Annotated in this window: 53 protein-coding genes, 1 tRNA gene and 1 other RNA gene (1 of these 55 running past the window's edge); 25 read left to right on the top strand and 30 right to left on the bottom strand. The window is 33.0% G+C overall.

Annotated features, from left to right (window positions below; translation table 11 throughout):
* The 4 genes from ffs to fsa form a co-directional block, all read left to right on the top strand.
* An RNA gene (gene ffs / locus AAC069_RS05545) (signal recognition particle sRNA small type) lies at nucleotides 1–84 on the top strand (it extends 14 nt beyond the left edge of the window).
* 126 nt (nucleotides 85–210) lie between these two features.
* Complete coding sequence (locus tag AAC069_RS05540; RefSeq protein ID WP_339919492.1) at nucleotides 211–1,014, top strand: SDR family oxidoreductase; 804 nt, start codon at nucleotides 211–213, stop codon at nucleotides 1,012–1,014.
* Nucleotides 1,015–1,016: 2 nt separating this feature from the next.
* Nucleotides 1,017–1,217, top strand: a complete 201-nt coding sequence (locus AAC069_RS05535; protein WP_339919491.1) for a hypothetical protein — start codon at nucleotides 1,017–1,019, stop codon at nucleotides 1,215–1,217.
* A 160-nt stretch (nucleotides 1,218–1,377) separates the two neighbouring features.
* Nucleotides 1,378–2,034, top strand: a complete 657-nt coding sequence (gene fsa / locus AAC069_RS05530) for a fructose-6-phosphate aldolase (RefSeq protein WP_091086379.1) — start codon at nucleotides 1,378–1,380, stop codon at nucleotides 2,032–2,034.
* 102 nt (nucleotides 2,035–2,136) lie between these two features.
* Here fsa and fahA read toward each other — a convergent pair whose 3' ends face one another.
* Complete coding sequence (fahA, locus tag AAC069_RS05525) at nucleotides 2,137–3,420, bottom strand: fumarylacetoacetase (RefSeq protein ID WP_339919490.1); 1,284 nt, start codon at nucleotides 3,418–3,420, stop codon at nucleotides 2,137–2,139.
* Between the two features lie 107 nt (nucleotides 3,421–3,527).
* Between fahA and glyA the strand changes: the two genes are divergently transcribed.
* The 13 genes from glyA to AAC069_RS05460 all read left to right on the top strand — a co-directional run bounded on the left by glyA (nucleotide 3,528) and on the right by AAC069_RS05460 (nucleotide 18,834).
* Entirely contained in the window at nucleotides 3,528–4,802 is a 1,275-nt protein-coding gene (gene glyA, locus AAC069_RS05520) for a serine hydroxymethyltransferase (protein WP_091086372.1), read from the top strand.
* Nucleotides 4,803–4,935: 133 nt separating this feature from the next.
* On the top strand, nucleotides 4,936–5,529 hold the full coding sequence (locus tag AAC069_RS05515; protein ID WP_339919489.1) for a tRNA-(ms[2]io[6]A)-hydroxylase: 594 nt from the start codon (nucleotides 4,936–4,938) through the stop codon (nucleotides 5,527–5,529).
* Between the two features lie 180 nt (nucleotides 5,530–5,709).
* Nucleotides 5,710–6,264: an AraC family transcriptional regulator gene (locus AAC069_RS05510; protein ID WP_339919488.1), complete on the top strand. Its 555-nt coding sequence runs from the start codon at nucleotides 5,710–5,712 to the stop codon at nucleotides 6,262–6,264.
* Between the two features lie 47 nt (nucleotides 6,265–6,311).
* A complete protein-coding gene (locus tag AAC069_RS05505) occupies nucleotides 6,312–6,764 on the top strand; it encodes a response regulator (protein WP_245712023.1) in 453 nt (150 codons plus the stop codon).
* 11 nt (nucleotides 6,765–6,775) lie between these two features.
* Entirely contained in the window at nucleotides 6,776–8,566 is a 1,791-nt protein-coding gene (locus AAC069_RS05500) for an ATP-binding protein (RefSeq protein WP_339919487.1), read from the top strand.
* Nucleotides 8,567–8,666: 100 nt separating this feature from the next.
* Nucleotides 8,667–9,164: a GNAT family N-acetyltransferase gene (locus AAC069_RS05495; protein WP_339919486.1), complete on the top strand. Its 498-nt coding sequence runs from the start codon at nucleotides 8,667–8,669 to the stop codon at nucleotides 9,162–9,164.
* 135 nt (nucleotides 9,165–9,299) lie between these two features.
* On the top strand, nucleotides 9,300–10,391 hold the full coding sequence (locus tag AAC069_RS05490) for an efflux RND transporter periplasmic adaptor subunit (RefSeq protein WP_339919485.1): 1,092 nt from the start codon (nucleotides 9,300–9,302) through the stop codon (nucleotides 10,389–10,391).
* Nucleotides 10,388–11,644, top strand: a complete 1,257-nt coding sequence (locus tag AAC069_RS05485; protein ID WP_339919484.1) for an FtsX-like permease family protein — start codon at nucleotides 10,388–10,390, stop codon at nucleotides 11,642–11,644. Before AAC069_RS05490 ends, AAC069_RS05485 begins: the two co-directional genes overlap by 4 nt.
* A 1-nt stretch (nucleotide 11,645) precedes the next feature.
* Nucleotides 11,646–12,323 (top strand): ABC transporter ATP-binding protein, encoded by a 678-nt coding sequence (locus AAC069_RS05480; protein ID WP_339919483.1) that lies wholly within the window; start codon nucleotides 11,646–11,648, stop codon nucleotides 12,321–12,323.
* A gap of 270 nt (nucleotides 12,324–12,593) precedes the next feature.
* Complete coding sequence (locus tag AAC069_RS05475) at nucleotides 12,594–12,974, top strand: hypothetical protein (RefSeq protein WP_339919482.1); 381 nt, start codon at nucleotides 12,594–12,596, stop codon at nucleotides 12,972–12,974.
* Nucleotides 12,975–13,141: 167 nt separating this feature from the next.
* A complete protein-coding gene (locus tag AAC069_RS05470; RefSeq protein ID WP_339919481.1) occupies nucleotides 13,142–14,224 on the top strand; it encodes an efflux RND transporter periplasmic adaptor subunit in 1,083 nt (360 codons plus the stop codon).
* A gap of 25 nt (nucleotides 14,225–14,249) precedes the next feature.
* Entirely contained in the window at nucleotides 14,250–17,429 is a 3,180-nt protein-coding gene (locus tag AAC069_RS05465; RefSeq protein ID WP_339919480.1) for an efflux RND transporter permease subunit, read from the top strand.
* On the top strand, nucleotides 17,407–18,834 hold the full coding sequence (locus tag AAC069_RS05460) for a TolC family protein (protein WP_339919479.1): 1,428 nt from the start codon (nucleotides 17,407–17,409) through the stop codon (nucleotides 18,832–18,834). Before AAC069_RS05465 ends, AAC069_RS05460 begins: the two co-directional genes overlap by 23 nt.
* Before the next feature lie 61 nt (nucleotides 18,835–18,895).
* Here the strand turns inward: AAC069_RS05460 and AAC069_RS05455 are convergent, their stop codons facing one another.
* The 3 genes from AAC069_RS05455 to AAC069_RS05445 all read right to left on the bottom strand — a co-directional run bounded on the left by AAC069_RS05455 (nucleotide 18,896) and on the right by AAC069_RS05445 (nucleotide 20,587).
* Nucleotides 18,896–19,465, bottom strand: a complete 570-nt coding sequence (locus AAC069_RS05455; RefSeq protein ID WP_339919478.1) for a pentapeptide repeat-containing protein — start codon at nucleotides 19,463–19,465, stop codon at nucleotides 18,896–18,898.
* Nucleotides 19,466–19,756: 291 nt separating this feature from the next.
* Nucleotides 19,757–20,332 (bottom strand): hypothetical protein, encoded by a 576-nt coding sequence (locus AAC069_RS05450; protein ID WP_339919477.1) that lies wholly within the window; start codon nucleotides 20,330–20,332, stop codon nucleotides 19,757–19,759.
* Between the two features lie 48 nt (nucleotides 20,333–20,380).
* Entirely contained in the window at nucleotides 20,381–20,587 is a 207-nt protein-coding gene (locus tag AAC069_RS05445) for a hypothetical protein (protein WP_339919476.1), read from the bottom strand.
* A gap of 719 nt (nucleotides 20,588–21,306) precedes the next feature.
* Between AAC069_RS05445 and sbcD the strand changes: the two genes are divergently transcribed.
* Together sbcD and AAC069_RS05435 are read left to right on the top strand one after the other, a co-directional pair.
* Nucleotides 21,307–22,530, top strand: coding sequence for an exonuclease subunit SbcD (gene sbcD / locus AAC069_RS05440; protein WP_339919475.1), 1,224 nt, complete (start codon nucleotides 21,307–21,309; stop codon nucleotides 22,528–22,530).
* A 12-nt stretch (nucleotides 22,531–22,542) separates the two neighbouring features.
* Entirely contained in the window at nucleotides 22,543–25,587 is a 3,045-nt protein-coding gene (locus tag AAC069_RS05435; RefSeq protein ID WP_339919474.1) for an AAA family ATPase, read from the top strand.
* A 494-nt stretch (nucleotides 25,588–26,081) separates the two neighbouring features.
* On the opposite strand, the gene AAC069_RS05430 is transcribed toward AAC069_RS05435, so the two are convergent.
* From AAC069_RS05430 to AAC069_RS05390, 9 genes are all read right to left on the bottom strand, one after another.
* Complete coding sequence (locus AAC069_RS05430) at nucleotides 26,082–27,995, bottom strand: hypothetical protein (protein ID WP_339919473.1); 1,914 nt, start codon at nucleotides 27,993–27,995, stop codon at nucleotides 26,082–26,084.
* Nucleotides 27,992–28,462: an ABC-three component system middle component 2 gene (locus AAC069_RS05425; RefSeq protein ID WP_339919472.1), complete on the bottom strand. Its 471-nt coding sequence runs from the start codon at nucleotides 28,460–28,462 to the stop codon at nucleotides 27,992–27,994. The genes AAC069_RS05430 and AAC069_RS05425 overlap by 4 nt, the downstream gene beginning before the upstream one ends.
* A 5-nt stretch (nucleotides 28,463–28,467) precedes the next feature.
* Complete coding sequence (locus AAC069_RS05420) at nucleotides 28,468–29,415, bottom strand: ABC-three component system protein (protein WP_339919471.1); 948 nt, start codon at nucleotides 29,413–29,415, stop codon at nucleotides 28,468–28,470.
* Between the two features lie 200 nt (nucleotides 29,416–29,615).
* Nucleotides 29,616–30,023, bottom strand: coding sequence for a hypothetical protein (locus tag AAC069_RS05415; protein ID WP_339919469.1), 408 nt, complete (start codon nucleotides 30,021–30,023; stop codon nucleotides 29,616–29,618).
* A 341-nt stretch (nucleotides 30,024–30,364) separates the two neighbouring features.
* Nucleotides 30,365–31,366, bottom strand: coding sequence for a hypothetical protein (locus tag AAC069_RS05410; RefSeq protein WP_339919468.1), 1,002 nt, complete (start codon nucleotides 31,364–31,366; stop codon nucleotides 30,365–30,367).
* The gene (locus AAC069_RS05405) at nucleotides 31,363–31,698 is read right to left on the bottom strand and encodes a hypothetical protein (protein ID WP_339919467.1); all 336 of its coding nucleotides are present in this window, start codon (nucleotides 31,696–31,698) and stop codon (nucleotides 31,363–31,365) included. Before AAC069_RS05405 ends, AAC069_RS05410 begins: the two co-directional genes overlap by 4 nt.
* Nucleotides 31,699–31,931: 233 nt before the next feature.
* Nucleotides 31,932–32,465: a hypothetical protein gene (locus AAC069_RS05400; protein ID WP_339919466.1), complete on the bottom strand. Its 534-nt coding sequence runs from the start codon at nucleotides 32,463–32,465 to the stop codon at nucleotides 31,932–31,934.
* A gap of 140 nt (nucleotides 32,466–32,605) precedes the next feature.
* A complete protein-coding gene (locus AAC069_RS05395) occupies nucleotides 32,606–33,760 on the bottom strand; it encodes a site-specific integrase (protein ID WP_339919465.1) in 1,155 nt (384 codons plus the stop codon).
* A 457-nt stretch (nucleotides 33,761–34,217) separates the two neighbouring features.
* Nucleotides 34,218–34,291: transfer RNA gene (locus tag AAC069_RS05390), tRNA-Arg, on the bottom strand.
* Nucleotides 34,292–34,360: 69 nt separating this feature from the next.
* Between AAC069_RS05390 and AAC069_RS05385 the strand changes: the two genes are divergently transcribed.
* A complete protein-coding gene (locus tag AAC069_RS05385) occupies nucleotides 34,361–34,873 on the top strand; it encodes an adenine phosphoribosyltransferase (protein WP_339919464.1) in 513 nt (170 codons plus the stop codon).
* Here the strand turns inward: AAC069_RS05385 and AAC069_RS05380 are convergent.
* The 4 genes from AAC069_RS05380 to AAC069_RS05365 form a co-directional block, all read right to left on the bottom strand.
* Nucleotides 34,870–35,010 carry an SsrA-binding protein gene (locus AAC069_RS05380; protein ID WP_339919463.1) on the bottom strand — a complete coding sequence of 47 codons (141 nt, stop codon included), beginning with the start codon at nucleotides 35,008–35,010 and terminating at the stop codon, nucleotides 34,870–34,872. The two genes, AAC069_RS05385 and AAC069_RS05380, sit on opposite strands and share 4 nt — an antisense overlap.
* 66 nt (nucleotides 35,011–35,076) lie before the next feature.
* Complete coding sequence (locus AAC069_RS05375; protein WP_339919462.1) at nucleotides 35,077–36,858, bottom strand: M56 family metallopeptidase; 1,782 nt, start codon at nucleotides 36,856–36,858, stop codon at nucleotides 35,077–35,079.
* Between the two features lie 39 nt (nucleotides 36,859–36,897).
* Nucleotides 36,898–37,266, bottom strand: coding sequence for a BlaI/MecI/CopY family transcriptional regulator (locus tag AAC069_RS05370; protein WP_339919461.1), 369 nt, complete (start codon nucleotides 37,264–37,266; stop codon nucleotides 36,898–36,900).
* Between the two features lie 257 nt (nucleotides 37,267–37,523).
* Nucleotides 37,524–38,744, bottom strand: coding sequence for an MFS transporter (locus tag AAC069_RS05365; RefSeq protein ID WP_339919460.1), 1,221 nt, complete (start codon nucleotides 38,742–38,744; stop codon nucleotides 37,524–37,526).
* Between the two features lie 95 nt (nucleotides 38,745–38,839).
* Between AAC069_RS05365 and AAC069_RS05360 the strand changes: the two genes are divergently transcribed.
* The 5 genes from AAC069_RS05360 to AAC069_RS05340 all read left to right on the top strand — a co-directional run bounded on the left by AAC069_RS05360 (nucleotide 38,840) and on the right by AAC069_RS05340 (nucleotide 42,511).
* On the top strand, nucleotides 38,840–39,442 hold the full coding sequence (locus AAC069_RS05360; protein WP_339919459.1) for a DUF1684 domain-containing protein: 603 nt from the start codon (nucleotides 38,840–38,842) through the stop codon (nucleotides 39,440–39,442).
* On the top strand, nucleotides 39,442–40,098 hold the full coding sequence (locus tag AAC069_RS05355) for a TatD family hydrolase (RefSeq protein WP_339919458.1): 657 nt from the start codon (nucleotides 39,442–39,444) through the stop codon (nucleotides 40,096–40,098). Before AAC069_RS05360 ends, AAC069_RS05355 begins: the two co-directional genes overlap by 1 nt.
* A 69-nt stretch (nucleotides 40,099–40,167) precedes the next feature.
* On the top strand, nucleotides 40,168–40,884 hold the full coding sequence (locus tag AAC069_RS05350) for a tRNA threonylcarbamoyladenosine dehydratase (protein ID WP_339919457.1): 717 nt from the start codon (nucleotides 40,168–40,170) through the stop codon (nucleotides 40,882–40,884).
* 55 nt (nucleotides 40,885–40,939) lie between these two features.
* Complete coding sequence (locus AAC069_RS05345; protein ID WP_339919456.1) at nucleotides 40,940–41,614, top strand: HAD family hydrolase; 675 nt, start codon at nucleotides 40,940–40,942, stop codon at nucleotides 41,612–41,614.
* A gap of 54 nt (nucleotides 41,615–41,668) precedes the next feature.
* Nucleotides 41,669–42,511: a DUF2911 domain-containing protein gene (locus tag AAC069_RS05340; RefSeq protein WP_339919455.1), complete on the top strand. Its 843-nt coding sequence runs from the start codon at nucleotides 41,669–41,671 to the stop codon at nucleotides 42,509–42,511.
* Nucleotides 42,512–42,762: 251 nt separating this feature from the next.
* Here the strand turns inward: AAC069_RS05340 and AAC069_RS05335 are convergent, their stop codons facing one another.
* The 13 genes from AAC069_RS05335 to AAC069_RS05275 all read right to left on the bottom strand — a co-directional run.
* Entirely contained in the window at nucleotides 42,763–44,478 is a 1,716-nt protein-coding gene (locus AAC069_RS05335; protein ID WP_339919454.1) for a sodium:solute symporter, read from the bottom strand.
* Between the two features lie 121 nt (nucleotides 44,479–44,599).
* Complete coding sequence (locus AAC069_RS05330) at nucleotides 44,600–47,131, bottom strand: PIG-L family deacetylase (protein WP_339919453.1); 2,532 nt, start codon at nucleotides 47,129–47,131, stop codon at nucleotides 44,600–44,602.
* A 160-nt stretch (nucleotides 47,132–47,291) separates the two neighbouring features.
* Nucleotides 47,292–47,906: a hypothetical protein gene (locus AAC069_RS05325; RefSeq protein WP_339919452.1), complete on the bottom strand. Its 615-nt coding sequence runs from the start codon at nucleotides 47,904–47,906 to the stop codon at nucleotides 47,292–47,294.
* Nucleotides 47,907–48,081: 175 nt separating this feature from the next.
* Nucleotides 48,082–48,555 (bottom strand): hypothetical protein, encoded by a 474-nt coding sequence (locus AAC069_RS05320; RefSeq protein WP_339919451.1) that lies wholly within the window; start codon nucleotides 48,553–48,555, stop codon nucleotides 48,082–48,084.
* A gap of 169 nt (nucleotides 48,556–48,724) precedes the next feature.
* Nucleotides 48,725–49,027: a hypothetical protein gene (locus AAC069_RS05315; protein ID WP_339919450.1), complete on the bottom strand. Its 303-nt coding sequence runs from the start codon at nucleotides 49,025–49,027 to the stop codon at nucleotides 48,725–48,727.
* A gap of 170 nt (nucleotides 49,028–49,197) precedes the next feature.
* Complete coding sequence (locus tag AAC069_RS05310) at nucleotides 49,198–51,018, bottom strand: hypothetical protein (RefSeq protein WP_339919449.1); 1,821 nt, start codon at nucleotides 51,016–51,018, stop codon at nucleotides 49,198–49,200.
* Between the two features lie 103 nt (nucleotides 51,019–51,121).
* The gene (locus tag AAC069_RS05305; RefSeq protein ID WP_339919448.1) at nucleotides 51,122–52,303 is read right to left on the bottom strand and encodes an AI-2E family transporter; all 1,182 of its coding nucleotides are present in this window, start codon (nucleotides 52,301–52,303) and stop codon (nucleotides 51,122–51,124) included.
* 181 nt (nucleotides 52,304–52,484) lie between these two features.
* Nucleotides 52,485–53,015, bottom strand: coding sequence for a mechanosensitive ion channel domain-containing protein (locus AAC069_RS05300; protein ID WP_339919447.1), 531 nt, complete (start codon nucleotides 53,013–53,015; stop codon nucleotides 52,485–52,487).
* 10 nt (nucleotides 53,016–53,025) lie between these two features.
* Nucleotides 53,026–53,610 carry a Maf-like protein gene (locus tag AAC069_RS05295; RefSeq protein WP_339919446.1) on the bottom strand — a complete coding sequence of 195 codons (585 nt, stop codon included), beginning with the start codon at nucleotides 53,608–53,610 and terminating at the stop codon, nucleotides 53,026–53,028.
* Nucleotides 53,597–54,529 (bottom strand): geranylgeranylglycerol-phosphate geranylgeranyltransferase, encoded by a 933-nt coding sequence (locus AAC069_RS05290; protein ID WP_339919445.1) that lies wholly within the window; start codon nucleotides 54,527–54,529, stop codon nucleotides 53,597–53,599. The genes AAC069_RS05295 and AAC069_RS05290 overlap by 14 nt, the downstream gene beginning before the upstream one ends.
* A gap of 79 nt (nucleotides 54,530–54,608) precedes the next feature.
* Entirely contained in the window at nucleotides 54,609–55,136 is a 528-nt protein-coding gene (locus tag AAC069_RS05285) for an HAD-IIIA family hydrolase (RefSeq protein ID WP_091086243.1), read from the bottom strand.
* Nucleotides 55,120–55,893 carry a DUF2520 domain-containing protein gene (locus AAC069_RS05280; protein ID WP_339919444.1) on the bottom strand — a complete coding sequence of 258 codons (774 nt, stop codon included), beginning with the start codon at nucleotides 55,891–55,893 and terminating at the stop codon, nucleotides 55,120–55,122. The genes AAC069_RS05285 and AAC069_RS05280 overlap by 17 nt, the downstream gene beginning before the upstream one ends.
* A gap of 258 nt (nucleotides 55,894–56,151) precedes the next feature.
* A partial coding sequence (locus AAC069_RS05275; protein ID WP_339919443.1) for an ice-binding family protein occupies nucleotides 56,152–57,671 on the bottom strand: 1,520 nt, incomplete at its 5' end.

The following is a 57,671-nucleotide window of genomic DNA, read 5'->3' as shown; positions in this document are numbered from 1 at the left end:
CGACCAGCTCCTGCAGACTCCCCCAGGATGGGAACATAGCAAGGGTACGTGGTTGAGCGGTGCGATGTAGGTCGCTTGCCATTTTTTTTTAATCTGGACTTTGTTCAGATTTTTTTTTGCCAAATTTTAAAAATGTTTTCAAAATAATTTCAAAAGTAGTCTTCCTTCGGGAGGATTTTTTTATTTTTGAAGCAACCAATAAAAGCAACAATGAGTAAAGTAGTTTTGATTACAGGAGGTTCCTCCGGAATAGGGAAGTCAATTGGTGAGTTTTTACATCAGAAAGGGTTTGTTGTTTATGGAACAAGTAGAAACCCAGAACGGGTACTAAATTCTATTTTTCCATTAGTGGCTTTAGATGTTCGTAATTCAGAATCAATTGAGGCTGCTGTCGCAAAAATTATCGCCACTTCAGGTAGATTAGACATTGTGATTAATAATGCGGGTGTCGGAATTACGGGACCATTGGAAGAAATTCCAACTGTTGAAATGAAAAATCACTTTGACACTAATTTCTTTGGTCCAATTGAAGTAATGAAAGCGGTATTACCACAAATGCGAGAGCAAAAATCAGGATTCATAATTAATATTACTTCGATAGCTGGTTATATGGGATTGCCGTATCGCTCTATGTATTCTGCTTCAAAAGGGGCTTTAGAATTGATTACAGAAGCGTTGCGTATGGAAGTGAAGTCCTTTGGAATTCATATTACAAATGTTGCTCCGGGCGATTTTGCTACTAATATTGCTTCGGGACGTTATCATGCACCAGTCATAAAGGGTTCTGCTTATGAGGCTTCTTATGGAGAATCATTGCGAACGATGGATGAGCATGTCGATGGCGGTAGTAATCCAAATGAAATGGCAGAAGCGGTGTATAAAATTATGCAGACTAAAGAGCCGAATGTTCATTATAAAGTAGGGGCTTTTATGCAGAAGTTTTCCATTGTATTGAAACGAATTCTTCCTGATAAAGTTTACGAAAAAATGCTAATGAACCATTACAAACTATAGTTATGGAAAATATAAAAGAATTACTTTCTCAAATATTGATGGGGTTACTTGTTATCATTTTTTGGTTTATCATTCGTGGTATTTTGAAATCTATTAGTGCTAAAATGAATAATAACGAGCTTTATAAAGAGGATATGCTTAATGTTCTCGAAGAAATAAGGGATGAATTGAAAGAATTGAATAAAAACAATTTAGTTAAGTAAATTTAAGTTGTAATTTTACATCAGATTTGCGTGAGGGATAGCAGTGAAAAGCCCGCAGCAGCGTGTAGCGAAAGCGAAACGATGCGAGGACTTGTAGCGAATAGCCCGACCCTTGTGGTCACGCCCAAAATACAAACACACAATTAAATAAACAGATATTATGAAATTTTTTATTGACACAGCTAATTTAGCTCAAATTAAGGAAGCGCAAGCATTAGGAGTTTTGGACGGAGTTACTACGAATCCATCATTGATGGCTAAGGAAGGAATTACTGGAAAAAACAGTATTTTGAAGCATTATGTTGACATTTGTAATCTTGTTGACGGTGATGTAAGTGCTGAGGTAAATGCGCTTGATTATGACGGAATGATTAAAGAAGGTGAAGAATTAGCTGATTTACATGAGCAAATCGTTGTAAAATTGCCAATGACTAAAGAAGGTGTAATGGCTGCTAAATACTTTTCTGATAAAGGTGTTAAAACAAATGTAACATTAGTATTCTCTGCAGGTCAAGCTTTATTAGCGGCTAAAGCGGGTGCTACTTATGTATCTCCATTCATCGGTCGTTTAGATGATATCTCAACTGATGGATTGGCATTGATTGAAGAAATCAGATTGATTTACGATAACTACGGTTATGAAACAGAAATTCTTGCTGCTTCAGTACGTCATACAATGCATATTGTAAACTGTGCTAAAATAGGTGCTGATGTAATGACAGGACCACTTTCTGCAATTTACGGATTGTTGAAACACCCCTTAACTGATATCGGTTTGGCTCAGTTTGTAGCTGATTTCGAAAAAGGAAATAAGTAAAAGAAGATAGCAGTATTCAGTGATAACTCACAGTATGTTGCTTAGAAATAAAAAGCCCCATTTGCAGATGCAAATGGGGCTTTTTTTATGATTATTATCAAACTACTTTCTTACAAAAGGAGGTAATAATTTAGAAGAAACTTCTCCAAAACCTATTCTAACTTGGCTATTTTCGCAATAACCTTTCATGATTACAGTATCGTTATCATTTATGAATTTACGCTCTGTACCGTCATTCAATTTGATTGGGTTTTTTCCTCCCCAAGTCAATTCAAGCATAGAACCATAACTATTTGGCGTAGGTCCGGAAATTGTTCCTGATCCCATCATGTCTCCAGAATTTACACGACAACCGTTTGAGGTATGGTGTGTTAATTGCTGACTCATGGTCCAATACATATGTTTGAAATTGGAGTTACTAATAACAGTAGGTTCAACGTTTTCTGGTTGTATTGCTACTTCTAAATGGATGTCAAATGAGTGCTTCCCTTTTTGTTGTAAATAGGGTAGTGGACTCGGATCTTGTTTTGGGCTAAGAACTCTAAAAGGCTCTAAGGCATCCATAGTTACAATCCAAGGAGAGATAGAAGAAGCAAAGTTTTTAGCTAAGAAGGGTCCAAGTGGTACGTATTCCCATTTTTGAATGTCTCTAGCGCTCCAATCATTTAATAGTACCATACCAAAAATATAGTCTTCAGCCTCGTTGATAGGAATCATTTCTCCCATTACGTTTGCGTCAGTAGTAATAAATGCAGTTTCTAGTTCAAAATCGATTAAACGAGAAGGTCCAAAAACGGGCGTAGTTTCACCAGCTGGTAATGTTTGACCTATAGGTCTGTGTACTGGAATCCCTGAAGGTATGATGGTAGAGCTTCTTCCATGATATCCTACTGGGATGTGAAGCCAGTTAGGTAATAAAGCATTTTCTGGATCGCGAAACATTTTTCCTACATTAGTAGCATGTTCTTTACTGGAATAAAAGTCAGTATAGTCCCCTATAAGAACGGGCAATTGCATTTCTACTTCGTCCATTTTGAAAATAACGATGTCTTTATGCTTCGCGTTGTCTCTTAATTTAGGATTGTTTTCATCGAATATATCAGCAATACGATTACGTACTAATCGCCATGTTTTTTTACCATCAGAGATAAAATCATTTAATGTGTCTTGCATGAACATATCATCAGTCAATTCAATACCTTCAAAGTAATTTAATTGCTGTAAAGCGCCCAAGTCTATAGCTGAATCGCCAATTCTGGTACCTACAGTCACCACATTTTCTTTAGTAAGAAAAACTCCGAAGGGAATGTTTTGAATTGGAAAATCACTGTTTTCTGGTATCTCTAACCATGATTTTCTTTTGGTATCGTTGGCTGTTATTGACATAATATGTTAATTGTTTTGTTGAAAATTATACTTCAAATATATTATAATCTAACAGTTTCACAAACGTTTTTTTGTATTTTTGCTTCAAATTAACTAAAAACGAAGAAATGCAACGCGACAAACAAATTTTTGACCTTATTCTAGAAGAACAAGAAAGACAAATACACGGATTAGAACTAATTGCTTCAGAGAACTTTGTAAGTGACGAAGTAATGGAGGCAGCAGGTTCTGTTTTGACTAATAAATATGCAGAAGGATATCCAGGAAAAAGATACTACGGAGGTTGCGAAGTAGTGGATGTTGTGGAGCAAATTGCTATTGATAGAGCTAAGGAATTGTTTGGTGCTGAATATGCTAATGTGCAGCCACATTCTGGTTCACAAGCTAATACAGCAGTTTTCTTTGCTTGCCTTAAACCTGGTGACAAGATTCTTGGTTTTGACTTGTCTCATGGTGGACATTTAACACACGGTTCTCCGGTAAATTTTTCGGGACGTTTGTATAGCCCAGTTTTCTATGGTGTTGATGCAGAAACAGGACGTTTAGATTATGATAAAATTCAAGAAATAGCAACAAAAGAGCAGCCAAAATTGATCATCGCAGGAGCTTCGGCTTATTCACGTGATATGGATTTTGAGCGTTTTAGAGTAATTGCTGATAGTGTTGGCGCTATTTTATTTGCTGATATTTCACATCCTGCAGGATTGATTGCTAAAGGATTAATGAATGACCCAATTCCTCATTGTCATATCGTTTCGACTACGACACATAAAACATTACGTGGACCTCGTGGAGGTTTGATTATGATGGGTAAAGATTTTCCTAATCCATTTGGTTTAACAACTCCAAAAGGAGATATCAGAATGATGTCATCATTATTGGACTTAGCTGTTTTTCCTGGAAACCAAGGAGGACCTTTAATGCACATCATTGCTGCAAAAGCAGTTGCTTTTGGTGAAGCTTTGAAAGATGAGTTCTTTACTTATGCTTTACAATTGCAAAAAAATGCGAACGCAATGGCAGATGCTTTCGTGAAAAGAGGGTACAATATCATTTCTGGAGGTACAGACAACCACATGATGTTGATTGATTTGAGAAACAAAGGGATTTCTGGAAAAGAAGCTGAAAATGCTTTAGTAAAAGCAGAAATCACTGTTAATAAAAATATGGTTCCATTTGATGACAAGTCACCATTTGTAACTTCTGGTATCCGTGTTGGAACTCCAGCTATCACCACTCGTGGATTAGTTGAAGAAGATATGGAAACGATAGTTGAATTAATTGACAGAGTGTTGATGAATCATACAAATGAAGATATCATCGAACAAGTGGCTAATGAAGTTAACGAAATGATGAGCGAAAGAGCTATTTTCGTTTTCTAAAAAACTTTTGTTTAAAGTTTCAGGTTTAAAGTTTAAAGGTTTGTGTTTACGGAAATGTATCGCATGTTTTAAACTTTAAACTTTTTTTTTTGAATTCAAACTTTAAACTATTATAAATTTTAAACAAAAAAAGATGGGTGTATTAAGATTGCAATTACCAACGGATCCAAGATGGGTAAATATTGTTGAGAAAAATATCGAGGAAATCTTAACGGATCATGCTTGGTGTGAACAAAAAGCGGCCACTAACGCAATAACTATAATTACTAATAATTCAGAGCATCAGGATTTAGTAAAGGATCTTTTGGCCTTGGCCAAAGAAGAAATTGATCATTTTGAGCAAGTTCACAATATCATTATTAAGCGTGGGTTAAAATTAGGTCGCGAGCGCAAAGACGATTATGTGAATGAGTTGTATTCATACATGAAAAAAAATGGAAATGGAAGTAGAGTTTCCAGTTTAGTAGAACGATTGCTTTTTTCGGCGATGATTGAAGCTAGAAGTTGTGAGCGTTTTAAAGTGCTGTCAGAAAATATTCAGGATGAAGAATTAGCTGTATTCTATCGTGATTTAATGGAAAGCGAAGCGGGACATTATACCACATTCATTACCTATGCTAGAAAATATGGAACTGGAATTGATGTAGAAAAACGCTGGAGAGAATGGATCGATTTTGAAGCTTCCATAATTGAAAATTACGGTAAAAATGAAACGATTCACGGATAAATGGGATTGGGATTGTAATATTTAGCATGTGATATAAAAGGATAGAAATCAGAAATTTAAACTATTATTAGGCTTTTGAAACGAAGTAATAAAGGAACAGAAGCTTTATTTTTTGCTTCGATTAATAAAATTAATATATATTTATAACCTATAATGTTAAACAATTATAATTTTTATTAAATGAGGCTCTATATAAAATATGATGGAATTGTTGCTTGTAGAGTGATTTTACAGGAACAATTAGAAAGATTAAATATCAAACATAAGCTTTTAGAATTAGGAGAGATTGAAATAAGCAATACTGTTTCTGATGCTGATTTTGCTGAACTTCAAGCTTCTTTAAATAAGTATGCAATTTATATTGTAAACAATGAAAAGAGCCAATTGATACAAAGAATAAAAGATACTATCGTAGAAATGATTTATGAGAATGATAAATTGCCAGCAATCACTATTTCCCAATATTTATCTGATAAACTTAATTTAAGTTATGGATATATAACTAATGTTTTTACGGAGAACACTTATTCTTCTATTGAGAATTTTATTATTATTCAAAAAATTGAAAGAGCAAAGAAATTGATATTAGAAGACCAATTGACTTTAACAGAGGTATCGTATAAATTGAATTATAGTAGCGTGGCTTATTTATCAAGTCAGTTTAAAAAAGTGACAGGCTTAACCCCTTCAGCCTTTAAAAGAATTGTAGATAAGAGAAGAAATTTATCGAATTAACGTCAACTATTGTAAAAATTAAAAACAAAAAATAACACCGTATATATATGATTTCACATAAAGATTCTATGCACATTTTGATAGCAGATGATGATGAAGATGACCGTACTTTTTTTAGTGAGGCAATGATGGAACTTAAAATGAATAATAAGTTGACATTGTTTAACGACGGTAAAGACTTAATGGATTATTTATCAAACCCTGATATAATAATGCCGCATATATTGTTCTTGGATTTAAATATGCCTTACATGTCAGGATTTGAATGTCTTAAAGTCATAAGAGCCGATGTTAGATTTAAAGATGTTTCAATTGCCATATATTCAACTTCTTCGTCTGAAAAAGATATTGAAGAAACATTTGTTGAAGGTGCTAATATTTACATTAAAAAGCCCAATGATTTTGCTAAATTAAAAAAAGTGATCAAAGATGTTTTAAATATCAACTGGCAGTTTCATTCTTCAGGGTTAAATAAGGAAACCTTTTTCTTTAGCATCTAAAAAAACTGCTTGTGAAGTTAGTAAAATTATATAAAAACACTCAAATATTTAAGATTGCTTTAGTTGTAGCAATTTTGGTGGTAGGCTATATAGCGTCCATTTTTTATACCCAGATGAGAAGTCTTGACTCATCAGTTGGCTTAATTACAAATTCAACCGAAACTCAATTAGAGCTCGAAAAGATACTATCGACAATTAGTATGTATGAGAGTAATCTTAGAGGATATATAATCACGAAAGACGAATCTTATCTTAAAAACAGATTTTTAAAAAGAGGGGAGATTGATCAAAATATTGAGAAAATAAAAAAATTAGTAGCTAATAATCCCCGAAGAATTAAAGATATTGATTTACTCAATAAGTTAATAGATCATAGGTTTAATTTGTTTAGAGAAACTTTATTGTTATCAAAAAGTAAAACCTTTGATAGTGAGGGATTCAATGCCAAGCTGCAGGAGAGTAATGATTTTACGGAGACGATGAAATCATTTGTCTATAAAACGATAAATGCTGAAGGTGATAAAATAAAAGTTCATAATGTTAATCATCAATTTGAATTAGAAGACTCTATTATAAGTGCTTTTTTATTAGTGATACTTACATTATTGATTTTGCTATTGTCTTTTAATAAAACAAATGTTGATGTTGTTGAGTTGAAAAAAGCCAATGACGAATTAAAGTTTTTAAATCTATCGTTTAACAAAGCTGAAAAAATAGCTGGATTTGGTCACTGGAAAATTAATGTAGAAACAGGATTATATACTTTCTCTGATAATTTTTATCGTCTTTTAGGAGAAGAGCCTTATGCTTTTGAACCCAAATTAGAAAACCTCACAAAATACATTCATCCCGATGATTTAGCGTATGTCATGCAAAGTCATAAGGATTCATTGATAAGCTATGAACCTACATCGGTAACGTTTCGTTTTGTATTGGCTAATGGCGAAATTAAATATATTAAGTCAGTAGGAAGCTTTACCCAAAATAGCAAAGGAGAAATGATAAAAACGGGAGTGAATTATGACATGACCGATCAGTATGAAAAAACACTAGAATTAGAAGAAAGTAATATAGAACTAAAAAGTATTAATGAAGAATTAGAGTCTTTCAATAATATTGTAAGTCATGATTTGCAAGAGCCACTCCATAAAATTCAAATGTTTATTTCCAGAATAGGGGCTAGTGATAAGGAAACTATTTCAGAACAAGGAAGAGTCTATTTGTCAAAAATTGGTATTTCGGCTAATAAAATGCAAACGCTACTAATTGATTTAGTTAATTATTCTAGAACTGTAAAAGGAGATAAGGTTTTTGAAGAAGTTAATTTAAATGATATTGTAAAATTGGTGATTGATGATTTGTCGTCTGATATAGAAGATAAAAAAGCAGTTGTAGAAGTAGGAACTTTGCCTACGATAAAAGGAATGTCTTTTCAAATAGATCAACTTTTTGTGAATTTAATATCTAATGCATTAAAGTATAGTAAAGACACTGTTACTCCTCAAATTAATATTTATTCAGAAGATGTTGGTGTCGAGGAATTTTATCACGATAAATTGATTTTGGATAGTGACTATCATAAAATTATAATTAAAGATAACGGAATAGGATTTAAGCAAGAATATGCTGAAAAGATATTTATGTTATTTCAACGTTTAGAAACAGGTCCTAAATATTCGGGGACAGGTTTAGGTTTAGCTATTTGTAAAAAAATAGTTGACAATCACCACGGATACATTAAAGTTCAATCAGAGCCACATGTTGGCACCACGTTTTCTATTTATCTACCTAGAGACACTTAGTATTAAAAGTAGGTTTAGGAGAATAAGTACAGGTAAAAAAACGTTTTATAAATACTATTTTTTTACGTTTGCATAATTATAAATTTCACAATCCATTTACATGATAACTATTTCAGAAGCTACTTCTAAAGATTTTAAAACAATTCGAGAAATTGCCTATAAAACTTGGCCGGATGTATATGGCGAAATTCTATCTGCAGCACAATTGGAGTATATGTTAAAAGCCTTTTATTCTGTAGATGTATTAAGAGATAATGCCACTAATAATGGGCATCATTTTATTTTAGCTTCTGAGGGAGATGTTTGTCTTGGTTTTGCTTCCTTTCAGCATGATTATTTAAATGATAAAGTAACTCGTTTGCATAAGATATACTTGCTTCCTGAAGCGCAAGGAAAAGGGGCAGGCAAGTTGTTGATTGATACCGTTATAGATTATGCGAAAAAGAATCACTCAAAGATTCTTTCCTTGAACGTAAATCGATTCAACAAAGCATTAACCTTCTATCAAAAACTAGGTTTTGAAATCGTTGGAAAAGAAGATATAGAATTGGATCACGGCTATTTAATGGAAGATTACATGTTAGAAAAACAATTGTAATTTTAGCTTCCTCAGTGTAATTTGAACAAAACAGTCGGGTTATTGTTTTAAAAACTATTTTAATAGATATATTGTGAGAAAAAAGCGGTAAATTTAAGTGTTTGTTTATCACTTATTTTTATTAAATCGATTGGGATGAAATTTGGAAATTACACTTTATTAGCGGTGCTGTTTTTAGCACTGTCTTGTTCGAAAAAAAACGAAGGAATAAAACCCACCCTTGGCACTGTAACCGAAAGTGTCTATGCATCAGGAATTATTAAAGCAAAGGATCAATATACCGTTTACTCCACTGTAAATGGTATTTTGCAAAAAATAAAAGTTGCTGCAGGACAAGCTGTAGGGCAAGGTCAGTTGCTTTTTGAACTTGAAAGCGAAAAAGCAGAATTAAACACTGAAAATGCCAGATTAGCGTATCAACTTAGTCAAGGAAATAGTCTTTACATTAGGGATAAGATTGCAGAGATGGAGCTAAAAGTACAATCGGCAAAGGATAAGCTAACTCTTGACGAATCCATTTATAATAGAAACAATAAAATCAGATCGCTTGAAGGGATTTCAGAGGTGGACTTTGAAAGATTTGAATTAGCTTATAAAAGCTCTAAGATAAATTATGAGTCGGCTAAAAAGCAATTGGCACAACTCAAAGCACAGTTGAAGAACGACCAAGATCGCAACAACATCAATCTTAAATACAGCCAAAACACCCAAAGTGATTTTAGTATTAAAAGCGCTATCGCTGGACAATTGTTTGATGTTTTGGTTGATAAAGGTTCCTTAGTTACCACTCAGACGCCACTAGCGATAATAGGGAAGGCAAATTCGTTTGTATTGGAACTCGAAGTGGACGAGAATGATATGGTGCGTGTCGTTTTGGGTCAGAAAGTATTAGTTACTATGGACAGTTATAAAGGAGAAGTTTTTGAAGCAATAGTTGATAAAATATATCCTATTATGGATGCCCGTTCCCGTACATTTAAAATTGAAGCCCAATTTGTTAAAGCCCCAAGAAAACTATATCCTAATCTAACGGCCGAAGCAAATATAATTATTCAGACAAAAGAAAATACGATTACTATTCCTAGAAGTTATTTAGTAGACAATGAATATGTGATTGTTAATAATGATGAGAGAAGAAAAGTGAAAATTGGTTTGAATGATTACCAAAAGGTGGAGATTTTAGAAGGATTGAAAAAGGAAGAAACTATTTATACTCCGAAACAGTGAATTATAAACTGATTTTAGATATTGCTTTTCATTTGCTTAGAGCTAGACTTAAACAAACTATTGTTGCCGCTGTGGGTGTCACTTTTAGTATTGCTATGTTTATCTCTTTGGTCAGTTTTATGAGCGGATTGAATGAATTACTGGATGGATTAATGCTGAATAGAACACCGCACATTCGGATGTATAATGAAGTAAAACCATCGGATAATCAACCTCTATCATTGTCTTATGAATATAAAGGGAATACTGGTTTTATTCATTCGATAAAACCAAAAGATCGAGGGAAATCGATATACAATAGCATGTCGATTATTAGGACTTTAAAACAAGATAAACGAGTAATTGATGTCGCACCAAAAGTGACTGCTTCTGTTTTATTTAATTCAGGAACTATTGAAATTTCTGGCTTTGTGAACGGAATAGATGTTGTTGCAGAGAACACTCTTTTTATGACAAGCGATTATATTAAAGAAGGTAAATTGTCTGATTTGAATCAGAACAACAGCATCATTATAGGAAAAGGTTTGTCGGATAAGATGTTACTTTCGAAAGGAGATATTATTAAAGTATCCACTTCTAATGGAAATTTAGCCTCCTTAAAAATAGTAGGGATTTCTGAAACAGGGATCGCTGATATTGATAATATGTCTAGTTATACGTCATTAACTACCGCTCAAAAATTATTAGGTCAACCTAAAAATTATATTACTGATATTCAAGTTAATCTTTATAATAAAGAATTGGCTGTGGCTATGGCCAAAGAGTTTCATACTGTGTTTAATTTGGATACGATAGATTACTTGGCTGCTAATGTGCAATTTGAAACAGGAAGTACCGTTCGTAGCATTATTTCTTACACAGTAGGAATCGTATTATTGATAGTTGCCGGTTTTGGAATTTACAACATATTGAATATGATGATTTATGAAAAAATGGATAGTATAGCTATTCTTAAAGCTACAGGATTCTCTGGGAACGATGTCAAATGGATTTTTATATCCTTATCGATAATAATAGGAGTTGCGGGAGGTATTTTTGGATTAATTTTCGGTTATATCTTTTCTAGTATAATTGACATTATCCCATTCACAACGACTTCTGTACCATCTGTTACGACTTATCCTATTGATTATAATATTGCTTACTACGGCATCGGAATAGTATTTGCGCTTTTTACAACAATTATCTCTGGTTTATTTCCAGCCATGAAAGCAAGCAGGGTAGATCCCGTTGAAATTATTAGAGGAAAATGATATGAAAGAAACAGCTTTAGAGACCAAAGGGTTAATCAAATATTTTTACAATCCGAAGAAATTTCAAGTAATCAAAGATATTAATTTGAAGATTAATTATGGTGAGTTTGCATCCATAGTAGGTAAGTCTGGTTGTGGAAAATCTACTTTGTTGTATTTGCTATCTACCATGGATACTGATTATGAAGGACAGTTACTAATACATAATGAGCTTATTACGGGGCAATCTGATGAGAATTTGGCTAAAATTAGAAATGAAAAAATCGGTTTTGTATTTCAATTTCATTATCTGTTACCAGAATATAATGTTCTAAATAACGTGATGCTTCCTGGTTTTAAATTAGGTAAATATTCTAAAGAGGAATTAGAGCATCGTGCGATGGGACATTTAAAAACATTAGAGATAGATCAGCATGCTTTAAAAATGCCTAATCAATTGAGCGGAGGAGAAAAGCAGCGTGTTGCTATTGCTCGTGCTTTAATTAATGATCCTTTGATTATTATGGGGGATGAGCCTACGGGAAACTTAGACAGGAAAAGCGGAGATATCGTATTTGATATTTTCAAAAGGTTAACTGTAGATTTTAATCAAACAATATTGATTGTGACTCACGATCCTGATTTTGCCGATAAAACAGATCGAATAATTACAATGGAGGACGGCCGAATTATTTCTTAGGGAAACGGAGTGCTTTTTACTCTAATTTAAATATAATAATCACAATTATTCAGCATATATTAAGAAGTAGGCAGATAAAAAATAATAAGTAGTTCTTACAATTTAGAATAAACATGTTTTTTGTAAAATTGCTAATTAATTCTATTCTAACTGCTTATAACTATTTCGTTACTACTGCCATTTACAGGAAAAACGATTGCGTTGATTTTTACTTAACAAAATCATAAAATTAATTTTCACTTTCATTGTTTAACTACATTTGACCTCGAAATGAGAGCAACAATTTTTTTTATATTCCTTTGCACATTCTTTTTTTGCAAAGGTGAAAATTTAACTGTTAACCGTACACATCCTTGTAGTGCGCAGAACTCTTTGGCTCAAAAACATTTTTTAGAAAATCAAGGTTTACGTGACAATTCAGATCAGTATAATAAAATTATTGAAGATACAGATACTGGAGAGGATAATCTTAATTCAGATAATACCTCAAATAAATTTGTACCATTAAATTTTGAGGCTACTCACAAATGGTATATTACAAATTCCAATTTCTTTTATTTAAAAGATAATTTAAAAGGCATAAAAAACTTTCCGTCTTTTTTTGGATATTCCCAACCAATCTACATTATAATAAGAGTTTTAAGAATTTGATTATTGACTTCATCAGTTGATAAATTAATGACTTTTAATCTCTAACGGAGAAAAATAACTTTATTTTTCCAAATGACGGTTTTCGGACACGCCATGGCTACTGATGACTTGTTTTGCCCATAATATTTTTAAATCCAATCAATCAAGTACTCAATTCATAAACTATCATGAAGAGAATCGCCATTTTATCAGGGCTAATCGCCCTAATAAGCTTAACGAGTTGTAACTCAAAAAAAGAAGAGAAAGAAGTAACAGAAACGTTTTCAGTTACAAATCCGGTTGTAGTTGACACCTCATTTACAAAGGAATATGTTTCACAAATACGGTCTGTTAAAAACATAGAAATTAGAGCTTTAGAAAAAGGGTTCTTACAAAAAATTTATGTTGATGAAGGTCAATATGTGAAGGCAGGTCAAATATTATTTAAAATATTACCTACGATGTACGAAGCTGAATATCAAAAGGCGCTAGCCGAAGTAAAGGCTTCAGAAATAGAATTACAAAACACTAAAGATTTAGCCGATAAGAATGTAGTTTCTAAAAATGAATTGGCTGTAGCCAAAGCTAAATTAGATCAGGCAAGAGCCGAAATGGCAATGGCTAAATTTCATTTATCTGCGACTGATATTAGAGCGCCATTCTCAGGAACTATTGATAGACTACCTAAAAAATTAGGCAGTCTTATTGATGAAGGTGAATTATTGACTAGCCTTTCTGACAATAGTGAGATGTATGCTTATTTCAATGTTTCTGAGCCAGAATATTTAGATTATGAAACTGATATTAAGAACCGTGCTCAAAACCAAGTAGGTTTACTTTTAGCTAATGGTACGCCATTGAAATACAAAGGAAAAGTAGAGGTGATAGAGAGTGAATTTGATAGCGAAACTGGAAATATAGCTTTTAGATCAAGATTCCCTAATCCTGATAAATTACTTAAAAATGGTGAGACAGGTAAAGTACTAATGACTGTTCCGCTGAAAATTGCTTTAGTAATTCCACAAAAGGCAACATATGAAATCCAAGACAAAAAATATGTGTTTTTAGTAGATAAAAACTGCATTGTACATTCTCAAGAAATTGAAATTAAGGGTGAAATGCCTGACTTGTATGTGCTAAAAAGCGGTGTTTCAGCTAGCGATATGATTTTATTGGAAGGTGTTCAAAAGGTAAAAGAGGGCGATAAAATTAAATGTAAAACAATGGATCCTAAAATTGTAATTGAGCATTTAAGGTTAAAAGCGGAATAAATTAATCCTATAAAAAAATATATAAATGTTTAATAAATTTATCCAAAGGCCCGTCTTGTCGATAGTAATATCGCTAATAATTGTCTTTTTAGGGGTATTGTCGGTGATGAATTTACCTATTACCCAATTCCCATCCATTTCACCACCAATGGTGAATGTTACAGCAGATTACCCAGGTTCTAATGGAGAATTGATGATCAAATCAGTTGTTATTCCTTTAGAACGAGCCTTAAATGGAGTACCGGGAATGAAATACATGACTTCCGATGCAGGAAATGATGGTGAAGCTAGTATTCAAGTCGTATTCAACTTAGGTACTGATCCTAATCAAGCCGCTATTAATGTTCAAAATCGTGTGGCTTCTGTGGTTAATAAACTACCGCCATTAGTGGTAAGAGAAGGTGTGAAAATTACTCGTGAAGTTCCAAGTATGCTGATGTATGTAAACCTTTTTAGTACGGATAAAAATACCGACCAAAAGTTTTTGTACAATTATGCCGATATCAATGTTTTATCTGAATTGAAAAGGGTAAATGGCGTTGGTTCTGGAGATATTTTAGGAACTCGCGAATATGCTATGCGTATTTGGTTGAAACCCGATCGTATGTTGGCCTATAAAATTTCTACCGATGAGGTAATGGAAGCTTTATCAAGTCAAAGTTTAGAAGCTTCACCGGGAAAAACAGGAGAAGCCTCCGGTAAACGTTCACAAGCATTTGAATATGTATTGAAATATTCAGGCCGATTTACAACCGAAAAACAATATGGAAATATAATATTACGTTCCAATGCAAACGGCGAAATATTAAGATTAAAAGATGTTGCTAATATTGAGTTTGGAAGTTCGATGTATGATATCTATTCGAATTTAAATGGTAAACCGTCTGCAGCGATTGTATTGAAACAATCATTTGGTAGTAATGCAAATCAAGTTATTGAAGATGTAAAAGCCAAATTAGAAACCATCAAGAAAAAATTCCCAAAAGGAATGGATTATGAAATTTCATATGATGTTTCTAAATTCTTGGATGCTTCTATTGAAAAAGTAATACATACTTTAATTGAAGCTTTTATTTTGGTAGGCTTAGTGGTATTTCTTTTCTTAGGAGATTGGCGCTCTACAATAATCCCAGCAATTGCGGTGCCAGTATCATTAGTTGGAACTTTTATGTTCATGCAATTCTTCGATATTTCACTTAACTTAATTACGTTGTTTGCGTTGGTTTTGGCTATTGGAGTGGTCGTCGATGACGCCATTGTGGTAATCGAAGCCGTGCACGCTAAGATGGAGGAAGAACATATCGGCCCATTAAAAGCGACTAAAAAAGCGATGCATGAAATTTCGGGAGCTATTGTGGCTATTACGTTCTTGATGGCTGCAGTATTTATTCCAGTTGCGTTTATGTCTGGCCCAGTTGGGGTGTTTTATAGACAGTTCTCTATTACGATGGCAACAGCAATTATTCTTTCGGGAATCGTTGCATTGACATTGACACCTGCACTTTGTGCGATGATGTTAAAAAACAATCATGGTAAACCGAAAAAGAAAACGCCTATAAATAGATTTGTAGATGGTTTTAATAACCTATTTAACCTTACTCAAGGTAAATATCAAAATTTACTAGCCAAAATTATAAATAGAAGAGCGATTACTTTTATTGCACTGGTAGGATTTTGTGCAGGAACATGGTTAATCAGTAGCACGGTTCCTTCTGGATTTATCCCGAATGAGGATCAAGGGATGTTTTATGCCATTATTCAAACACCTCCGGGATCTTCACTAGAACGAACAAATGATATTTCAGTAAAATTGCAAAAAATTGCCGAAGGTGTTGAAGGAGTAAAATCGGTTTCTTCTTTAGCAGGTTATGAAATTTTGACTGAAGGTACTGGATCTAATGCAGGAACTTGTTTGATTAATCTTAAGGACTGGAATGATAGAAAGCACTCTGTTGTAGAGATTATGGCAGAATTAGAAGAAAAATCTAAAGATATTCCTGGTGCAAATATTGAATTTTTCCAACCACCAGCGGTACCAGGATATGGCGCTGCGGGAGGATTTGAGCTTCGTTTATTGGATAAAACGGGTTCAGGTGATTACAAAAAAATGGAGGCGATTAATAATGATTTTGTAAAAGAATTAAACAAACGTCCTGAATTATCTAATGTATTCAGTTTCTATAGCGCCAGTTTTCCTCAGTACATGATGAAAGTGGATAATGACCTAGCACAGCAAAAAGGAGTTTCCATTGAGAATGCAATGAATACCTTGTCTACTTTAGTGGGAAGTAATTACGAAATTAGTTTTATTAAATATGGAATTAATTATAAAGTAATCGTGCAAGCATCTCCAGAATATCGTGCATTGCCAGAGGATATTTTGAAACTCTACGTTAAAAATAACCGAGATGAAATGGTTCCTTATTCTGCTTTTATGAAGTTAGAAAAAGTATATGGATTATCGGAGATTACGAGACACAATATGTATACTTCTACAGAGATTAGCGGTTCTGCCGCCGCTGGATATAGTAGTGGTACAGCTATTAAAGTCATTCAAGAAGTTGCCGCTGAAAAATTACCAAGAGGATACGATATTGACTGGGCAGGTATTTCTGCTGATGAGGTATCACAAGGAAATCAGGCCATCTGGGTATTCCTTATCTGTTTAGGATTTGTGTACTTAGTCTTAGCGGCCCAATACGAAAGTTTTATTCTGCCTTTATCTGTAATTCTATCCTTACCAGCGGGTATATTTGGAGCTTTTCTTTTATTGAAATTAACAGGACTCGAAAACAATATCTATGCTCAAGTAGCTATGGTAATGTTGATAGGGTTGCTGGGTAAAAATGCCGTTTTGATTGTGGAATTTGCCATTCAGCGACATGCAGCAGGGAAATCAGTGCTAGATGCTGCAATGGAAGGAGCAAAAGCTAGGTTCCGTCCTATTTTGATGACATCATTTGCTTTTATCGCAGGTTTGCTACCATTGGTTTTTGCTACTGGACCAGGTAAAATTGGTAATAGAACTATTGGAACAGCAGCAGCTGGAGGGATGCTTATTGGTACAATTTGCGGTGTGTTTGTAATTCCGGGATTGTATTACATCTTTGGTCGAATAGCAGAGAAATACAAGTTGGTAAAAAATGAAGAAGAAAATCCATTAACTGAAGAAATTGATAACAATGAAGTTCATAAAGAAAAATAGTATTGCCATAGCTATCTGTATCATGGTAGTAGGTTGTAAGGCACCATCAGCTGTAGAAAGCACTGCTAAAGTAGCTATTCCAAACGCATTTGTTACTAGTACAGATACCACTACTGTTGCAAGTATGAAGTGGAGAAGTTTCTTTACTAATAAGAACCTGCAAAAGTTGATTGATACCGCACTTCAAAACAACCAAGAGTTGCAAATTACGTTACAGGAAATTGAAATAGCAAAAAATGAAGCACGAATTAGAAAAGGATTTTTATTACCAACAGTAGGTCTTAGAGCGGGTACTGGTGTCGAAAAAGTAGGACGATATACTAGTACGGGCGCGGGCGATGCTTCTACTGAGATTTATCCAGGAAGAGAAATGCCTGATCCACTGACAGATTTTAGTATTGGGGCTTACGCCAATTGGGAAGTAGATATCTGGAATAAACTGCATACTGCAAAAAAAGCAGCGGTTACTCGCTATTTAGCCACGGTCGAAGGTAAAAACTTTGTACTGACTAATCTTGTTGCCGAGGTTGCTACTTCGTACTATGAACTGCAGGCTTTGGACAACCAACTCCTAATTGTAAAACAAAATATTGCGCTTCAAAAGAATGCCTTAGAAATTGTAAAATTGCAAAAAGAAGCGGCAAGAGGAACGGAATTAGCAGTACAGAAATTCCAAGCTGAGGTGCTGAAGTCACAAAGCATGGAGTATGATATTAATCAAAATATCAAGGAGACAGAGAATAGAATCAATTTTCTCTTAGGTCGTTTTCCTCAGGAAATTCAAAGAGACAGAACCGCTGTTTTAAGTATTGTTCCTGAAGCTATGCAAGTAGGGATTCCTTCGCAATTGCTAACGAACCGTCCAGACATCAAACAAGCCGAATTAGAATTGGCTGCAGCCAAATTAGATGTGAAAGTAGCGAGAGCAGAGTTTTTTCCTTCTTTCGGGATTTCAGCAGGAGTTGGGTATAATGCATTCAAAACCTCTTTCTTGTTTAAGTCACCTGCTTCATTATTGTACTCATTGGCAGGAGATTTAGCGGCACCATTAATTAATAGGAATGCTATAAAAGCGGAGTTCAGTAATGCAAATGCAAGACAAATTCAGGCGATGTATAACTATGAGCGCGTAATTTTAAATGCGTATTTAGAAGTGTCAAACCAACTTTCTAAAATTGATAACTTAGAAAAAAGCTATGATTTAAAATCAAAACAAGTAGCTGCTTTAGACAGATCTATAGATGTTTCAAATGATTTGTTTAAGTCAGCGAGAGTTGATTATTTAGAAGTGTTACTTACACAACGGGATGCACTAGAAACAAAATTGGAATTAATAGAAACTAAAAAAGACCAATTGAATGCCGTTGTTAATGTTTATAAAGATCTTGGAGGCGGTTGGAGATAGCCACTAATTTAATTTGAAATGAGAGTCGGAATTTATTCCGGCTTTTTTTTATTAAAATATCTTATTCGACAATAATATCGTACTTGGTTAGCAACCCTTTTAGACCTTCAATAGAAAATTGTGCTTTTTTAAGTTTCGTTTTGGCAGGATCGATTGAATAGTTATAGCTCGTTCTAAAGTCGGCTTTGTCGGCAATTGCTTTTTCAAATTCAGAACGGTATAAATCACAGTTGTTAAATAAGACTTCGGTTAAATTAGTACTCATGAAGTCAACGGCAACCAGACTAGTATTTGTGAATGTAGTGCCTTTCATCTTTAAGGCATAAAATTTGGAGAAATCCAAAATACAATCCTTAAAATGAACTTCAAAAATGAATTTGTCGCACATAGCAAAGTTCACATCGATCATTTTACAGGTGTTAAAAAAGACTGTTCTAAAGGCAACATGATTTATTTTGGCAGTAGAAAAACTACAAGAATTGAAATTGCAGTCGATAAAAGTTACTGCAATAAAATTACATTGGGAGAAATCACAATTGGTAAAAGTGCAAGATTCAAATTCCTTGAAATTGACTTCGTTTTCACTATAGGTGATTTCATTGTATTGTAAGTCAATATTGTATTTAGACATTTTTTTGGAGATGAATTTGATAAGAAGCAAAAAAGCAATTATCGTTTAGTTAGATAATTGCGTTTTTTATGCGGTCAAATGTACAAATTTCAAATCGTTTTTTTACAAGATTTGTAGAAGCCGGGATGTTTTTTTAATGATTGATTATCAGGTAAATTGAGCCCTCGTACAGAAAAGTAGATTAAGATAATGAAGGAAGTGTTTTTACAATACAGCATTCTATCTTTGTCTCGCATCGGGATTGTGAAGGATAGATTTTTTTATTTGATTTTGTAAACTATAACATGCTATTTATTCAACCTCATAACCAGTTTGATAAGTAATAACCGTATCATTTTTTACAAGATTCAAGTTTTGATTTTGATATTTAATATCACTTAGAAATTGCTCTCTTTTAAACTCTGTTATTATGAACTTAAAATCATCTATTTGAAGTAGGTTGGTATCAATTTCTAATTCTAAACAACTAATTAATCCAATTTCTTTTTTTATAATGTAAAGTCCTGTTTCTAATTGATTTGAATTAAAAATATTGTTTTTATCGACTTTGTACAATGGAAATAAAACTAATTCATTGAATAGTTCGTTTGGTTTTAGTTTTAATACTTTGTGGCGGTTGAACCAAATTTCGATTTGACTTTTTGGTTTATCTAAAACTCCCGATAGTACGGTTGCGTCTAAGTCTAAAATTGAAGTAAATCTATTATCCTTCAATTGATAATAAAAAAATGGATCTAACAGTAAATCGGTGAGAGGTCTCTTTTTTCTAGAGGCAATTTCCGTCCAATGCTCATAGGTATCCGCATCTAATCGTAGTTGTCTGACTTCTATTCCTTCTCCGAATATGTTAATTTTTAGTTTGGGCATCGTTTTGATTTATTCTAAAGGGAAATAGCTAAACATAAAATGGGAAGATTAAAGTATATCCCAATTTACGTCACCCAAATCTAGTTCACCGTTCATATCAACCGTTAACCATGACATACCCGGAAAAGCTTCATTTAACGTAATTGAGAATCCAGACATTGTGCTGTGCTCTAGATTTTTTTGTCCTTCGTCCTGTAATTTAGCTTTGAGTTTTTCATGTTGTTCGTCACTCAAAGTTATACGTATTTGTTTCATGTTTAGTGTATTTTAAATGATTTTTTATATATGTTTTCAATGGCATTAATTCTATCTGGATTAATTTTTCGAATACCAATGGCTGCAAAGTTCACGGAGGGGATAGTAGGGCAAATTTTTATAATACAGAATATAGAGGCAGCATAAGACCATTCAAACCAAGTATTTTGAAGTTGGTTAAACACATATACTTTTTTGTGATGCTCAATAGTCATTTGAATTGCCCAACCCGTTCCACCAGAAACACATTCGTTTTACCTAATTCTCTTTTTTCTGTTGGAAACCCATTTACCACATAGCCTTGCGCTTCGCAATAATCAGCTATTAGCTCTCTAATATAACCTTTTTGAACTTCAGCATATGTGTTGTCATCTATGGAAGCATCAGTCGCATTCCAAGACGGATGTGTTTCTAGAATTTTTGTTTAACTTCTTCGATAGTCATAGTGCTGTATTTTTATTTTGTAAAAGTAATTGGCTATAACGCCAAACCGTGACATTTAAAGTTTTTTGTCTTTATAATATCAAAACAATAGTACAGTTAATTATGAGTATAAGATTACGGTTTTCCATAAAATTGACATTTTTTAATTTAGTATTTTTACAATGATTCATTTGTGCCAAATGGTACTTTTATATCGTTTTTTATTGCGATATTGCTATTGAAAAGAGTAGGATTGAACCAAGATTAAGATAAGTTACTCATTATAAGTTTAAAGCATGAAAGTATTACACACTGCCGATTGGCATTTAGGAAAGAAACTGGATCATTTTTCTCGCTTGGAAGAGCAAAAGAAAGTAATGAATGAAATTTGTGATATAGCGGACAGCCAGAATGCAGATGTGGTTATAGTAGCAGGGGATTTATTTGACACATTCAATCCTCCAGTAGAAGCTATAGATTTACTTTATAAAACGCTGAAAAGACTCACGAATAATGGTAAACGTCCAGTAATAGCCATTGCAGGGAACCACGACAGTCCAGATCGAATAGATTCCCCAAATCCTTTAGCACGTGAATGTGGGATATTATTTGTAGGTAATCCTGATGTTACGATTCCAACCATAACTATTGAGTACGGATTTGAAATAACCCAATCAGAAAACGGTTTTATAGAAATTCAACTGCCACAATATGATTTTCCTATCCGCATCATCACCACGCCTTATGCGAACGAAATGCGTTTGAAAACCTATTTGGGAGCCGAAAATAAAGAACAACAATTGAATCAGCTATTGCAAGATTCTTGGGCTGCACTTGCCGATAAATATTGCAATACCAAGGGAGTGAATATCCTAACCACGCATTTGTATATGTTGAAGCGTGGAGGAGAAATCCTAGAAGAGCCCGATGGCGAAAAACCATTGCGTATTGGGAATGCCGATATCGTATATACCGATTGTATTCCACATCAAATGCAATATACCGCTTTAGGGCATCTGCATCGTTTTCAGAATGTGGGTGGGCATCCTAGTCCTGTAGTGTACTCTAGTAGTCCACTGTCTTATAGTTTTTCGGAAGCGGGACAAGAAAAAAAAGTAGTTCTAATTGAAGTCCAGCCAAATGAGGCTGTGAAATTTACAGGTATTCCGCTGCAATCGGGGCGGGTTTTACATCGAAAACGGTTTGAAAATATAGATGATGCTCTAGCATGGTTGTTAGAGAATCCCTATTGTTTAGTTGAATTGACTTTGGTTAGTGATACTTTTTTTGCAACACAAGATCTCAAACGAATCCATGAAAGTCACGACGGAATCATCTTTATCATTCCAATTGTAACTAAGGATGGCAATGCGGAGCAACAAACTCCAAAAGTAAATTTAGATCAAGACATTCAAGGATTGTTCAAGGATTACTTTGTTTCGAAACACAAACAGGAACCCAACGACGAATTGTTGGAGTTGTTCAATGAAATTATTGGAAGCCAAGCTAAAAACGAATAAAAAACACCCTTTATGTTACCATTAAAATTAAGTATTACCGGTTTGTATTCGTATCAAAAAAAACAAACTATTGATTTTGAAGAATTGACAAATGCGGGTTTATTCGGTATTTTTGGAGCGGTGGGTTCTGGGAAATCCTCTGTTTTAGAAGCTATTGGTTTTGTCTTGTATGGAGAAACGGAGCGTTTGAACAGTAGAGACAAACGTTCGTATAACATGCTAAATTTAAAATCAGATAGAGCTAATATTGAATTTGATTTTTTAAATTTTGAAGAACGGAAATTCAAGTTTGTAGCCGATTGGAAAAGAAATAAAAAACGTTTTGAAGAAACCACAACCATAGAACGCTTGGCGTACGAATGGATAGAGGAGGAATGGGTTCCCATGACTTCTGCCGATGCAACATTGTTAATAGGACTAACTTATGAAAATTTTCGTCGTACGATTATCATTCCGCAAGGAAAGTTCAAGGAGTTTTTGGACTTGAAAGGAAAAGATCGTTCGGATATGATGAAAGAAATTTTTCATCTGCAGCGATTTGATTTAGCGTCGAAAGTGGCAAGCGCACAAAGTGCCGCCAGAACACAGTTGGATCAACTTAAAGGGGCATTATCAGGATTTGAAGCGATTTCGAAAGAAACCATTACAGCTTTAGAAGAGGAAGTAGTAGCAGCGAATACGGAATTACAAACGAATAAAACCGAATTGGAATTGGTGGAAACCGAGCTCCAAAAAATGACTACTTTAAAAACTAATTTTGAAGACTTAGAAAAAAAGAAAACCCTCCTTTCTACTTTTATCGAACAAAAACCAAAAATGGATGCGCTACAAACCGAGATTGATGCGTTTGAAATCACAGACAAAGCTTTTAAGGGTGTATTAAATGAGTTGGGTTATGCAACAACAAGCTTATCCAAAGCAAAAGAACAATTATTTTTACTCGAAAGCAGTAAAAAAGCAGTTGAGGAGAGCAAGAAAGCGAATAGAATTGTAATGGAAGAATTGCAACCACTTTTCGACCAATTAGATAACTCCAAAAATAAAGTCTCCGATTTAGAATCGATCGAAAAAATAGTTGGTTTACAGTTGGAAGTTGCGGTAGTCGAAAAAAAGAGTAAAGATATCGAACTACTATTTTTGGAAAGCGAAAAGAAAGAAAGCGAGCTAAAGCAAAATTTATCTGCTATTCAAACAGAATTGGGTGCTTTAAAATCTAAAAAGCTTGATGGAAACGTATTGCTAGAAGTGGGTAATTGGTTTACTAAACAAGAATATTTAGTAGAGCAATTAACGGCAAAAGCGACAAGAATAAAAGTTATTCAAGATTATTTAGAGACACAAAAAATATTGTTTACAGTACTGGAATTGTCTGTGGATACTTGGAAAACAGTCGTAGAGGAAAAACGAGAACTGCTTTTGAAAGAAAAGAAAGCTGTTTTTGCAACCAAAACAAAGCTTTTGGTTTCCAAAGAATTAGCACATTTTGCCCATAATTTGCACGATGGCGAAAACTGTCCTTTGTGTGGATCGCTAGAACATCCAAATGTGATGCAAGCCGAAGATGTTTCGGAACAATTGGCGATTGTGGAAGCCACGATTTTAAAATTAGAAAATAGCGAAAATGAAATTACATTAATCGAGAAGAAAGCTTTCAAAATCGAAAATGATATTACACATGCAGTCGAACAATTGCGATTGACTGTTATCGATAAAGAAGCTTTGGAATCCGATTCTAAAATTCATCTTTCAAAATTCATTTGGACAGCATTTAGTGCTACAGATGATGCTGGTTTCTTGGCTAAAAAACAAGAGCAGCAAGTTATCGAAAAATCCATATCTGAGACCGAAAAAAGGGAAAAAGATACTCGTACACTGCAGGAACAATTGGCAGAACAACTGAAAGTTCAATCGGCAAATAAAGGAACTATTGCCAATGAAAAAGCATCCAAATCAGGAGCGATAGCGAATGAATTATCCCAATTAAAAGTACTTGCCTTTGCGGATTATGCGCAAACGGACACTGCTATAATTCGTGATGAAAAAACAAAATTACATTTAGAAAACAGCAGAGTAGCATCAGAATATAAATTAAAATCGGATGCGATTGTACTTCAAGATAAAGAATTAGCAGGAATAGAAGCTAATTTTAAACTGATTAGTGAACAAGTGGTTTCAAACGAACAATTAGTACTCGAAACCCAAAAGAAAATAACTGAATTACTCCAAACGCATCACTTGGATTCGATAGATACCGTTCAACTAATTCTTTCTAAGGCTTGGGATATAGAAGTAGAGAAAGCACGAACAAAGCAGTTTACCGTAGATTTAAAAGTAGCAGAGAATGCTGTTGCCGAATCAGAGAAGTTAGTAGTGAACCAGAGCTTTGATAGTAAAGTTTTTGAAGATAAACGAATTCTGGTTGCAGAGGTTAAATTAAAGGTTGAAACCCAATTAGGAAAGCTATCGACCTTGCAAGACAACTTAAAACGTAGTAATGCATCGTTGCTAGAAAAAGCAACCTTATTAGCTCAGTTTGAAGTATTAAATACCCGTTCTACAAACTTAGGAACATTAGCCAATATGTTTAACGCTAGTGGTTTTGTAAACTATGTTTCTAGTATTTATTTGCAAAATTTAGCAGATGTAGCTAATGTCCGTTTTCATCGTATGACTAAAAACCAACTGAGTTTAACGATTAATAATTCCAATGAGTTCGAAGTGATTGATTACCTGAATGATGGTGCTTCTAGAAGTGTAAAAACGCTTTCAGGAGGTCAAGGTTTTCAAGCTTCTTTATGTTTGGCTTTGGCATTAGCAGAAAGTGTGCAATCTTTAAATAAAAATGATAAGAATTTCTTTTTTATTGATGAAGGTTTTGGAACGCAAGATCCCGAAAGTGTCGCTGTGGTTTTTGAAACCTTGCAATCACTTTACAAAGAAAATAGAATTGTTGGAATCATTTCGCATGTCGCAGAACTACAAGAACGTATTCCTCGTTCTATCAATGTGATTAAAGATGAAGAAAAGGGAAGTGTAGTAACTGAAAGTTGGAATTAGATTGAAGGAGATTTTATTAAAAATTAGTAGTCAAACCAAAGGAATAGATGTACTGCTATGAAAATTAATAATTATTTGCAGAAGAAGTAACTGATAATCGGTTTTACCTTCTGTTACAGTTATAAATTCCCTAAGTTGTAGCATCCGGTTGAACTATATCATCGAGGAATTGAAGAATAATGATATCTGACGCTAAGTTTTTTAGGAGTAAACTACGTTGTCTAAAAGAGACTGGATTAACTTCGTTGATCCAGTATGAGCTCCGTACCGGAAATGAAAAGTTCTTTTCAATCATTGATTGAAAATCTTTTTTTGTGTAAAAAATTGATTTTATGAGCAAACTCAACATCATTTTTTTATACAAAAAAAGCTCTGATTTTCATCAGAGCCTTTAATTTTGTGACCTTGACTGGATTATAACGAAACCTCTAGATGCCCACAGATAGTAGGCTGTAAAAGCAATATATTTTTAAAGGGGGTAATTATAGGGGTAACTAACTGGTAATATCAGTGATTAAACCATAGTCAATTCCTTTAGTTCCATCTCCATCAAATTTAACAATAATATCAGTGTCTACAATATCATCGGTATAATCATTATTAACTATAATCAATTGCATTTTATCCTTATACTTTTCCGCAAAACCTTTTAAATATACTAACAAAGATTTAAAAATCTTACTATCCTTAAATTCATCATTACTACCTGCAGACTCTCTGGTACCTAGATTCTTACCAATTGTGTCGAAAATTAGTACTTTTGGGTGATATGATTTTTTTAATTTTAGACTTAATTCTAGAATAGACAAAAAGTATGCAATATTAATTAATGTTACAGCTCCTAGACTACCTATACTGTCATATTTAATATTTCTAACAAATGGAAGATACGTTTTGGTATCGATATATGCAGTAGTAAGTTTTGGAAAGTTAAAAGCTTTAAGCGTTTTTTCGAAAATAACACTTAATTTGGCCATTAGATCAGGCATATCTGTATTATCTTCTAAAATATCTTTTATTTGTTTTCTTAAACTGTCTAATTTGTTTTCTTCAGATTGGATATTATCAGCCAAAGATAATAGTTCGCTTTGGACATTTAAACTTAAATTTAGATTTTCAATCTGTTTACTCACTTCTCCAATATCTCTATTGAGCTTTTCTATTTTTTCAATGAAAGGGCTTATAAATTCTTTTTGAATATTATTAATAGTAACTTCTAATTCGCTTATTATGCTTGTCAGCTTGACTTTTTTCTTTGTTAAATCAACTAATATTTGATTTTGATTATTTATAAATTCGATTAAAGAAGTTAATTTTGAATTCAAGCGTTTTCTTTCGGTTTTAATAGCTTTTTCTTCTTCATCATTAAATTCAGTTAACTCTTGCCCACAAAGATTACAAACATCATAATCTTTTACTTCAACTTCTGTGCTGCAGGAGGGACAGGAATGAAATTCAATATTTTGAAGTCTACCATTAGATATGATTAAATAATCAATTTTAATTATTTCGTTAAAATATTGATTCCTTAATCGATCTAGCTTGATTAGATAATTTTGTGTTTCATCTAAATCGATATCGATTCTGGTTAGTTTGCGACGATTTGAGAATAATTCGTCTTCTATGGATTTTGTATTATTATTTTCAATTTTACCATTTGTTTTTAATTCGTATAATGATTGTTGCAGCTCATTTTTCTTAATTATTAAACTAGCTTTTGTTTTTTCGTTTTCATCATTTGTTGAAAACAATTCTACTTCTCTTAAAAAACTGATTATAGCAATTTTTCTGTCAAGCATAGAGTTGACAGCTTCTCTTTGAGACTTTTCATCATTTTTTAATTCTTGAAGCAAAAGATTTAAAGAATTAAATATTATATCTAAAGTTGGTTTTCTTTTAAAACTATAAGTGTAATTTTTTTCTTCTAAAATATTCTCGCTGTCGATTTTAGTCTGTCCTATGTAGCAATATTTGTAAATATCTCTGAAACTAAAAGATTGTCCAGATAATTTAAATTCAGGTATACCAAGTTTTTCATTTAAAAAACGAGATAAGGAATTATCTTCATTAGGGCTCGATACAATAAGGTATCCAAAAATTTTTGAAAAAGAATTTATATTTTCATCCCACTGATAATATTTTACTGGTAAATCGAATGAAAAAAGAGGACGCTCAATTAAAATGCGTTCACCATTTATGGTAATATCTAGAGAAACATATTTACAAGTTAATTTAACTTCAGTATAATCTTTGTGATTTTTTTTACCTAGACAATAGTCTAGTAATTCTAAAATTGTTGACTTGCCAGTAGAGATTGGTCCAGTAATAAAATTAAGCCCATCTTTAAAAGTCACGATATAATCTTTCTCTTCCCCTGAAAGTATTAACTTATTGAATTTTATTCTCATGATATAAGGTGAATATTATTTAAGCTTTTATTAGAAATTTCTTCTCTGATTTTTGCTTCGCTAAGTTTGGAAATTGTTTTTTTAATAAGAAGCGCATTTAAATACATTTGAGTTGAGTACTCGTTTTTTATTCCTTTTACTATTTCAAGACCAATAGGATTAATTCTATATACAAATGATGAGCTAAAAATTTCTTTTTCAATAATTCTCTTTGAGATTAAAATTCGAAGTATTTTTTGATAGTATTCTCTATCAGGATATGAATGGTAAAAAGAATATAATTCTTCAAAATCGAAATTTTTCACATCTAGATTTAACATTGTTTGAGGGAATCGCATATAAAAATCTAACAATATTAATTTATCAAAAGTCATTTGATAACTTCTATTGTTTTCAAAAGCAGAAAGTAGAGTTAAAACTCTCATTGAGCCTATTAAAAACTCATATTTACCCTTTAATTTCAGCATGTTTATTATTGTTTTTCAAGATATAATTTTAATCTTTCTTTGTATTTTTTTACCCATCCGACCGTGCATTCGTCTGCTAATTGATGTAAAATTCCTTTTTTTTCAGATACACTAACTGATAAAACAGTTTTTAAATGATAATAGCTAAAATCTTCAATCCTTGAATTTATAATCCCTAATAATTTATTGCCATCATTTTCATCATCATACATTAAGTACTGTGTTAACCACATTTCTTGAATCGAATCTTTTAAGTTCTTTAATTCTTTGATATCTGATTCAATATTTTTACTTTGTACTTCTTTAGTTAAAATCTCAGCGTTAAAAAATTGCTTATTGTAGATTTCCATATTATCCTCAATTTTAGCAGATTTTAATTTTAAAGCGAAAATTCGTTCAGTATAATCTTCGTCTTCTGGGACAGATAAAATTTCTTTAAGTCGTTCTTCTTTTTTTTCTAATATTGCCAGAATTTCAGTTAATAATAGTCTTTCTTCTTCATCAAAAATTTCTAAGTCTATTTTGTTTTTTCGAATTAGATTTAAGAGTCTCACACTGTCAAATAATTCTATATCAATATTAAATTTTTTCTCGTTTGTTTTTTTCCATGAGCTCCACCATTTCATTTCTTCTATTGTAAGGCTTTTTGGAACACATAGACACCATTTTTTCATTTTAAAATTGGTTGATGTTCTAGCCTTTTTGAAAGAGTCTCGAATCTGTTTTTTTTGTATTTCCCCGATTTCAAAAAAGAAACATTTACATTGATAGACTTCGATTGGATCAGTAAAATCTCCAACGAAGATATCTATACCATCATCACCTGGGTTACATTTTATCGTAAACGCATCTTTATACTCTGAAGTAAATGCTTTTTCACATGCATCTTCAAAAACAGATCTTGAACCTATTTTCCCATGTTTTTTTAATAAATAATCGAAATCTCTGCTCACATTTAATATTTTAGAAAAAAATTATTTCTCAAATGTAATTAAATCCTTAATAAAATAACTAAATTCAACTATTTAATGTGAATTTGGGAAAATACTCTATGTGTCATCACTTCAAATAATAAATTTATTGTACCTCATTATTTAAAAACCATTATTCAGTTTATTTGGTTAAAAAAGGGTTAGTCTTCGTTTGTTTTATATTAACCTTTTAACATTGCAATTAAAAAGTAAAGCGTTCTAATATCTCTTTTGAAGTCCTCTTCAAACTCAAATGTTGCAATATCTAACGTTTCTTGGTTTATTTCTTCAATATCTTCTCCATTACCCGTAACAATCAAATCTTGGAATATTTTATTTTTAAAAGTTTCAAAATCAGTGTAGATATATTTAGAGATGGAGGAGGAACTATCAAGAATTTCCAGTAGATTATTTTGTATTTTTCCAGGTCTAATATCAGTAATAAAATTATAAAAATTTTCAAAATAGTCACTTTGATTCTTCACATCAAAATTTTTAAAAAAGACTATGTTATTATCGCCGCAATTTTCTTTATCAATAATTTTATATAAAAAGTTGTCTTCGAATTCTTCGAGTTTCGGGTGGTTCATAAATTATAAGTTTCAGTAAATTTAACAAAATCTATTTATTCATTTGGTATTACGGTTCTAAGCAATCAAAATCTATATGAACATAATCTTATAGTCAAATTTAATAAACAAGTCTTAAACCAACTGAAACCAATATAATTCGTCAAATCCTTAATACTTTTTTAACTCATATAATGTGGTACTTGATTATATGCATATTTTATATGTGGCTTATATGGCTTTAACTTTACAGTCTATATGTTTTTTATGCCTAAAGCTATTAGTCTTTATGATAGGTAATATAGTTATTAGTAGTATCCCATATTTAGGGTATAGAATACTACTATTATATAAATAGTTACTTATGCCTTCAATTTTTCCGCTTTTTCTTGAACCTTTACCCTAAAAAGTTTTTCAAAATCTTCCTCTTGAACCATTGAATTAAATTCTTCATAAATTTCATTCAGCGAATCGCTTGTTTTTTTTCGTGTTCTAGTATAAATCCTGTCAGATAAAATTAACCGCAAGTTTTCAGATCCAAGTTTTCGCATTCCTAAATAAATTAAATAATTTTTAATTGGTTTGATTTTAGCATCTTTTAAATAACTATAAACTTTAGGATTCATATTATTTACAAATGTAATTTTGTTTAATTCCCCATACCATAAATCTGCTATTAAATCCCAATTTCTTGTAATATCATTTAAATAACTCATTAGCTGTTTTTCTGGTGAGCCACTTATTTTTTTTACTTTTATTTCATAGCGTAGAAGTAGAGCTACATTATTTAATTTTTTTTCGTTTTTAGCACTAAACGTTTTACCTTTTTGTTCAGTTATTTTATCATAGAATATAACACTCCTGTTTTCTCCTTTAAATTCAATTGTTTCATCACCGTAAATGCATTTCTTTTTTATGTCAAAATGCGAGTATATGCAAGCATAGAAACATCTGTATTCTTCTCTAAAGCTTAAATTGGCTCCATATTCAACCCGTGTTACTTTAGCACCTAACAAAATTTCTTCTGGTACATCTAATTTTTCTGAAATTAGATTTAGACACGCTTTAAATTCGGTTTTATTAAAATCGCCGATAACTTCTTTATCAAAAAACCATTTTCTGAGACTATTTAGTACAACAACTTTTGTCTCTTTATCACTAATCATTAAAATCTGAATTAGTAGATATGGTTTAGACTTTCCATTTTTTAGAGTTTTAGTATCATTATTCAAAAATAATTTTCCTGTAAAACCTTTCGCTTTCCCGCTAGACCATTCTTCTCTTAATGATAAATTTATCTTTTGCTTAGCAAGCCAATTTTCATCGTGTTTAAATTTAAAGTTGAATCGAATATTATCAATCATCGTTTTTTAGTTTTAAAAAGTTCCATATTTTTTCTTGTAAACAATCGTTTCGATTTAGCACCAGTACTTTCGTATTTTAAGCCTCTTCTAATCCATCTTTCTAGAGTTGCTGGGCTAATCATATAAATATTACAAATCTGCTTGGAGGTGTGAAATTCAGATTCTTTAATACGTACCTCGTTTTGCATTTCAAATACCTTATCTGCAATTCGGTCGATTAATTCATTACCTGAAATAAATCCGTCTAATCGGATTAATACTTTTGATAGCAATTTACTTATCGAATTTATCAATTTTTCAGTTAACAACTCGTCCTTTTTTAAACTTTCCATATTACTCTTTTATTATAGTTATAGCTCGGAAAGACAATTCCTTGAGAATTATTTTTTAACAATCAGATCTTTAGTCATTTATGATTTCAAGTGAATTTGATCTTAAGTAAAACGTACCTGTTTTTTGAACATAAAAAAACCTCCGATGGGAGGCTTGGGGAAAATTAGGTGAAGTTTTTATTTAGTTTTTAGAGTAGTAACACTTGTTTTTATTTTATTGATTTTTAATATCTCTAACACCCCACTGGGTATTCCTCTTCAGAACTTTCTCGGTGCTGCTCTTGGGGTTTTTCTCTAGCCTTATCTATTTCTTCACTTTTAGCGGTCTCTTTTAAACTCTCATTTAAAGTCTTCTTGACTTGACTGATACTCAAATTTTGTCTTATGACTTCCAGCATTATTGGCTCAATAATTCCAGGGGACATGATAGTTACATTGTATATTGCACCTGCGTCGGCTGCTTCCGCCTCGTTTTTGGATGGTTGAGGATTTTTTTTATGATAAGATTTTAAAAATTCATCCTTTATTTTTAGACCTATTTTATAATTTAAATATTCTCGAATGTAAGCCACTTCTTCTTCTCTACTGCCGAAAGAGGTTTCATTAAATCCATCAGGGTCATTTACTGTAATTGTTTTTTCTTTTATAAACGTTATAGCTTGACGAATTTTCTCCCCGATGTATCGATACTGAATAGCCGAAACTATTAGTATTCCGACGATAATTACTTTACTCACTGGGCCAAAATAAAATGATTTTATTTCCATGGTTTGGGTTTTAATAGCGCTAACACTCTCAATATTAATAGGTATATATTTACACGAATATATAAAATGTTATTTAATGCGGTAAATTATAATAGACAAAACGGAGAATTTCACGCTTGCTGAGAAGCTGTATAGAGATACTAGTTAAATGCCTCAATACTTTTTAGCATTTTAGATAAGTCTTCAACACTATTATCCACGTACCTTTGAGTCATTTTGATGTCTCTATGACCTAACAACTTCATGATTTTAAAAGAGTTTACATCATTATTTGCCATAGTGGAGGCAAAGGTATGTCGAGCCATATGAAAATGAACTTTTTTCTTTATTTTACATAGGGAAGCAATCGTTTTTAAATCCCTGTTAACGGTTACATTACATCGATTAGGAAAAACAGTATCATTATCAGTTGAAAGGTACTTTTTTAATATTATTCTTGCTTTATTCGTAATCGGTACTTTTACCATATTTTTGGTCTTTTGCATTCTCAGAGAAATACTTTCGCTATCTAAAATATCTTTTTTAGAAAGACCAATTACATCCGAATATCTTAATCCTGTATAACAAGAGAAAAGGAATATATCACGGGTAATATTTAAACCTTCGCCTTTGGGGAAATTGCTAAATCGTATCTTTTCTATCAGTTTTAATTCTATACGATTTAAATATTCAATTTTAGTTTCCTCCTGGATTAATTTGAATTCGTCGTAAGGATTTTTTTTAATACGATTGTTTTTTAGGGCACTTCCGAGAACCGCTTTTAGGTTTTTATGTCTGCTCCATCTACCAGAGTTTCCAGTGTTGCATTTCGTGTTTAAAAAACTATCAAATTTTTCAATAAAATTTAAATTAATTTGACTTAGCTTAATTTCCTTCTTGAATTGTTTTAGCCGTTTTCTTAATATTACATAATGGTATTGGGTTCCTTCGCTCAGTTCCGTGAATTTTTTTTCGCAGAATTTGTCGTAGTACTCGTAAAAGTCGTCACTATCTTTTGTGGAGTAGAACGATTTTACAAGATCAATATCTAAATAAGTTCCGATAGACCTTTGCACTCTTAAATAATCTTTAATTCTGCCCATTTCGTTATCCAACAAACTATTCTTGATACTTGATTTTGCCTCTTTAAAACAACCGTCCAAAGAATTCCATTTAGGCTCTTCTGAATATTCTCCTGATGTTAATTTTAAAACTACAGAATTAATAGTTACTCGATAGTTAACTGGACATGTTCCGTCCTTTTTTCTTTTATCCGTTCTCAGGATAGCTTTTACAGTAAAATTTTGTTTTATCATGATTTCTCTTTTCTTATATAATAGACAGTAGCCATATTTTCAGAATAAAGATAATAAGAAAAATATTACAAATAATTAAATATTAAAATTTAAATACCTGTTATTTAGTTAGTTGGTGTAAAAACTTTAACATATTATTTTATCTTCCAAAGAATTACAAAAAAATGATTTACAGTAAAACATTCCCTTTTTATGGGAAATAAAGGAGTAGGTTTAGGTTAAACAAACCTCTTTTGAGGAAGAATAAGATTTTAGGTTAAAATTTATGAAGTCAAAAGACTGGGGATAAAAAGGAGTTAGGTTGTAAAATAAAAAAAAACAGCAATTTAGAATAGGGGGTAAGAATGGGGGTAACAAAAGTGATAAAAGATGATAAAAGATTATGGGTATAAAAAGAAAAAACCCCTATAAAATAGGAGTTTTACTATCTTCGAAAGTTGACTACTTTCGTATTTTGTGACCTTGACTGGATTCAAACCAGTAACCTCTTGAGCCGTAATCAAGTGCGCTATTCAGTTGCGCCACAAGGCCGTATTGCGGGTGCAAAGTTAGGAATAAATGTGTAATTTGCAAGTCTAATTTAATATAAAATTAAAAAAAATGTCTTTAAAAAAGTATATACGTGATATTCAGGGATTTCCAAAGGAAGGAATTTTGTTTAAAGACATTACTCCTTTGCTAATTGACCCTAAAGGGAGAACCGAATGCTTAAAAATATTGGTCGATTCCTTAAAAGGAAAGCAAATAGACAAAGTGATAGGAGTGGAGAGTAGAGGGTTTTTCTTCGGAATGCTGATTGCGCAAGATTTGAATGTTAGTTTTATACCAGTTCGAAAGCCTAAGAAATTACCATTCGATACTATCTCTGCAAGCTATGATTTAGAATACGGGTCCGATACTTTAGAAATTCATACTGATGCGATCCAAAAAGGAGATAGGATACTGATTCATGATGATGTACTTGCTACTGGAGGAACGGCACAAGCAGTGTGCGAACTAGTAGAACGACTGGGAGGTGAAATCGTTGAATTGAATTTCTTAATGGAACTCTCTTTTCTAAACGGAAGAGAAAAAATCAAGGAACATGAGCTTTTTTCGGCGATTATATATTAACCTAAAGCGCGGGTCGTAACATAATAGCGGTAGCCAATGATTGCCATTTGCCACTTTTTGGCTTTGGCTAGGTCTAAACCTTGTTTTGTGAAACTGGGTAAAAGTAAGCGGTTGAGATGTGCTAGAATTTTAAACATAAATTTATTTTTGGTAAAGATATAAAAAAAGCCGCTCCTTGGTTAGAGCGGCATATTTTTGCAGTACTAGTTGGCTGCTTTCTGTTTAGCCAGATAGTCTTCCATTTGCTTTTCGTATACTTTCATTTTCTTGTCGAAAATTTCCATCTTAGCATTAAACGGCTCCATTTGTTTGTCAAATTCTGCCATTTTCTTATCAAATTCTGCGATTTCTGGTGCTATGGCTTTCATTTTCTTTTCGAACTCTTCCATTTTTTTTTCAAAAGTGGCCCATGCTTTTTTATCACCATTTGAAGGAGAACCTTTTGGAGCTACAGGAGCCTTTGGGAAATTAGGAGCTTTAGGCGTCGCAAAGTTAAAAGTTGGTGGAGTAGGAGGAGTGGGAGGATCTGGTAAACTTACTCTGTTATCCACATAGCTTTTAGTAACAATATGAATTGAATTTTTATTACTAACACCATTTTTTTGTACATCAACTGAGCTTATCGTATTTGGACTCAAACTTTCAGCTTCCAGCGGGCTTACTTTTTTTCCATTAACATAGTATTCAGCATTTTGAGGAGCGGCATTTTTATCTGTTGTTGTGTATACTTTTGTTACCGTATATGTGCCTCGTGGTCCTTTTAACCCATTGAGATTAGTAGGATCCGTTTTGTCTAAATCTAATTCGTTTGTAGGTTTGTTACTATCAAAAATACTTGGTGAGCTAATTTCTTTTTCCTTCAAGACAATATAGATTGTGGATTTAGCATCATTTTTAGAGACATTCATAGTTGCGATATCATCCGGATTGGTGCTGTCTAATTCTTGTTTAGTAACCTTTTTTCCATCTATGTAGATTTCAGTATCGGCATTGATGCCTTTATTCTTGTCGTTTGATACTAAAATAGTTTTCATCTTTTTAATACTATCTTGCTGTATTACGTCACTAGTAGTTGCAGGACTTGTGGTTTGAATTTTAGTAGTTACCTTTTGCACCTTTTCTTGTGCGACTACTTCAACTTGAAATAAGACCATAAATCCTATAAGAGCAGGCAAAATCATTGCATACTTCCAGGAATTCCTTTTGTTTGATTGGTTTTTGTTTAACATAACGATTCGTTTTTTGATTAATGATTGATAAAAATGATTGGTAATGGCAACACAGTTTTCTTGTGTTGTTATTTTTAAAAGCGTGATTTGGTAGGTTTTTTTATCTGATATTTTTTTAGAAGCTTCGCTGTCTGCAATGAATTCTAGATTTTGTAGGATTGCTTTTTTGTAAAACCAAACGATGGGATTGAACCAAAACAAAATGCAAAATAGCCGCGAAATCAATACGTCTAAGGTGTGATGCTGTTCACTGTGGACTTTTTCATGTTCTATTATACTTTCAAGCTCAACGGTACTGTATAAAGTCGAATTGTACACAATGGTATTAAAGAAGGAGAAAGGAGCCAGGTTTTCTTTTACATCTATAAACTTAAAATCAGCTTGGCGTTGAATCGTCTTTCCTTTAAGTACTTTTTGAAGACTGTAAAAATCAAATCCAAATTTAGCCAACAAACTCAACACCGCAATGCAGTACGTAAATACAAGACCTAGGTAGATATATTTTTCAGTGTGATCTTCTTCTATGACTGTATTGATTGGCAATGATGACCAATCATAGTTTAATGGAGTTGGTTCTACCCAAATTATTTTTGTAAAAAACAATAATGGTAGTAGGGCTGAAGTAACTAATCCAGTCAAAAGGAACCATCGATTACTACTAAAAAACGTTTCTTTTCGCAACAAAAAATGATAGGCAATAAAAAATAACAGCAGTAAACCGCATGATTTAAATAAGTAAAGCACAAGTGATTCCATAAAAGATAGTTTTAGTGTAGCTTCGTTAAAAGTATAAAATTATTTTTCTTGTTTTTGACTTTCAATCATCGTCAGAATTTCTCTTAATTCAGCAGCTGAAATTTTTTCCTCTTTTGCAAAAAAGGACACCATATTTTTATAGGAACTATTAAAATAAGTATCAATTGCCGTACTCATAAAACGCTTTCTATAATCTTCAATAGGTACTATTGGGTAGTACTGATGAGTATTTCCGTATGCGTTATGCGCAACATATCCTTTCTCTTCCAGATTCCGCACAATGGTCGAAAGCGTATTGTAATGCGGTTGATCTTCGGTTATTTCGGCCAAAACTTCCTTTACAAATGCCTTTTTTAGCTTCCATAAAATCTGCATGATCTCTTCTTCTTTGTTCGTTAATTTTTGCATAGCATAATATTTATTTGGGCGTTTCCCTATGGGTCAGGCTATCCGGCTGTATCTCGTTGTCCCTAAAGGTCGGGACCACGAGGATGTCGCCTTCTATCCTTAACGCAATTCAAACTTACAACTATATTTTTAGTTAACAAACTATAAAAGCAGTTAATTAACTATTTTTTAAGTTTTAAGCACATTTGCGCGCAAAAACTACTCCTTTAAAGAAATAAAAAGGAAAAAATAAAAGTGGAGTAGAGGTGGTGGTCAGCTTAGACGAGGCTGTTTTCGGTTTTAAGTAATTTTTGCAACCAGATACAACAAAAGCCAGCTGTGACACCTAGGGTTCCCATAACCAACCAATTGATTTGGTAACCAAATGCAGCAATGATTTCAAGTCCAGCTTTTGAACTAACAATATGAGCTAAACTAAAACTCATAGTGTATAAAGCCATATATCGTCCTTCATGACCTTTTGGAGCTCTACTCAAAGCAAATGTATTCGAAAATGGAAAAGCTAGTATTTCACCAATCGAGATAAAGATCATACTGATGATTAAAATCCCTGCCCAAACATTGATTAATAAGGTGTAGAAGCTGAGGGACATTAAAAGTGAACCCCAAAGAATGACTTTTAGTTTTTGAACTTTTTTTCTTTCAAAATAACTAACAAGTGGCATTTCTAGTGCAAAAATTAACAGCCCATTTAAGGTTAATAATAGACCGGATTGAAACTCACTTAAACCAAACATCTCACTGTGATAGAGTGGTAAAGTGGTAAAGAGCTGAAAGAAAATCATTGCAGTTACAAAACTAACGTATAGGAATAGCCAAAATATTTTATCTTTAAATACTGAAGCAACTGCTAATATAGTAGCATGGGGGTCTTGAGATGAAACTTTTTTCTTTTCCTTTACCAGTATAGCAAAAATTAAAATAGCTACTATACAAGAGGTTCCATCGACCCAAAAGAGTCCTTTGTAGCCCATTCCCATAATTATTAAACCACCTAGCGCTGGTCCAGCGGCAAAACCAAGATTCACTGCTAAACGGACTAAAGTTAATGAACGGGTTCTATTTTCGGGTTTTGCGTAAGCGCCAAGTGATACGAACATCGCCGGTCTAAACATATCAGCTAAGGTCATAATACTGAACATTCCTAAGCAAAGGCCCCAAAAGGAGGTAATGTATTGCAGAATGAAAAAGAAAACACCGCTACTGAACAAACTAAAAACCATTACTTTATAGAAGCCTATTTTATCCGAAAGTTTGCCTCCCAGCCACGAGCCTAACATGGACCCCATACCAAAAGCAACCATAATCCAACCTACTTCTCCATAGGAAAAATGTAAATCTTCCTTTAAATATTTAGATAAGAAAGGAAGTACCATCGTTCCCGCTCTGTTTATAAACGTAATAATGGTAAGTATCCAAATCTCTCTTGAAAATCCTTTGAAGTTGTTTATGTAGCGATTAAAAGCGGTTTTTAACATTATAATTGGTTAGGAACTGTAAAGGTAAAAAACTTTGTAAGTTTAAGTCTTTGCGGCTTTGTAACTTTTAAACTATTTTTGCTAAAATGAAAAAGATGAAAAACAACCTACTCCTTATTTTTTTACTGCAGTTAAGTTTTGGTTTTGCACAAGAAAAATTTAAAATCAGTTCTACAGAAAAATTTCAAAAAGAAATTAATGCGGAATATGCCGATGCTAAAACAAGTCCTTTGACTAAGGGAGATTTGGCAAGTTTTAAGACTTTAGATTTTTATCCAATAAATGAAAAATATTTTGTTGTAGCCCAATTTACAAGAACAGAAAAGGAGAAACCGTTTGAGATGAAAACATCAACGGACAGAAAACCAATCTATGTGAAATATGGAGAAGTGGATTTCACCATTGATGGAAAAGCATTAAAATTGAATGTGTATAAGAATATTGAACTTTCAAAACAGAAAAAATACAAAGACTATTTGTTTTTGCCATTTTCAGACCTTACATGCGGAAATGAAAGTTATATTGGCGGAAAATATATCGATTTGGAAATACCTAAAGGAAGTACTATCGCTATAGATTTTAACACATCTTACAATCCATATTGTGCCTATAACCATAAGTATTCTTGTCCTAAGGTTCCACTTGAAAATGATTTGAATGTCGAAATTAAAGCGGGCGTTAAAAACTTTCATAACTAATGAAATTCTTCAATTTCCATACTCATAAATTCACTAATGATGCTGATGTACTTGAATTAGTCAATCAATATCCGCAGGAGTTCGACGCGGCGATTCCATTTTATTCTATAGGAATTCACCCTTGGTACATTGTGGAGGATCGAGTAGAAGCAGATTTAGGAATTATCGAAAGCAAACTGCATGAAAAAAATTGCCTTGCTGTAGGAGAATGCGGATTAGACAAAAGAATAGAAATACCATTAGAGGCGCAACAAGTAGTTTTTGAGAAGCAATTACTTTTGGCACAGAAATACAATAAACCAGTGTTAATCCATTGTGTAGCGGCTTTCCAGGAAGTAATGGATACTAAGAAGAAATTAAATATTTCAGTTCCTATGATTATTCATGGGTACTCTAAAGGTTTGCAATTGGCCAAACAACTATTGGACAACGGATTTTATATTTCGTTTGGAATATATTTATTACGTAATCCAGAATTGGAATCAGTTTTTACGGGTATTCCAAATAATCGATTTTTTTTAGAAACGGATACTGTTGAAGAAAATTTAGATGTCGTATATACTTTGGCGGCTAAATATAAGGGCGTAAATTTGGAGGAAATCCAAAAACAAATAAGCAGTAATTTTCAAGCCGTTTTTAAAGCGGACTTGATTTAAAATAACAAATATTCAAAAGGAGAAGTTTCTTAGAACTTTAAACCTTAAACTTTTAAACAAAAAACAGCAATGGCAGAATGGACTGAAAGAGCAGAGCTTTTATTTAAAAAAGAAGGATTAGATAAACTACAAAAAGCGAATGTATTGGTCGTAGGCCTTGGTGGCGTAGGATCTTTTGCAGCTGAGTTTTTGGCTAGAGCAGGAGTAGGGACCATGACTATCGTAGATGGAGATGTGGTCGATATTACCAATATAAACAGGCAATTACCAGCTTTACATTCGACAGTAGGACACCCTAAAATCACCATCGTAGGCGATCGATTGATGGATATTAATCCGGAATTAAAATTGACACGCGTACAGGAATTTCTTTCCCCAGAACGTGCATTTGAAATCGTGGGTGAAGAATTTGATTATGTTTTAGATTGTATCGACAGCATAACGCCTAAATTGAATTTGATCATTGCTGCCAAAAGAAAAAGAGTAAAGATAATAAGCAGTATGGGGGCTGGAGGAAAAATGGAAGCTTCAAAAGTGAAAGTATCTGATATCAGTACTACTGTAAATTGTTTTCTAGCAAAAACAATCCGAAGACGCTTGAAAGAAGTCAAAATCGATAAATTAAAAGTGGTTTTTTCATCGGAGATTCAAGATGATGCTAGTTTAAAAATGACCGATGGCTCAAATTATAAAAGATCTTTTTACGGAACAAACAGTTATATGCCAGGATTATTTGGTCTATATGCTGCGGAAACCGTGATTCGTTATTTATTGAAAAAAGAGTAATCAGTATTCATTCTCAGTTTCCAAGAAATAAAAATCAAACTTCTAACTTAGATAAATGATACAAACAGTAATTTTCGATATGGATGGCGTAATTGTGGATACCGAACCGGTACACCGTTATGCTTATTTTCAACAGTTTAGCGAATTAAATATTAATGTCACTGAAGAACAGTTTACTTCATTTACTGGAAATTCTACTCGGAATGTTTTTCAGAAAATAAAAGCTATTTTCAATTTGGAACATGATGTTGAAGAGATGATCCAAAGAAAAAGAGCTATTTTCAATGATGCTTTCGACAACAAAGAAGATTTAGAATTACTGGAAGGAGTAGAAAAATTAATCATCGATTTTCATGCTAAAGGTATGCAGTTAATTTTAGCTTCATCCGCTTCCAAAGTAACTATTGAAAGGGTTTTTGGGCGCTTTAAGTTGCATAATTACTTTACACATATTGTGAGTGGTGAGGATTTCCCAAAATCCAAACCAGATCCTGCAATTTTTGTACATGCCGCTTCTTTATCAATTGCTCCTAAAGACAATTGTATAATTATAGAAGATAGTACAAGCGGTGTTAAAGCGGCTAAAGCTGCTGGGATTTATTGCGTAGGCTACAATAGCATTCATTCTAAAATGCAAGATTTATCAGAGGCGGATGTAATAATTAATCATTTTTCGGAATTAGATTTTGAAAAAGTTAAAATTATTAAATCCAAATTAGGGAATAATTAACATATTAAACTATCTGAATTTGTAATTTTGAAATTCACAAATAATCACAATACTATGAAAAAAATATTAATTGCTTTAGCCATTATCATTACTCAATTTACAATTGAGGCACAAATTAAAACACCACAAGCAAGTCCGAAGTCAACTATTGATCAAGTTGTAGGTCTAACGGATGTAGAAATTGTTTATTCTAGACCATCTGCAAGAGGTAGAGCGGTTTTTGGTAACTTGGTTCCCTTTGGTGAACTTTGGAGAACAGGAGCTAATGAAAACACCACCATATCGTTTAGTGATGACGTCATCATCGATGGTAAAACATTGAAGAAAGGAAAATATGCACTATATACGATTCCAAATATTCAAAGTTGGGAAGTTATTTTTTATACTGCGACAGACAATTGGGGTACGCCAAAGGAATTTAATGAAGCAAATGTTGCACTACGTACAGTTGTAAAGGAAGAATCTACGCCAAAAGCAGTGGAGACTTTTACAATTGGAATAAATGGTTTGGATACCAATTTTGCTTTCTTAGAAATCTATTGGGAAAATTCTCGTGTTGCTTTAAAATTTGAAGTACCTAGTCAAAAAAATGCGATTGCAAGTATAGAAAAGGTATTAGCTGGTCCTGCTGCTACAGATTATTTTTCAGCAGCTCAGTTTTACTATCAATCTAACGGAGATATCAATACAGCAAGAACCTACATTGATAAAGCATTAGAGTTAAGTGCGGAGAAACCGTTTTATTTTTTACGTCAGCGTTCATTGATTCAAGCGAAACAAGGGGATAAAAAAGGAGCTATCGAAACTGCAAAATTATCTCTTAAGGCTGCTGAAGCAGCTGGAAATAAGGATTATGTTAAAATGAACAAAGAAAGTATTTCAGAATGGAGTAAATAAATTTCAATTCTTATATAAAGAAATCCCGTTTCACATTTGATTGTGAAACGGGATTTTTTATTAGGCTCAACTTACAGTTAAAAAATATGTGCTTGTAGTGCTTATCGCTTCTAGTTTTGCAACTTTTTTCAGCCACGAATTACACAATTAATTTAAAATAAATTAGTAAAATTATATCTTAACTTTGGCATAATTAGTAAAAATTCGTGACTAAAGAATTATTAGTACATATAACCGATAGTCCTAAAGCGTTATGCTTTTTCTTTTCTAAATACAGTCGATTGTAGTATTGCCGAAAGGACAATGGCAAGCATTGCACCAATGAAATTCAGCCATAAATAACCCAGTTTTTCTTCTCCGCTAGGATAGATATAGATTGCATAATAGTATATTATAAAAATCGTAATTTGACTTACCAATGCACTGTAAAAGATAGCCTGGGCTTTAACAAATTTGATGTAAAACCCAACCAAGAAAATTCCTAGTACCGTTCCGTAGAATATCGAACCAATAATATTCACTAATTGGATTAAATTTTCAAACAACGTACCGATACAGGCAAATAGTATGGCAACAACTCCCCAAAACAAAGTAAAAAATTTCGTGGCATTAAGATAGTGTTTATCTGATTTGACGCCTTTTACATTTCGCTTATAGATATCTATCGCCGTTGTAGAAGCCAAGGCGTTAAGACCAGAAGCAGTCGAAGACATGGCAGCAGAGATTATTACGGCTAATAATAGTCCTATAAGTCCTTTAGGTAGGTAGTTTAATATAAAGTGGAAAAAGACATAATCTTTATCGTTCGTTTCACTACCGCTATCGGCTTTTAAAATAATTTCTTTGGCTCTATCCCTTAAATCTTTTTCTTTGGTAGATAAGGCAACTAATTCCTTTCGTAGAATTGGATTATCATAGTCTTGATTAAGTTGATCAATATACAGCAGATTAATTACTTTTTTATCTTCTGAGAGTGCATCCAGTTTCTGTTCTAAAACATGATATTCTGCTTTGTATTGTGATTTATCAACGGTAACTTTATTATTTGGATTGAAATTTAACGGTACTGGATTGAATTGAAAAAAAACAAAAACCATAACTCCAGTCAATAAGATAAAAAATTGCATAGGCACTTTTAAAAGCCCATTCATAATTAATCCCATTTGGCTTTCGCGAACTGATTTCCCAGATAAATAACGACCTACCTGTGATTGATCTGTTCCAAAATAGGCTAAAGCCAAGAAGAAACCACCTGTGATTCCGCTCCAGAAAGTATATTTTTCTTCTGGATCTGTTGAAAAACTCACGATGTTCATTTTATCATTTGCACCAGCAATATGCAACGCATTACTGAAAGTCATTTCATTTGGTAAAAAATGCAGAATAAGGAAAAAAGTGATTAGCATTCCAGACATAATCACAAACATTTGCTGTTTTTGGGTGACGTTTACGGCTTTTGTACCACCTGAAAACGTATAGATAATCACTAGAAGACCAATGACAATGTTCATATAGGTAAGATTCCATCCCAGTATCGCTGATAAGATAATTGCAGGGGCATAAATAGTCAATCCCGTACCTAACCCTCGTTGAAATAAGAATAAAATTGCAGCGAGCGAACGGGTTTTTAGATCAAATCGTTGCTCCAGATATTCATAAGCGGTATAAACCTTGTATTTATGATATATAGGAATAAAAGTCAAACAGATCACAATCATGGCAATAGGCAGACCAAAGTAGAACTGTAAAAAGCCCATTCCATCGTGATATGCTTGTCCAGGAGTTGATAAAAAGGTGATGGCGCTGGCTTGCGTAGCCATTACGGAAAGTCCAACGGTATACCAAGGAGTTTCATTACCACCAAGAATAAAGTCTTCTACGTTTTTACTTCCTTTGGTTTTCCAAGCGCCGTAGACCACAATAAAAAGTAAGGTACCTATAAGTACAATCCAATCGAATAACTGCATAGTTTAAGAGTATAATTTCATTATTAGATAAAAAGCTAAGATATAAATAGCATTAGCTACCAGTACCATTGTATAATTCTTTTTCCAAGGTTTTGTTTTTTTTGGTTCCATGTTTAAGTCTTTAGTTTTTTAAGTTTTGCGAAGGAACTTCAACTGGCGCTTTTAACGAAATCATATTCGACAAAAGTCTATAAGCGCCTGGCACCCCGTCCGGTAATTCTCTGAATAAGCTTAAACCGGTATAAATATAGTATCCTTTTCCATAAGGCGCAACCAGTAAGGCACCATTTGTTGGACTTTCTCCTTTGTCATTTGAAGATAAAATAGGAGTAAAGGCCTTGTCAAATTCGTTTGGATAATATAGACCTTGTTCTTGGGTCCAACCTTCAAAATCTTTAGCGGTGATTTTATTTGGGTAATTCAAAACAGGATGGTTTGGAGCTAAAAATCGGACTTCTGCATTTTCTTCGGTTACTCTGTCACGAGATATTTTTAACGGATAAGGAGAAATATCAGCAGGAATAGAGCCGTCTGGTGTATTGTATTGAACTATCATCGTTTTTCCGCCTTTAACAAAGTCAAGAAGTATTTTTTGTTTGTTTTCCAATGAAGGAAGTACATTATAGGCTCTAATTCCCGTGATGACAACATCAAAAGCTTCTAATTTTTCAGGCGTGATTTCGTCAGGATTTAATAGTGTTACTTTATAGCCCATCTGAGTAAGACCTTCGGGAACTTCATCACCTGCACCCATGATGTAACCAATTTTTTGATTGTTTATTTTAAGATCTAATTTTATGAATTTTGCTTCAGCAGGTTTCAATATCTGCTGCTTAGTGATATGAGGGTAATCTATTATTACTTGATCTTTATTAAATCTTTGGCTTCCCACAGTAACAATACTTTTAGCAATAACTTCATCAGGCTTTGCTGGCGGAGTTACTTCAAAGTAAAACAATTGCTCCATTCCTTTTTTATGTAAAGTGAAGGGAATAGACTGAGGAGAAACAGACCAATTTCCAGGTAATTCTAGTTGTAAATTCCCTTTTATGTTATCTTTTCCTGCTTTAACGCTTACAGCAATGGGTTTTTTACTTTCATTATTAAAAAAGGAGACATGATCTGGAATACTTGTAGTAACTTCGGGCACAATATCTAGATAATTATACATTTCGCCCTTTACTTTATCATTATATTTATAGACTACGGCGCGCTCAAACGGGATTTTTATACCATTAATTTGAACATTAAAAATCACCTTTACTTCTCTGAGAATATCTGGAATTCCTATGTTTTTCTGGTCAGCAACAGTGTACATCCCGAGGGTTCCTTTTTCTTTAAGCCAGTATGGTTGCGTGTATTCTATTGTTACTGGTAACTGTAAATCAAGTGTTATGTTTTCAGAACTATTATTATTTAAGGGTTTGTTAAATACAGTATTTTTTAATGTAGGCAAAGTAGTTACGCTTACTAATTGCATATCGATGCTACTTCTATTTATGGCTTCGAGTTTTAGTTGTACTATACTACCAGGAGTTGCTTCCTGATTTGTGGATACCGCTTCAAGATATAAGCCTGAACAAGCTGCAATTATTTTTTCAATTTCGCCCAGTTTTAATGCTTTCCAGTGATTGTCATTCAATGATTGAATCATTAAATAGGCTTTAGTCAGCTCAGAAATACTTTCTGAAGGGTTAGAGAAATCATATTTTGAAGCAATTTGAGATAGTAATTCTCCAACGGGTTTTCCACCAGGAACACGATTCCAACTGGTATCAATTCCTTCAAAAATATCAGAGGTATTTTTTAATCTTTCACCATTGATAAGTTCCAAGTATTCTGATTCTTCTCCGCGATTTCCTGTACTTCCAAAACCTTGCGACTGATGGCTACTTCTGCTTAAGGCTGCAATTTCTTGGTTTGACTTTCCCAGGTTAGGGTAGTAGACTCCAGTTTCAATGGTGCTTAAATTTGTTTTGTCAGCGGCATCAAATTTCTCTTTGCTACCATAAAACCACCAAGAAGTATTGAAAAACTGGCGTTTAGTTTTCCAGATATTAACTAATTTTAATTGCTCAGGAAAAACGGTGGCATCATTAGTTAAATTAAAACTTTCGGTGCTAAGTAGTGCTGAGGCTGTATGATGTCCATGCGTTGTGCCTGCACTACGGTGGTCAAATCTGTTTATGATTACATCAGGTTGAAATTTTCGTATTGCCCAAACTACATCAGAAAGTACTTTTTCTTTATCCCAAATTTCAAGTGTTTCATCAGGGTTTTTCGAAAATCCAAAATCATTGGCACGGGAGAAAAACTGCTCGCCACCATCAATTTTTCTGGCCTCAAGTAGTTCCTGTGTTCTAATCACTCCTAATAATTCGCGTAATTGAGGACCTATTAGGTTTTGGCCTCCATCACCACGTGTCAATGACAAATATCCCGTTCTTGCTTTTTTTTCATTGGATAAATAAGAAATTAGACGTGTATTTTCATCATCTGGATGTGCTGCGATATAGAGTACAGATCCTAAGAAATTTAACTTCTGAATTTGGTTGTAAATTTCAACTGAATTTGGTTTTTGAGGCTGTTGAGCGAGTAGTATTTGGAAACAAAAAAGAAAAATTAAAATATATTGAATTTTATTTTTGAGCATTTTTTTAAAGTTTAATTGCAATTAGCTCAAATGTAGTAATTAAATGTTTTTTTCAAAAGGTTTCTTATTTTCTTTGTTTGAAAAGAAACTGATATGCTTATAAAAAAAAGGAGAGCACTGTTATAGCGCTCTCCTTTTTTAATCTATTTAATAGTTGAGATTAACGTCTCCCATGGTTATTTTTTTCATGGTTCCCACGTTTTTTATTATTGCTTTTTCGATTATCATACTTTTTATGATTATCAGATTTTTTATGGTCCCTTACATACCTACCATCATTTGATGATCTACGGCTATCTGCATATCTTCTGTCATTTGAATACCTGTGATTTTTTGCATATTTGCGATTATCATAGGTTCTATGATTGCTTTTTGCATATCTATGATCGTCATATCGATGTCCAATTGTTCTTTGACGTTGATTTCTATAATTTGCACTATATCTTTGGTTGTGGTTATTATAGTGAGCATAAGGTCTGTGACCATGATACCCGTTTAGCACTACTTTATATCCATTGTATAAATCATAGTTTCTATATTGTCTTGGTAAGTATCTTGATCTAACCCATCTTCCATTTCCAAAATATACAAATAGGGATGCTCTAACGTCATAATAGGCTTGTACGTCCGGTAAATAGTAATATTCTGCTGCTGCATATCCTGAAGGACCCCAGGCTGGAGCTGTTCCTATATTTAAATTTACTGAAACTTGTGCTTGAATTGAACTGGATACGAGTAGAATTATTCCAACGGCTAATAGTTTTAATGTTTTCATCTTTTCTGTTTTTTTGTATTTATATTTAATATCGTATTGTCTAGAATGATACTTTTATCTTAAATCCAACAACTGTGCCAAGATGATTTTATTAACATATAGTTGGATGTTAAAGTAGGCCAAAAAAAAAGAGAAACGCAGTTGGCGTTTCTCTTTTTTTCGTAGAAAGTAGAAATTAATGTTTTCCCTTTCCATGACCGTTGTTTTCTTTTCCATTACCTTTTCCATTACCTTTTGCTTTACTACTGCTATTAGAATGGCTACTATTTCTATTTCCTATTGATTTTTGCGGTTTACCTTTATATCCTTTGTAATATTTTACTTTATGACTTTTATAATAAGTGTAAGGAGTTCTACCATGATAATCGTTTAGTACTACTTTATATCCATTATATAAATCATAGTTTCTGTATTGTCTAGGTAAGTATCTTGATCGTACCCAATTACCGTTTCCAAAATAAATAAATTGCGATGCTCTAATGTCGTAATAGGCTTGAACATCTGGTAAATAATAATATTCTGTTTCTGCATATCCTGAAGGACCCCATGCTGGAGGACTACCAATATTGACGTTTACAGAAACCTGTGCACTTACTGATCCTGCTATAAAGAGAACTATTCCCAGAGCAAGTAATTTAAATTTTTTCATTTTTGTTATATTTAATTAATATTCGATTTGTGGTATTTATATTTTCAATACAGAATAGCTATAGCCAACTATTGTGCCAGACTAATTGTTTTAACATTCATTTAAGTTTTTTCAAAAAAAAAAGAAACGTATTCACGCTTCTTTTTCTTTTAAACTTAGGGGGGATTTATTATAATAATAAAATCAATAAAAGGATAATGATTATTATTGCTCCTACAGAGAAATAAACACCATTTCCAGATGCTTTTAATTCTGATTTAATTTCACGAACTTCTTTACGTAGTTCTTTTTTCTCTGAAGAATTTAAAGAAGATTTATCCATTTCTTTAATTTCTTCTAAACGATTAAGCATTGTTTGCACTTCAGCAGGAACTTCTTTTGCAGCTGGACTTTTTTCAGCTCCTAACATTGTAGTTGGAACAGCACATAATGATAATACCATTATCATTAAATAGAAACTTAGTTTTTTCATCTTTTTTTGGTTTTAATTTAACATGATTATTTTTATAAAGGTAATAACAATTTGGCAATCAGAGTTGTATAATTAATCAGTATTTTTATAAAATTCACACTTTTCTTAAAGGATTAGTATTTGTAAGATGATGAATATTTGTGCTTTAAAAAATGAGTATACTTATTTCATTATTTATATAGGACTGTTCGGGGCTTAGCGAGTTCAAAACTTTGCAGTCCGAAATCTGATGTTTGAAAAGCATTAGTTGTAAAGATGTTATCGCCTTGAAAAGGAATTGTTGGATAATAGGAAAGCGATAATTGGAAAGAACGGAAGACTAAGTAATCATTGTTTATGATCACACCAATACCGATTTTAGAATACCCTTTATTTGTTGTGTTCCCATCCACATTATTTCCTAATAAGGCGATGGAGTAGTTGAAATAAGGATTCAGTCTAAATCCTCCAATATCTTTTGGAGCATATGCTTGTGTTTGTAAAGTCAGTATCATTTTACTAGTTCCATAGATAGCGCTATTAAAACCTTGAATTCCATAATCTTCATTAATAGTTAATCTATCACCTATTGAATGCTGCCGATTTATACCAATAATGACTTGGGGTTTGATAAATTGTCTTAATTTCCAATTTCCCAGTTCCATTAATTTAGTAAAATAGTTAGCTTGAAAAGAAAAAGCAGTTTGTTCCGTTTTCGAATTATTAAAGAAGGTACCCACTTCAAAATTAGTACTTAAGAATCCCCATTTATGGTATTTTCCAAAAGAAACTTGTGCTCCTAAATACGGTCTCCAACTATAATTTTTATTTTGATAGCCAAATGTTACGCCGTAGCTTCTTCCAATAGGTACGTCTTCCACTATTCCGTTTCTAAAAATATATTGATCTTTAATAAACTGACGGGTATTAATACCAATTCCGGATAAAATTAATTGTTCGCCCGAAAAGAAATTGATAGGATCATATTCAATACTAGGGCTTTCGATATAATGAATATTCAAAAATCGTCCAGTTAAAATTAAATTCGTAGTTCGATCATTTATTGTATTCTCCTTAAAAATTTGAAATGCTTTTCCAACCCAAAAATCATGGGAACTAAATTTAAAGTTTTGCTCTACATAGTTTAAATCTGCAGCCTGTAAAGTATCTTTTCTAAATTGCTGATCTAAATAAATACCACCGGCCCATTTTGCTAAAGGGGAATAGAAAGGGCGTTCAACTGCTATGCTTTTCGAATAATAATCTTCTAGATCATTTTGATATTTAAATACGGTTCTAACAAAAGTATTTCTGATATTAGGAACAGTATAGGCTAAATTATTAGCACTTTTTCCATCGCTGGAACGGTGGGTGTATATATAATCCAATTGATGACCAATACCAAAAAAATTTCTTTCATTAACCCCTAACGACATTTTGGTGCCTGAAATCGCAATTTTGGGGATGGTACTCCAAGAATCTAATACTCGAATAGAAACATCTACAGAATCAGATTGAGAAGTTGGTGTTTCAACAGAGATAGTAACTCGGTTTACAAATTTTTGCATCCTGATAATACGTTCAGATTCTTTTATTAAGAATGCATTGTAGGGTGTGTTTTTTTTGAAAAGCAAGAGGTTTTTTATGGCTATTTTTTTACTTTTCAGATGTAATCTGTTTCCTGTTCGTTCTCCCCAATTCCTAGGGTGTTTGGTAGTATCAACATCGGAATAACCAAAAGGGTCTAAAGTTATGATATTGATAGTCCTAATTATTTTACCTTCAACGACTAGTTTTTTTTGTGGCTTTACAACTTGCTTTTTCTTTTTTGAATTTATCGGTTCAAAAATTATGGTATGTAAAAATCGAGTGAATTTATTTTTTTTAGAATAAGTTTGAATGTTTTCATACACCTCCAAGCTGTCTTTCTCCGTTTTTTTAATTTGCGAAAAAGAAAACTGATAGCAAAAAAGCATCAAAATAAACAGTACTATTTTTGGTTGTGAAGGCATTTAAAAATATTTAAAATAAGAATTAAAGCGCAACGTTTTTTAGTTTACTGTAACACACTTTTACGGTGTTGTATTGTCGATATCGTGGGTAAAAATTGCTGTTTTAGTTTGTATTCGATTCCGATATAGAATCTGTAAAGTCATCATCAGAAATAGTAATTTTCACTTGACCCATTTCCGATTGCTTTTCTGGTACAAGTGGGCTTTTATTTTTCCAAATAAAATTTTTAGGCAAGTTATCTCCCATTAAATAGCCCCAGGCTTCTAAAGATTCAATTCTGTCAAAAATAATTTTAAGTATAGCTAATATAGGAATGGCTAAAAACATTCCTGCAATCCCTGCAATTCCACCTCCTAATATGATTCCTATTATGGAGACGAACGCATTTATTTGAACTTTTGTATTTATAATAAGCGGGACAAGGATATTATTATCTATTATTTGAACTACTATATTTACGCCAATAACTCCCAGAATTATAGACAAGTCCGGAGTTCCTGTTAGTGAAGATAGAATTGTTAAAATTCCGGCAACCAGAATCCCGATATATGGAATTAGATTTAGGATACCTGTAATTATACCTAATAAAATAAAGTAAGGGACACCAATAATATAAAGACCGATGCTTGTTAAAATAGAAACAAAGATCATCTCTATTATCAGACCTGAAATATAGCTTTGAACGGAACCTTTTATTTGAGTTAAGATTTCCTGTAATTTAGGATGGTGTTCTTTTCTAAATAGCTTAGTTAAAAACAAGATGAAATGTGTTCTATATAAAAGAATCAAGAACGTATAAATAGGAATTAATGTAATATCTAAAAGGGTGTTCGTAACAGATATTAGAGTAGTACCGATAGTTTCTTTTCCTTTTTTTACAGAATCTTGTGTTACATCTTCAAGATATTTTCTTTGTTCCCAAATACTTACATGGAAATTGGTTCTTATGTATCTTTGAATATCTGTTGTAAAAAGATTAATATTTTTTCTAATCTCAGCAAAATCACTTGCAATGTCACTAATTTGATAAGAGATGAAAGCAAGTATCGCAATGATTAGTGAAACAAAAAGTATTACGGTTACTGAAACGGCTAGCGCATGCGGGAAACGGAATTTAGAATTTAAAAAGTGAACCATTGGTAACAATAATACCGCAAATAAAAAGGCAAGTAATATTGGAATTAAAACACTTTTCCCCATATAGAAAATATAGGTGATAGCAATCAAACTTACTAGTGAAAAAGTAAGTCTAACATAAAAAGGAATTTTGATTAAGGTATTCATACAATTTTATATTTATAGAAACTAAATGCTATAGTAATCGTTTAATGCTTTGCAGGCAAATTTGATATTTTATTGATTGTAGTCCGTTATATGTTTTTTATTATTTGTTATATAATTACTACTTGCAAACCATAAATTTAGAACAAATAAATAGTACCATTTAATTTTTTGCAAAATAAAACTAGTCAACAAACTCATTGTCATCAAAATGATGTTTCATTATCGAAATACCTTTTTGAAAAAGCAAGTTATTTGGATAGATAATCATTTCACCTTCTTTCGTTTTTAAAGAGACATGGAACGCTTTAATATCTTCAATTTCGGCTACTATAGGAAAATCTTTATCATGAATTTGTATTACATCTCCAATTTTAAATGGAAAAGAGAAAAACAGAATAATACCTGATGTAATATTACTTAAAATAGACCATTGAGCAAACATAGCCACACCTACAACGGTTGTGATAGAGGAAATGGCGATGATGATGTCTTTCGGTTGGACACCCCAGATCAATATTAAAGCAATTATTGCCAAAATATTAGTCAGTAGATGTAAGTATTTGACAACTAAATTTGTCCGATGTTCTATAATATGAGTTACCCTTGCAAAACGTCTAACCAGTCTTGAAGTGATTATTCGCAAAGCAAAAACAACTAGTAATAGAATCCCAGTTCCTATTACTTCTTTTGTAAAATCGTTAAAAAAAGACATGTTTTTTGTTTTAAGCTAAGTTACTCAAATATTCATAAACCTTGTCCACAGGCATCCCCATTACATTAGCATAAGAACCTTCGATTTTTGAAACAGCTATAAATCCTATCCATTCCTGTATGCCATAAGCTCCAGCCTTATCGAAAGGTTTGTAATTATCAATATAATAATTAATTGCCTCATCGCTGATTTCGTTGAAAGTAACTTTTGTTATTTCGTGTAGCAGCTCTGTTTTCGAATTGGTTTTAAAGCAAACGGATGTAATTACTTCATGAGTAGCATTCGAAAGCGATTTTAAAATAGCAAAGGCATCCTCCTTGTCAGTCGGTTTTCCTAAAGCTTTATTATTATGCCAAACAATCGTATCGCTCGTTACTAGAATTTCATTTTCTTGTAATCCTCCTTCAAAAGCACCAGCTTTCAATTCGGCTAGAAAGTTTGTTATCTCTTCTCTTTTTAGGTGTGGTGGATAAATCTCTTCAACTTCTTTTAATCGAATTTCAAAATCCAGTTCCAAATCTTTAAAGAATTGTTGTCTTCTGGGAGAACCGGAGGCCAAAATCAGTTTGTATTGTTTTAATTTATCTTGAAGCATTGTATTTTATATTTAAGGTGATGATTACGATGGATAGAATTCCGAAAAATAAAATCCATTTCAGTAGGGTACTTAAGGTATGAAATTCCTCTTTGGATTTGGCTGTCCAAATCTTAATAGTAAAAAAAATAAGTGGGGCCAAAACAAAAAGAAAGGAGTACAGTGTGGCAATAAATAAATCATTGGTCACAAAATAGGTTTTAGTATAAACGAATAGCCCGATTATCGGCACTAGGCTCAATATAAAAACTAATTTTGTTGTTTTTGCAATGTCTAAAGTGATAGCCAGGGTTTTCATGCCTTGGTTTTTGTCACCGTTGATGTCCTCTAAATCCTTAACTATTTCCCGAATAAAATTAATTAAAAAAGCAAATAAGGCATAATCTAAAAGAATAGAAAACAAATTGGCCATTAGGAGTTGGTTCCCTGCGTCAATTACAGGATACAAATCGAAAACACCAATAATCACAACACTAAATGCAAGTAACAGTGCGACAACAACATTACCTAATACCATCATTTGCTTTAAACTGGTCGCGTAGATATAAAGAGTTGCGGCAATCAGAATAAAAATAGAGGCAAAAGAGGGCTTTAAAATAACATTAGACAAATAAAAACCTATTAGAACTCCACTTATATTTAAAGTGGCGTAAATATTATAAGCCGCAGATTCAGAAATGTTTTTACCAATGATAACTCGATCTGGTTTATTGTCTAAATCTGTATCTTGATCAAAAATGTCGTTGATTACATAACCCGCCGCCGCGATTAAAACGGTGCTGAGTATTAATAATCCGTATTGCCAATCGCTTAACGCCAAAGGAATATTTTGCAATTTCAAAAAACCGTATCTAAAGACCAATTGCATAAAGGCAAGCATCAGTAGGTTTTGGTATCGAATGAGTTTCAGGTATTTCATTTATTCAGTATTCAATATTCAATATTCAGTGTTGGATTAGATTGTTACTCCATAACTGAATAGTGATCACTGTTAATTATTAATCAAGTTTACCATCGAAATAAGACATCCATTTTCCTTGTACTTTCATTACCTGTTCGATAACGTCGCGAGCCGCTCCTTTTCCACCATTGATATGCGAAATGTAAGTAGAGATTGATTTTATTTCTGGAGTAGCGTCCTGAGGACACGTTGGTAAGCCTACTAATTTCATCACATGATAATCAGGGATGTCGTCTCCCATATATAAAACCTGCTCTGGATTGATATTGTACAATTCAATGTATTCTTTAAACGTTTCTACTTTGTCAGGAGTCCCCAAGTGGATATCTGTTACTCCCAGATTTCGCAATCTTACGCGAACTCCTTCATTACTTCCTCCTGAAATAACGCAAACATTATAGCCGCTTTCCACAGCTGCTTTCATAGCATAACCGTCACGGATATTCATCGTTCTAAGGATTTCTCCCTCAGTGGTTACAAATACCGCGCTGTCTGTAAGTACGCCATCAACGTCGAAAATAAAAGTGGTGATGTCGTTCATTATTGTTTTATAACTTTTTGCCATTATCTTGTATAGATTGTGTTATTATTTTATAAATAGTTGATTGGTTTTTGTCCGATAAAAATAATTGATGTGCTTCAATTGTCTTTAAATCATTTCGCTTTGCTGGACCTGTTTGAGCGTCTTTGGGCAAAATAGTCATTATTTTTTGAGCTGTTTCCAAAATCAAGGGTTTTAAAATATCGAAAGGAACTTGATTTTCCTGACAAATTTCATTTCCAATGGTGTATAAGTGATTGGTAAAGTTATTTACGAAAACTGCCGCTACGTGCAATGCCTTGCGTTGTTCAGAGTTGATAGCAAATACTTTATCAGAAATCACTTTAGCCACTTTCTCCAATAATCTGAAATCAGTCGAGTTTTCGCTTTCTAAGCAAATGGGAATCGTCTTGAAATCTACTGCTTTGTTTTTAGTAAAGGTTTGAAGCGGGTAAAAAACACCTCTTCGGTTGTTGTCGTCTAAAACATCTAGTGCTACACTGCCTGAGGTGTGTACTACCAATCGGTTTTTAAAAGCTAATTGTGCAGCAACAGCTCCAATGGCATCATCTGAGACCGCAATGATGTATAAATCGGCCTCTAATAAATTAGCTATATCGGTTGTGATGAGACTAGCATCTAATACGTTTGTCAGTGTGTTCGCTTTTCTAGAAAACACCTGTGTCAATTCAATTTCATCTCCTGTATTCTTGGAGTTTTGAAAAGCAGCAATTAAATGTTGCGCTACATTTCCTGAGCCTATAATAATAACTTTAACCATTTGGCAAAATTAGCAAAAAAATGAAGTAGTATGGCAAATAAAGGGATAGAAGATTTTGGGAGTTGCAACAAGTGTTCTTCTTTTTCGGTTTCGAATCTTATGAAGAAAGTTCTGGAAACAATATAACTTATAGCTTAGAAATAAGATGGGTAGGTTGGGTGAGTATTAATTATTTTTTAGCTCAGTTCCTTAATATTGAAAAATGGCGGTTGGTTTAGTACCAAACGCCATTTTTTAATTCAATGTAATTTTTTATTTTTAATTGACCTTAATTATAGTTAAAATTCTATTTTTAACAGACAAGGTTCCCGCATCAATACTCCATCTTGCCTCAATTTTTTCATCTTGAGCAATAGTAGCCATTGCTTGTAAAGTAACATCCACCGTATTAACTTTTGTCGTTCTGGTTCTGGTAGAATTAGGGATTAGCACCCCATGATTATAAAGGCTAAAAGTAGCATTGCCAGGAATCTCCTTAATTACCTCAACATTACCACCAGGAGGAACAATTTCTCCATAATGAATAGCGGTTTCAAAGGCAGTTATAGCACCTAAATTAGTCGCGATTTGTCCAGTATAAGTAGATATACCTGTATTTGCAATTGCTCCAGACTTTGTAAGCATAACAAAAGATTGTACTGCTCCTAAGCTAACTTGCGAAGTCCCTAATGGAACGGAAATTGTCCCTGGTCCAAAAGCTAGTGCTCCTGCTGTAGTCAACATTCTTCCTTCAATGGTACAATCAGCACCGACAGCGACTGCAAGCCTAGATAAAAGAGATCCGAAAAATATGGAATTTGCTCCTAATCCAATAGCTCCTGTAGCTACCCAAAAGATATTTTTTGCTGATGCCCCGTTTACCAATTTAACAGTAATCCCCGCAGTGGTATTAAACGCACCTGCTGTTTTGAAGATAAAAACTGCATTGGGATCATTTTGTGCATCTAAAGTAACATCTGTCCCAATACTTAGAGCTCCTCCATAAGAGTATATTCCTGGCTTAATTGTTTTTCCTCCTATGTCACCGGCAGCGGCTTGATAAGTACCTTGCCCCATATTATCTATATCTGTATAGATTTTTTCTAAATCGGCAATTGCATCGTCTGTAGTAACAATAGCTGTTTCATAAGCAGGAGCTATACTGTATTCACTATTAAAAAAGACCAAATAAGTACCAGGTTCTGGTGATTTGCTCATTCCGGACATTAAAACATCAGAAGTTGACGAAGTTGAAATAGTTACTGAATCATCTGTAGAACTGTAGCTAGGGGATGGCCCTTGAGGTCCAACGGCTCCTGTTTCTCCTTTTAATGAAGTAATAAATTCAGTTTGAGTTCCTGTATTTCCTTCAGAAAGCCATATTTCATATGCTGTCTTACCATTGGCTCCTGTCGCACCAATTGAGCCTGTACTTCCTTTTAGACCATCAGCACCGTCAGTTCCAGTATTACCTTTTGCTCCAATTGCACCATCAATACCATTTGCTCCAGTAGTACCATTTATTCCGTCAATACCATTTGATCCAGTGTCTCCTTTCGCTCCAGTAGTACCAGTTGCACCGTCACTACCGTTTATTCCGGTATCTCCTTTTACTCCAGTAGCACCATCATTTCCGTTAACACCATTTATTCCAGTATCTCCTTTTGCTCCAGTAGTACCGTTTATTCCGTCAATACCATTTGATCCAGCGTCTCCTTTTGCTCCGGTAGCACCGTTTATTCCGTCAACACCATTAATTCCAGCGTCTCCTTTTGCACCGTCAATACCATTTGATCCAG

Source organism: uncultured Flavobacterium sp. (assembly GCF_963974175.1).
GTDB lineage: Bacteria > Bacteroidota > Bacteroidia > Flavobacteriales > Flavobacteriaceae > Flavobacterium.
This window is presented reverse-complemented; position numbering and strand designations above follow the sequence as displayed.

Coding starts and splice junctions, on each gene's coding strand:
- AAC069_RS05540 (WP_339919492.1), top strand. CDS start 211: ATGAGTAAAGTAGTTTTGATTACAGGAGGTTCCTCCGGAATAGGGAAG.
- AAC069_RS05535 (WP_339919491.1), top strand. CDS start 1,017: ATGGAAAATATAAAAGAATTACTTTCTCAAATATTGATGGGGTTACTT.
- fsa (WP_091086379.1), top strand. CDS start 1,378: ATGAAATTTTTTATTGACACAGCTAATTTAGCTCAAATTAAGGAAGCG.
- fahA (WP_339919490.1), bottom strand. CDS start 3,420: ATGTCAATAACAGCCAACGATACCAAAAGAAAATCATGGTTAGAGATA.
- glyA (WP_091086372.1), top strand. CDS start 3,528: ATGCAACGCGACAAACAAATTTTTGACCTTATTCTAGAAGAACAAGAA.
- AAC069_RS05515 (WP_339919489.1), top strand. CDS start 4,936: ATGGGTGTATTAAGATTGCAATTACCAACGGATCCAAGATGGGTAAAT.
- AAC069_RS05510 (WP_339919488.1), top strand. CDS start 5,710: ATGAGGCTCTATATAAAATATGATGGAATTGTTGCTTGTAGAGTGATT.
- AAC069_RS05505 (WP_245712023.1), top strand. CDS start 6,312: ATGATTTCACATAAAGATTCTATGCACATTTTGATAGCAGATGATGAT.
- AAC069_RS05495 (WP_339919486.1), top strand. CDS start 8,667: ATGATAACTATTTCAGAAGCTACTTCTAAAGATTTTAAAACAATTCGA.
- AAC069_RS05490 (WP_339919485.1), top strand. CDS start 9,300: ATGAAATTTGGAAATTACACTTTATTAGCGGTGCTGTTTTTAGCACTG.
- AAC069_RS05480 (WP_339919483.1), top strand. CDS start 11,646: ATGAAAGAAACAGCTTTAGAGACCAAAGGGTTAATCAAATATTTTTAC.
- AAC069_RS05475 (WP_339919482.1), top strand. CDS start 12,594: ATGAGAGCAACAATTTTTTTTATATTCCTTTGCACATTCTTTTTTTGC.
- AAC069_RS05470 (WP_339919481.1), top strand. CDS start 13,142: ATGAAGAGAATCGCCATTTTATCAGGGCTAATCGCCCTAATAAGCTTA.
- AAC069_RS05465 (WP_339919480.1), top strand. CDS start 14,250: ATGTTTAATAAATTTATCCAAAGGCCCGTCTTGTCGATAGTAATATCG.
- AAC069_RS05460 (WP_339919479.1), top strand. CDS start 17,407: ATGAAGTTCATAAAGAAAAATAGTATTGCCATAGCTATCTGTATCATG.
- AAC069_RS05455 (WP_339919478.1), bottom strand. CDS start 19,465: ATGTCTAAATACAATATTGACTTACAATACAATGAAATCACCTATAGT.
- AAC069_RS05450 (WP_339919477.1), bottom strand. CDS start 20,332: ATGCCCAAACTAAAAATTAACATATTCGGAGAAGGAATAGAAGTCAGA.
- AAC069_RS05445 (WP_339919476.1), bottom strand. CDS start 20,587: ATGAAACAAATACGTATAACTTTGAGTGACGAACAACATGAAAAACTC.
- sbcD (WP_339919475.1), top strand. CDS start 21,307: ATGAAAGTATTACACACTGCCGATTGGCATTTAGGAAAGAAACTGGAT.
- AAC069_RS05435 (WP_339919474.1), top strand. CDS start 22,543: ATGTTACCATTAAAATTAAGTATTACCGGTTTGTATTCGTATCAAAAA.
- AAC069_RS05430 (WP_339919473.1), bottom strand. CDS start 27,995: ATGAGAATAAAATTCAATAAGTTAATACTTTCAGGGGAAGAGAAAGAT.
- AAC069_RS05425 (WP_339919472.1), bottom strand. CDS start 28,462: ATGCTGAAATTAAAGGGTAAATATGAGTTTTTAATAGGCTCAATGAGA.
- AAC069_RS05415 (WP_339919469.1), bottom strand. CDS start 30,023: ATGAACCACCCGAAACTCGAAGAATTCGAAGACAACTTTTTATATAAA.
- AAC069_RS05410 (WP_339919468.1), bottom strand. CDS start 31,366: ATGATTGATAATATTCGATTCAACTTTAAATTTAAACACGATGAAAAT.
- AAC069_RS05405 (WP_339919467.1), bottom strand. CDS start 31,698: ATGGAAAGTTTAAAAAAGGACGAGTTGTTAACTGAAAAATTGATAAAT.
- AAC069_RS05400 (WP_339919466.1), bottom strand. CDS start 32,465: ATGGAAATAAAATCATTTTATTTTGGCCCAGTGAGTAAAGTAATTATC.
- AAC069_RS05395 (WP_339919465.1), bottom strand. CDS start 33,760: ATGATAAAACAAAATTTTACTGTAAAAGCTATCCTGAGAACGGATAAA.
- AAC069_RS05385 (WP_339919464.1), top strand. CDS start 34,361: ATGTCTTTAAAAAAGTATATACGTGATATTCAGGGATTTCCAAAGGAA.
- AAC069_RS05380 (WP_339919463.1), bottom strand. CDS start 35,010: ATGTTTAAAATTCTAGCACATCTCAACCGCTTACTTTTACCCAGTTTC.
- AAC069_RS05375 (WP_339919462.1), bottom strand. CDS start 36,858: ATGGAATCACTTGTGCTTTACTTATTTAAATCATGCGGTTTACTGCTG.
- AAC069_RS05370 (WP_339919461.1), bottom strand. CDS start 37,266: ATGCAAAAATTAACGAACAAAGAAGAAGAGATCATGCAGATTTTATGG.
- AAC069_RS05365 (WP_339919460.1), bottom strand. CDS start 38,744: ATGTTAAAAACCGCTTTTAATCGCTACATAAACAACTTCAAAGGATTT.
- AAC069_RS05360 (WP_339919459.1), top strand. CDS start 38,840: ATGAAAAACAACCTACTCCTTATTTTTTTACTGCAGTTAAGTTTTGGT.
- AAC069_RS05355 (WP_339919458.1), top strand. CDS start 39,442: ATGAAATTCTTCAATTTCCATACTCATAAATTCACTAATGATGCTGAT.
- AAC069_RS05350 (WP_339919457.1), top strand. CDS start 40,168: ATGGCAGAATGGACTGAAAGAGCAGAGCTTTTATTTAAAAAAGAAGGA.
- AAC069_RS05345 (WP_339919456.1), top strand. CDS start 40,940: ATGATACAAACAGTAATTTTCGATATGGATGGCGTAATTGTGGATACC.
- AAC069_RS05340 (WP_339919455.1), top strand. CDS start 41,669: ATGAAAAAAATATTAATTGCTTTAGCCATTATCATTACTCAATTTACA.
- AAC069_RS05335 (WP_339919454.1), bottom strand. CDS start 44,478: ATGCAGTTATTCGATTGGATTGTACTTATAGGTACCTTACTTTTTATT.
- AAC069_RS05330 (WP_339919453.1), bottom strand. CDS start 47,131: ATGCTCAAAAATAAAATTCAATATATTTTAATTTTTCTTTTTTGTTTC.
- AAC069_RS05325 (WP_339919452.1), bottom strand. CDS start 47,906: ATGAAAACATTAAAACTATTAGCCGTTGGAATAATTCTACTCGTATCC.
- AAC069_RS05320 (WP_339919451.1), bottom strand. CDS start 48,555: ATGAAAAAATTTAAATTACTTGCTCTGGGAATAGTTCTCTTTATAGCA.
- AAC069_RS05315 (WP_339919450.1), bottom strand. CDS start 49,027: ATGAAAAAACTAAGTTTCTATTTAATGATAATGGTATTATCATTATGT.
- AAC069_RS05310 (WP_339919449.1), bottom strand. CDS start 51,018: ATGCCTTCACAACCAAAAATAGTACTGTTTATTTTGATGCTTTTTTGC.
- AAC069_RS05305 (WP_339919448.1), bottom strand. CDS start 52,303: ATGAATACCTTAATCAAAATTCCTTTTTATGTTAGACTTACTTTTTCA.
- AAC069_RS05300 (WP_339919447.1), bottom strand. CDS start 53,015: ATGTCTTTTTTTAACGATTTTACAAAAGAAGTAATAGGAACTGGGATT.
- AAC069_RS05295 (WP_339919446.1), bottom strand. CDS start 53,610: ATGCTTCAAGATAAATTAAAACAATACAAACTGATTTTGGCCTCCGGT.
- AAC069_RS05290 (WP_339919445.1), bottom strand. CDS start 54,529: ATGAAATACCTGAAACTCATTCGATACCAAAACCTACTGATGCTTGCC.
- AAC069_RS05285 (WP_091086243.1), bottom strand. CDS start 55,136: ATGGCAAAAAGTTATAAAACAATAATGAACGACATCACCACTTTTATT.
- AAC069_RS05280 (WP_339919444.1), bottom strand. CDS start 55,893: ATGGTTAAAGTTATTATTATAGGCTCAGGAAATGTAGCGCAACATTTA.